49 protein-coding genes and 1 tRNA gene (1 of these 50 cut by a window edge) are annotated in these 56,979 nt (G+C 69.0%); 23 read left to right on the top strand and 27 right to left on the bottom strand.

The genetic code is table 11. From position 1 onward, the window contains the following. Positions 1–495, bottom strand: the 5' portion of a protein-coding gene (locus L6E10_RS03380) for an alpha/beta fold hydrolase (RefSeq protein ID WP_236216670.1). 327 nt of this gene lie to the left of the window's left edge; 495 of the gene's 822 nt are visible here — the first part of the coding sequence; its start codon is at positions 493–495; its stop codon lies beyond the left edge, outside the window. Continuing rightward, positions 492–1,175, bottom strand: coding sequence for an SRPBCC domain-containing protein (locus L6E10_RS03375; RefSeq protein ID WP_236216668.1), 684 nt, complete (start codon positions 1,173–1,175; stop codon positions 492–494). Before L6E10_RS03375 ends, L6E10_RS03380 begins: the two co-directional genes overlap by 4 nt. Before the next feature lie 136 nt (positions 1,176–1,311). Here L6E10_RS03375 and L6E10_RS03370 point away from each other — a divergent pair, with 136 nt between their 5' ends. Further along, positions 1,312–1,896 carry a DUF998 domain-containing protein gene (locus L6E10_RS03370; RefSeq protein ID WP_236216666.1) on the top strand — a complete coding sequence of 195 codons (585 nt, stop codon included), beginning with the start codon at positions 1,312–1,314 and terminating at the stop codon, positions 1,894–1,896. A 58-nt stretch (positions 1,897–1,954) separates the two neighbouring features. On the opposite strand, the gene L6E10_RS03365 is transcribed toward L6E10_RS03370, so the two are convergent. Continuing rightward, a complete protein-coding gene (locus L6E10_RS03365) occupies positions 1,955–2,179 on the bottom strand; it encodes a zinc-ribbon domain-containing protein (RefSeq protein WP_236216664.1) in 225 nt (74 codons plus the stop codon). A gap of 87 nt (positions 2,180–2,266) precedes the next feature. On the opposite strand from L6E10_RS03365, the gene L6E10_RS03360 reads away from it, so the two are divergent. From L6E10_RS03360 to L6E10_RS03330, 7 genes are read left to right on the top strand one after another with little or no spacing between them, the layout of a single operon-like run. Next, entirely contained in the window at positions 2,267–2,773 is a 507-nt protein-coding gene (locus tag L6E10_RS03360) for a GNAT family N-acetyltransferase (RefSeq protein ID WP_236216662.1), read from the top strand. 30 nt (positions 2,774–2,803) lie between these two features. Next, positions 2,804–3,394, top strand: a complete 591-nt coding sequence (locus tag L6E10_RS03355) for a nucleotidyltransferase family protein (protein ID WP_236216660.1) — start codon at positions 2,804–2,806, stop codon at positions 3,392–3,394. Further along, positions 3,357–3,605, top strand: coding sequence for a BON domain-containing protein (locus L6E10_RS03350; protein ID WP_089921671.1), 249 nt, complete (start codon positions 3,357–3,359; stop codon positions 3,603–3,605). Before L6E10_RS03355 ends, L6E10_RS03350 begins: the two co-directional genes overlap by 38 nt. Further along, positions 3,602–4,321, top strand: coding sequence for a metallophosphoesterase (locus L6E10_RS03345; protein WP_236216658.1), 720 nt, complete (start codon positions 3,602–3,604; stop codon positions 4,319–4,321). Before L6E10_RS03350 ends, L6E10_RS03345 begins: the two co-directional genes overlap by 4 nt. After that, positions 4,318–6,081, top strand: coding sequence for a thiamine pyrophosphate-requiring protein (locus tag L6E10_RS03340; protein WP_236216656.1), 1,764 nt, complete (start codon positions 4,318–4,320; stop codon positions 6,079–6,081). Before L6E10_RS03345 ends, L6E10_RS03340 begins: the two co-directional genes overlap by 4 nt. Then, positions 6,078–7,028 (top strand): TIGR03557 family F420-dependent LLM class oxidoreductase, encoded by a 951-nt coding sequence (locus L6E10_RS03335; RefSeq protein ID WP_236216654.1) that lies wholly within the window; start codon positions 6,078–6,080, stop codon positions 7,026–7,028. Before L6E10_RS03340 ends, L6E10_RS03335 begins: the two co-directional genes overlap by 4 nt. A gap of 27 nt (positions 7,029–7,055) precedes the next feature. Beyond that, positions 7,056–7,721, top strand: coding sequence for a DUF6766 family protein (locus L6E10_RS03330; protein WP_236216652.1), 666 nt, complete (start codon positions 7,056–7,058; stop codon positions 7,719–7,721). Positions 7,722–7,855: 134 nt separating this feature from the next. Here the strand turns inward: L6E10_RS03330 and tuf are convergent, their stop codons facing one another. Both tuf and L6E10_RS03320 read right to left on the bottom strand, forming a co-directional pair. Beyond that, positions 7,856–9,037 carry an elongation factor Tu gene (gene tuf / locus L6E10_RS03325; RefSeq protein ID WP_236216650.1) on the bottom strand — a complete coding sequence of 394 codons (1,182 nt, stop codon included), beginning with the start codon at positions 9,035–9,037 and terminating at the stop codon, positions 7,856–7,858. A 205-nt stretch (positions 9,038–9,242) separates the two neighbouring features. Next, complete coding sequence (locus L6E10_RS03320) at positions 9,243–10,112, bottom strand: LysR family transcriptional regulator (protein WP_236216648.1); 870 nt, start codon at positions 10,110–10,112, stop codon at positions 9,243–9,245. A 70-nt stretch (positions 10,113–10,182) separates the two neighbouring features. Between L6E10_RS03320 and L6E10_RS03315 the strand changes: the two genes are divergently transcribed. Together L6E10_RS03315 and L6E10_RS03310 are read left to right on the top strand one after the other, a co-directional pair. Beyond that, complete coding sequence (locus tag L6E10_RS03315; protein ID WP_236216646.1) at positions 10,183–11,178, top strand: FAD-binding oxidoreductase; 996 nt, start codon at positions 10,183–10,185, stop codon at positions 11,176–11,178. 190 nt (positions 11,179–11,368) lie between these two features. Next, positions 11,369–11,752, top strand: coding sequence for an STAS domain-containing protein (locus L6E10_RS03310; protein ID WP_236216644.1), 384 nt, complete (start codon positions 11,369–11,371; stop codon positions 11,750–11,752). Between the two features lie 18 nt (positions 11,753–11,770). Here the strand turns inward: L6E10_RS03310 and L6E10_RS03305 are convergent, their stop codons facing one another. The 7 genes from L6E10_RS03305 to L6E10_RS03275 all read right to left on the bottom strand — a co-directional run bounded on the left by L6E10_RS03305 (position 11,771) and on the right by L6E10_RS03275 (position 20,032). Then, complete coding sequence (locus L6E10_RS03305; RefSeq protein ID WP_236216642.1) at positions 11,771–12,916, bottom strand: glycosyltransferase; 1,146 nt, start codon at positions 12,914–12,916, stop codon at positions 11,771–11,773. Between the two features lie 53 nt (positions 12,917–12,969). Further along, positions 12,970–14,046, bottom strand: coding sequence for a nucleotide disphospho-sugar-binding domain-containing protein (locus L6E10_RS03300; protein WP_236216640.1), 1,077 nt, complete (start codon positions 14,044–14,046; stop codon positions 12,970–12,972). A 72-nt stretch (positions 14,047–14,118) separates the two neighbouring features. After that, the gene (locus tag L6E10_RS03295) at positions 14,119–14,637 is read right to left on the bottom strand and encodes a TetR family transcriptional regulator (protein ID WP_236216638.1); all 519 of its coding nucleotides are present in this window, start codon (positions 14,635–14,637) and stop codon (positions 14,119–14,121) included. A 63-nt stretch (positions 14,638–14,700) separates the two neighbouring features. Beyond that, positions 14,701–15,621 carry a hypothetical protein gene (locus L6E10_RS03290; protein ID WP_236216636.1) on the bottom strand — a complete coding sequence of 307 codons (921 nt, stop codon included), beginning with the start codon at positions 15,619–15,621 and terminating at the stop codon, positions 14,701–14,703. Between the two features lie 144 nt (positions 15,622–15,765). Further along, entirely contained in the window at positions 15,766–18,525 is a 2,760-nt protein-coding gene (locus L6E10_RS03285; protein WP_236216634.1) for an AAA family ATPase, read from the bottom strand. A gap of 86 nt (positions 18,526–18,611) precedes the next feature. Next, a complete protein-coding gene (locus L6E10_RS03280; protein ID WP_236216632.1) occupies positions 18,612–19,529 on the bottom strand; it encodes an LCP family protein in 918 nt (305 codons plus the stop codon). Next, positions 19,526–20,032 carry a SigE family RNA polymerase sigma factor gene (locus L6E10_RS03275; RefSeq protein WP_236216630.1) on the bottom strand — a complete coding sequence of 169 codons (507 nt, stop codon included), beginning with the start codon at positions 20,030–20,032 and terminating at the stop codon, positions 19,526–19,528. Before L6E10_RS03275 ends, L6E10_RS03280 begins: the two co-directional genes overlap by 4 nt. A 482-nt stretch (positions 20,033–20,514) precedes the next feature. On the opposite strand from L6E10_RS03275, the gene L6E10_RS03270 reads away from it, so the two are divergent. Next, positions 20,515–21,621, top strand: a complete 1,107-nt coding sequence (locus tag L6E10_RS03270; RefSeq protein ID WP_236216628.1) for a DNA cytosine methyltransferase — start codon at positions 20,515–20,517, stop codon at positions 21,619–21,621. A 3-nt stretch (positions 21,622–21,624) separates the two neighbouring features. On the opposite strand, the gene L6E10_RS03265 is transcribed toward L6E10_RS03270, so the two are convergent. The 5 genes from L6E10_RS03265 to L6E10_RS03245 form a co-directional block, all read right to left on the bottom strand. Further along, complete coding sequence (locus L6E10_RS03265; RefSeq protein ID WP_374235672.1) at positions 21,625–22,056, bottom strand: very short patch repair endonuclease; 432 nt, start codon at positions 22,054–22,056, stop codon at positions 21,625–21,627. A gap of 16 nt (positions 22,057–22,072) precedes the next feature. Further along, positions 22,073–22,876: an SAM-dependent methyltransferase gene (locus L6E10_RS03260; protein ID WP_236216626.1), complete on the bottom strand. Its 804-nt coding sequence runs from the start codon at positions 22,874–22,876 to the stop codon at positions 22,073–22,075. 58 nt (positions 22,877–22,934) lie between these two features. Next, a complete protein-coding gene (locus tag L6E10_RS03255) occupies positions 22,935–23,975 on the bottom strand; it encodes a hypothetical protein (RefSeq protein ID WP_236216624.1) in 1,041 nt (346 codons plus the stop codon). Then, positions 23,968–24,447, bottom strand: coding sequence for an RNA polymerase sigma factor (locus L6E10_RS03250; protein ID WP_236216622.1), 480 nt, complete (start codon positions 24,445–24,447; stop codon positions 23,968–23,970). Before L6E10_RS03250 ends, L6E10_RS03255 begins: the two co-directional genes overlap by 8 nt. A gap of 110 nt (positions 24,448–24,557) precedes the next feature. Next, positions 24,558–27,635, bottom strand: a complete 3,078-nt coding sequence (locus L6E10_RS03245) for a TIR domain-containing protein (RefSeq protein ID WP_236216620.1) — start codon at positions 27,633–27,635, stop codon at positions 24,558–24,560. 202 nt (positions 27,636–27,837) lie between these two features. Between L6E10_RS03245 and L6E10_RS03240 the strand changes: the two genes are divergently transcribed. Further along, positions 27,838–28,317 (top strand): DUF4262 domain-containing protein, encoded by a 480-nt coding sequence (locus tag L6E10_RS03240; RefSeq protein ID WP_236216619.1) that lies wholly within the window; start codon positions 27,838–27,840, stop codon positions 28,315–28,317. A gap of 542 nt (positions 28,318–28,859) precedes the next feature. On the opposite strand, the gene L6E10_RS03235 is transcribed toward L6E10_RS03240, so the two are convergent. Continuing rightward, complete coding sequence (locus tag L6E10_RS03235) at positions 28,860–29,813, bottom strand: YafY family protein (RefSeq protein ID WP_236216617.1); 954 nt, start codon at positions 29,811–29,813, stop codon at positions 28,860–28,862. 82 nt (positions 29,814–29,895) lie between these two features. Here L6E10_RS03235 and L6E10_RS03230 point away from each other — a divergent pair, with 82 nt between their 5' ends. Next, positions 29,896–30,381, top strand: coding sequence for a VOC family protein (locus tag L6E10_RS03230; protein ID WP_236216615.1), 486 nt, complete (start codon positions 29,896–29,898; stop codon positions 30,379–30,381). Positions 30,382–30,384: 3 nt separating this feature from the next. Here L6E10_RS03230 and L6E10_RS03225 read toward each other — a convergent pair whose 3' ends face one another. The 4 genes from L6E10_RS03225 to L6E10_RS03210 form a co-directional block, all read right to left on the bottom strand. Then, positions 30,385–31,755, bottom strand: a complete 1,371-nt coding sequence (locus L6E10_RS03225; RefSeq protein ID WP_236216613.1) for an NAD(P)/FAD-dependent oxidoreductase — start codon at positions 31,753–31,755, stop codon at positions 30,385–30,387. Then, positions 31,756–32,973 (bottom strand): MAB_1171c family putative transporter, encoded by a 1,218-nt coding sequence (locus L6E10_RS03220; RefSeq protein ID WP_236216611.1) that lies wholly within the window; start codon positions 32,971–32,973, stop codon positions 31,756–31,758. Continuing rightward, complete coding sequence (locus tag L6E10_RS03215; RefSeq protein WP_236216609.1) at positions 32,960–33,517, bottom strand: hypothetical protein; 558 nt, start codon at positions 33,515–33,517, stop codon at positions 32,960–32,962. Before L6E10_RS03215 ends, L6E10_RS03220 begins: the two co-directional genes overlap by 14 nt. Before the next feature lie 64 nt (positions 33,518–33,581). Then, a complete protein-coding gene (locus tag L6E10_RS03210; RefSeq protein WP_236216607.1) occupies positions 33,582–34,289 on the bottom strand; it encodes a hypothetical protein in 708 nt (235 codons plus the stop codon). 212 nt (positions 34,290–34,501) lie between these two features. Here L6E10_RS03210 and L6E10_RS03205 point away from each other — a divergent pair, with 212 nt between their 5' ends. Together L6E10_RS03205 and L6E10_RS03200 are read left to right on the top strand one after the other, a co-directional pair. Then, positions 34,502–35,431, top strand: coding sequence for a GGDEF domain-containing protein (locus tag L6E10_RS03205; protein ID WP_308102655.1), 930 nt, complete (start codon positions 34,502–34,504; stop codon positions 35,429–35,431). A 252-nt stretch (positions 35,432–35,683) separates the two neighbouring features. Continuing rightward, complete coding sequence (locus tag L6E10_RS03200) at positions 35,684–37,771, top strand: M6 family metalloprotease domain-containing protein (protein ID WP_236216605.1); 2,088 nt, start codon at positions 35,684–35,686, stop codon at positions 37,769–37,771. A 42-nt stretch (positions 37,772–37,813) separates the two neighbouring features. Here L6E10_RS03200 and L6E10_RS40165 read toward each other — a convergent pair whose 3' ends face one another. Further along, positions 37,814–37,936: a hypothetical protein gene (locus tag L6E10_RS40165; protein ID WP_275675999.1), complete on the bottom strand. Its 123-nt coding sequence runs from the start codon at positions 37,934–37,936 to the stop codon at positions 37,814–37,816. 38 nt (positions 37,937–37,974) lie between these two features. Then, positions 37,975–38,766 (bottom strand): hypothetical protein, encoded by a 792-nt coding sequence (locus L6E10_RS03195; RefSeq protein WP_236216603.1) that lies wholly within the window; start codon positions 38,764–38,766, stop codon positions 37,975–37,977. Between the two features lie 158 nt (positions 38,767–38,924). Here L6E10_RS03195 and L6E10_RS03190 point away from each other — a divergent pair, with 158 nt between their 5' ends. From L6E10_RS03190 to L6E10_RS03160, 7 genes are all read left to right on the top strand, one after another. After that, positions 38,925–39,797: an SWIM zinc finger family protein gene (locus L6E10_RS03190; RefSeq protein ID WP_236216601.1), complete on the top strand. Its 873-nt coding sequence runs from the start codon at positions 38,925–38,927 to the stop codon at positions 39,795–39,797. 61 nt (positions 39,798–39,858) lie between these two features. Further along, a complete protein-coding gene (locus L6E10_RS03185; RefSeq protein ID WP_236216599.1) occupies positions 39,859–41,124 on the top strand; it encodes a restriction endonuclease subunit S in 1,266 nt (421 codons plus the stop codon). A gap of 401 nt (positions 41,125–41,525) precedes the next feature. Next, on the top strand, positions 41,526–42,788 hold the full coding sequence (locus L6E10_RS03180; protein WP_236216597.1) for an ATP/GTP-binding protein: 1,263 nt from the start codon (positions 41,526–41,528) through the stop codon (positions 42,786–42,788). Next, positions 42,785–43,462 (top strand): RloB domain-containing protein, encoded by a 678-nt coding sequence (locus L6E10_RS03175; protein ID WP_236216595.1) that lies wholly within the window; start codon positions 42,785–42,787, stop codon positions 43,460–43,462. Before L6E10_RS03180 ends, L6E10_RS03175 begins: the two co-directional genes overlap by 4 nt. 13 nt (positions 43,463–43,475) lie before the next feature. Next, complete coding sequence (locus tag L6E10_RS03170; RefSeq protein ID WP_236216593.1) at positions 43,476–45,998, top strand: N-6 DNA methylase; 2,523 nt, start codon at positions 43,476–43,478, stop codon at positions 45,996–45,998. Positions 45,999–46,036: 38 nt separating this feature from the next. Beyond that, positions 46,037–49,483 carry a type I restriction endonuclease subunit R gene (locus tag L6E10_RS03165; protein ID WP_236216591.1) on the top strand — a complete coding sequence of 1,149 codons (3,447 nt, stop codon included), beginning with the start codon at positions 46,037–46,039 and terminating at the stop codon, positions 49,481–49,483. After that, positions 49,480–50,214 carry a YgjP-like metallopeptidase domain-containing protein gene (locus tag L6E10_RS03160; protein WP_236216589.1) on the top strand — a complete coding sequence of 245 codons (735 nt, stop codon included), beginning with the start codon at positions 49,480–49,482 and terminating at the stop codon, positions 50,212–50,214. Before L6E10_RS03165 ends, L6E10_RS03160 begins: the two co-directional genes overlap by 4 nt. 19 nt (positions 50,215–50,233) lie before the next feature. Here L6E10_RS03160 and L6E10_RS03155 read toward each other — a convergent pair whose 3' ends face one another. Together L6E10_RS03155 and L6E10_RS03150 are read right to left on the bottom strand one after the other, a co-directional pair. Beyond that, positions 50,234–50,626 carry a DUF4357 domain-containing protein gene (locus tag L6E10_RS03155; protein WP_236216587.1) on the bottom strand — a complete coding sequence of 131 codons (393 nt, stop codon included), beginning with the start codon at positions 50,624–50,626 and terminating at the stop codon, positions 50,234–50,236. A 610-nt stretch (positions 50,627–51,236) separates the two neighbouring features. Continuing rightward, a tRNA-Arg gene (locus L6E10_RS03150) sits at positions 51,237–51,311 on the bottom strand. A 150-nt stretch (positions 51,312–51,461) separates the two neighbouring features. Between L6E10_RS03150 and L6E10_RS03145 the strand changes: the two genes are divergently transcribed. Further along, positions 51,462–52,370 (top strand): cation diffusion facilitator family transporter, encoded by a 909-nt coding sequence (locus L6E10_RS03145; protein ID WP_236216585.1) that lies wholly within the window; start codon positions 51,462–51,464, stop codon positions 52,368–52,370. A 261-nt stretch (positions 52,371–52,631) separates the two neighbouring features. Here L6E10_RS03145 and L6E10_RS03140 read toward each other — a convergent pair whose 3' ends face one another. Further along, positions 52,632–56,864 (bottom strand): GH92 family glycosyl hydrolase, encoded by a 4,233-nt coding sequence (locus L6E10_RS03140; RefSeq protein WP_236216583.1) that lies wholly within the window; start codon positions 56,862–56,864, stop codon positions 52,632–52,634. Positions 56,865–56,979 lie beyond the last annotated feature (115 nt).

The raw sequence follows: 56,979 nt of genomic DNA, 5'->3' as shown, positions 1-56,979 counted from the left end.
GCCGATGGCGGGCACGCCGACCATCTTCATGAACGTCGAGAGCATGCGGGAACGGTCGCCGCGGGCGAGCATGTCGTTCATCTGCCGCACGATGTCCGCGGGGCGGGGCTCGTACGTGCCGTCCACGACGAACGGTGCCTCGTACAGCGCGAGCCTGGTGATGCCCGGCAGGCGTGACGCGGCCTCCATCGCGAGCACCGCGCCCGAGGACACGCCGAACACGAACGCGCTGCCGCCGGCCTCCCGGATGACCGCGTCGATGTCCTCGACCTCGCGCTCGAGCGACCACGGCGTCGCGCCGTCACCGGTCTCGCCGCGCCCGCGCCGGTCGTAGGTGTGGACGGTGAAGTCCTTGTCGAGCACCGAGGCCAGCTCGGTGGTGGGGCCGAAGCGGCGGTGGCACATCGCGCCGTCCACGAGGAGCAGCGCCGGGCCGGAGCCGGTGACCGAGTAGGCGATCCGCGTGCCGTCGGCGGAGGTCGTGAAGCGCGTCATCTCTGCTCTCCCAAGGTGGTGTCGAGGAAGTCCTGCCAGTCCTGTTCGGACTCGGCGCCCTCGAAGACGTGGTGTGCCGCGATCATCGGGCCCGCGAAGCCGCGCAGGAACCGGTACATGCCGCTGCCGGTGCGCAGGCCGAGCGTGTGGGCGTTGCGGTGGAACTCGACGGCGTCCGGGAGCTTCTCCGCCAGGGCCGCGCCGAGCCTCTTCCAGGCCTCGTCCCAGTCGGTGACGACGGGTCCGAAGACCGTGAGCGGGCGGGCCGTGCGGCCGGGGAAGTACGTCAGGTACTCCTGCAGCGTGCGCCGGAACAGCGCGCCGCCCAGCGTCATGGCCTCGAACTCGTCGGCCCAGTCGTCGCCGGGCAGGAAGCCGCTCGTGACCATCCGCAGCACCGTGCTCGCGTGCTCGCGGCCCTCGACGAGGAACTCGTAGGCGATGAACCGGCCGTCGGGCGCCTTGCCGCTGTCGTGGGCGAAGTGGTGCGGCGGGTCGGACGCGGTGATCCCGCTCGTCGGCCGGTACTCGCCGAAGGCCATCCTGACCTGGCCGTCCGCGACCTCGTTGCGGCCCATGAACCACGAGTCGATGCCGGGCCCGGTCGCGATCGCGGTCCAGACGTCCTCGACGGACGCCGGCACCTCGATCTCGTCGGTGCTTCTGAACTCGTGCCCCATCGGCTCTTCCCTCCAGGCTCGTGGATGGTCCCATCCTGCCGCCGACGATTCTCTTCGTCAAGACAGCAGTACTAGTCTTGACAAAAAAAATTGTCGGTGTTTCGGTTCTCCCCACACCGAACCTCTGGAGGAACCCATGTCCCGCATCGCCTGCGGAGTCGTCGCCGGACCGCTCTACCTCGTCGTCGGGTACGCCCAGGCGTTCACCCGGGAGGGCTTCGACCTCACCCGCCACCCGTTCAGCATGCTCAGCCTCGGCTCGCCCGGCTGGATCCAGATCGCGAACTTCGTCGTCTGCGGGGCGCTGTTCGTCGTGGCGGCGACCGGCATGACGCGGCACACGAGGTGGGGTGCGCGGCTGATCGGCCTGATGGGGGTGGGAATGGTCCTCGGCGGGGTGTTCGTGGCCGATCCGGCCCTGGGCTTCCCGGCGGGCGCTCCCGACGGCCCGCCCACGTCGACGTCCTGGCACGGCGCGCTGCACGCGGTGGCGTTCGGCGTCGCGATGATCGGCTGGATCGGGGCGTGCTTCGTGTTCGCGCGTAGGCTCGGGGGGTGGCTGGCGGTGGTGAGCGGCCTGACGGGCCTGCTGCTGATGGTGCCGATGGCGTTCCTGGGCGACCCCGGCGGCACGGTGCTGCTCTACGCGGTCGCGACGATCGGCTGGCTGTGGACGTCGGTGCTGTCCCTGAGGCTGAGCCGGCCTGCCTTCTCGAGCTGATCTGCCCGGAGTGCGGGCGCGTCACCACCGACCGGCACGCGCCCGGCTGCGAGGCCTGTCAGACCAGCTGATGCGCGTGCGTCTTGCTGATGTCGTAGGAGACACCGCAGAACGTGCACTGCAGCCCGTACCTGCTGCGGATGGTGAACAGCGGGATGAAGAAGATCGTGGGCTTCGTGCAGCGCCGGAAGAGGTTGTGCGCGGACTGGTGGTGGCAGTGCCCGCACACCAGCGTGAGCATGCGGATCTGCTGGATCGTCGTGCGCCAGCCGAAAATGACCATCTGCGCTCCCTCTTCGTCCCTTGTACGTCTGACGTGCGGGATGCCCCCTGAGTTGCGGCCCGACGCCTGGATTCGGAAGGTGGGCGGGTGAACAGCCTGCTGCGGCCCTGGACCCCCGACGACGCGCCGGTCGTGCTGGCCGCCGCCGGCGAACCGCTGATGGAGCGCCAGTTCACCTTCCCGGTCGACTCCCTGCCCGCCGCCCGGGAGTGGATCGCCCTGGCGCAGGCGCGCCGGAACGAGGACATGGCCTACTCGTTCGCCGTGCTGCACGAGGGCGTGCCCGTCGGCAACGTGGCCGTGTCGAGCGTCGAACGCCGGCACCTGACCGGGTGGGTCTCGTACTGGGTGCGGGAGGAAGCGCGCGGCAAGGGCCTCGCCACCGCCGCCTGCCGCGCGCTCAGCGAGTTCGCCTTCACCGAGCTCGGCCTGTTCCGCCTGGAGCTCGCGCACCGCGTGGACAACCCCGCCTCCTGCCGCGTCGCGCTCGGGGCGGGTTTCCCGGTCGAAGGCGTCGAACGGGCGCGGCTGCTGTACGACGGCGTCCGCTACGACACCGAAACGCACGCACGCCTCGCCGGTGACCGAGGTTGACGTCGCGATCAGCCGGGTAACCCGGAGCGCATGAGCGACGTGCAGGCCGAGTTGCTGATGACCTTGACCAAGGTTGCCAAGGTCTTACGTGGAGCGGAGATCCCGTTCGCGCTGACCGGTGGTTGCGCCGGTTACGCGCGAGGAGGGCCGGTGAGTGAGCACGACGTCGACCTCCTGGTGAGGGAAGAGGACGTCAACGAGGCCGTGCGGGTGCTCGTGGAGGCGGGCCTGCGCGGCGCGGAGCCGCCGGAGGACTGGCTGCTGAAGGTCTACGACGGCGACTCGCTCGTGGACCTGCTCTTCCGCCCGAACGAACGCCCGGTGACCGACGAGATCCTCGCGATGGCCGAGGAGATGCCGGTCGGCTCGGTGATGCTGCCGGTCATGCCGGCGACGTTCGTGCTGAGCAGCAAGCTGCTCGTGCTGGACGGCCACCGCTGCGACTTCAGCGAGCTGCTGCCGTTCGCGCGGGCGCTGCGAGAACAGATCGACTGGGACCAGGTGCGCGAGGAGACCAAGCACTCCCCGTACGCCGAAGCGTTCCTGGTGCTCATCGAACGCTTGGACATCATCGGGAGGGACCATGAGTTCCGAGCAGTACCTGGCGGCAAATCTGCGTAGGGCGGTGGCCGAGGACCCGCGGACGGCGGAGCTCGGCGTGCGCGTCACCGTGCGCGGCGACAACGTGATGCTCTCCGGGGACGTCGCCTGCGCGGACCGCCGCGCCGCGCTCGAGGAGGTCCTGCACGAGGCCGCCCCCGAGCTGAAGATCCTCAACGACGTGCGCGTGACACCTGCGGGCGAACCGGAGGGTGAGGAGGACCTGCGATGATCCGAGTCGCTGCGGTCGGGGACATCCACCTCGGCGAGGACATGCGCGGACACCTCCGCCCCGCCCTCGAGAAGGTCGGCGAGCACGCCGACGTCCTCCTGCTGGCGGGAGACCTCACCCGGCACGGCACGGTCGCCGAGGCCGAGGTCGTCGCGGACGAGTTCGCGGACCTCCCGGTGCCGGTCGTCGCCGTCCTGGGCAACCACGACCACCACGACGACAAGCCGCTCGAAGTCACCAAGACGTTGCAGGACAAGGGCATCCACGTGCTGGAGGGCACGACGTTCACCCACCGGGTGAACGGCTGCTCCATCGGCGTCGCGGGGGTGAAGGGGTTCGGCGGCGGTTTCGCGGGCAAGTGCGGCAGCGCGTTCGGCGAGCGCGAGATGAAGGCGTTCGTCCAGCACACCTGCGACATCGCGAAGAACCTGGAGGGCGCGCTGTCCGAGCTGGACACCGACATCAAGGTCGCGCTGACGCACTACGCCCCGGTGCCGGACACCCTGCGCGGTGAGCCGCCGGAGATCTACCCGTTCCTCGGCTCGTACCTGCTCGGCGAGGCGATCGACGCCACCGGCACGCATCTGGCCGTGCACGGTCACGCGCACTTCGGCACCGAGCAGGGCATGACGCCGGGTGGCGTGCGCGTCCGGAACGTCGCGCAGCCCATCATCCGCTCCGCCTACACGGTCTACGTCCTGGAGGGGCGCTCGTGACGACGACCGTCGGGGACTTCGTGGTGCAGCGCCTGCGCGACTGGGGAGTCGCGCAGGTGTTCGCCTACCCCGGCGACGGCATCAACGGGATCGTCGCGGCGTTCGGCAAGGCGGACAACGACCCGCGGTTCGTCCAGACCCGGCACGAGGAGATGGCCGCGTTCGCGGCCGTGGGTTTCGCGAAGTTCAGCGACCGGGTCGGCGTCTGCCTCGCCACCTCCGGCCCCGGCGCGATCCACCTGCTCAACGGCCTCTACGACGCGAAGCTCGACCACGTGCCGGTCGTCGCGATCGTCGGCCAGACCGCCCGGACCGCGCAGGGAGGCAGCTTCCAGCAGGAGGTCGACCTGCACTCGCTGTTCCGCGACGTCGCCTCGTTCCTGGTCGACGTCACGGTGCCCGAGCAGCTGCCGAACGCGCTGGACAGGGCCATGCGCACCGCCCAGGCCGACCGCGCGCCGACCGTGGTGATCATCCCGAACGACGTGCAGGAGCAGGAGTACGCCGCCCCGAAGCACGAGTTCAAGCACATCCCGTCGAGCCCGCCGTCCCGTCCGTCCTCGGTCGTCACGCCCGCGCACGACGAGATCGAGCGCGCGGCCGAGGTGCTGAACTCCGGCGAGAAGGTCGCGATCCTGATCGGCCAAGGCGCCCGCGGCGCCGCCGACGAGGTGCGCGCGACCGCCGACCTGCTCGGCGCCGGCGTCGCGAAGGCGTTGCTGGGCAAGGACGTCTTGCCCGACGACCTGCCGTACGTGACGGGGTCGATCGGGTTGCTCGGCACGCGGCCCTCGTACGAGATGATGCGCGACTGCGACCGGCTGCTGATCATCGGATCGAACTTCCCGTACTCGCAGTACCTGCCGAAGCCCGGTACCGCGCGAGGCGTGCAGATCGACCTCGACGGCCGCGCGATCGGCATGCGCTACCCGACGGAGGTCAACCTCGTCGGCGACGCGAAGGCGACGTTGCGCGCACTGATCCCGTTGCTGCGGCGCAGGGAAGACCGCTCGTGGCGGACGAAGGTCGAGGCCGACGTCGAGCGCTGGTGGGAGGTCGTGGAACGGCAGGCGCAGGTGCCCGCCGACCCGGTCAACCCGATGAGGATCGTCTCCGAGCTGTCCCGGCGCCTGCCGCACAACGCGATCGTCACCGCCGACTCGGGTTCCGCGACGAACTGGTACGCCCGGCTGCTGCGGGTGCGCGGCAACGTGCGGTCGTCGTTGTCCGGCACGCTCGCGACGATGGGCTGTGCCGTCCCGTACGCGCTGGGCGCCGCTTTCGCCCAGCCGAACAGGCCGTTGATCGCCCTGGTCGGCGACGGCGCCATGCAGATGAACGGCATGGCGGAGTTGCTGACCCTGCGGCGCTACGGCATCCGGTGCGTCGTGTGCGTGTTCCACAACAACGACCTCAACCAGGTCACGTGGGAGCTGCGCGCGATGGGCGGTGCGCCGAAGTTCGAGGAGTCGCAGTCGCTCCCGGACGTCTCGTACGCCGCCTACGCGCGGTCGATCGGCCTGCAGGGCATCGAGGTCGACGACCCCGAGCAGCTCGGCGCCGCCTGGGAGACGGCGCTCGCGTTCGACGGCTCGACCGTCCTCGACGTGCGCTGCGACCCCGACGTGCCGCCGATCCCGCCGCACGCGACGTTCGACCAGATCAAGGACATGACCGAAGCGGTGCTGCGTGGCGACCCCGACGCGTGGGGCGTCCTGCGCCGCGGACTGCACACCAAGATCCAGGAGTTGCTGCCGTGAAACTGGGCTATTTCATTTCCTCGGAAGAGCACGGACCGCGCGAGCACGTCCGGCACGCGAAGATGGCGCAGGACCACGGGTTCGAGTCGTTGTGGATCTCCGACCACTACCACCCGTGGAACGACGAGCAGGGCGAGTCGCCGTTCGTCTGGGGCACCATCGGTGCTCTCTCGGAGGCCGTGACGCTGCCGATCACCACGGCCGTGACGTGCCCGACGATCCGCATCCACCCGGCGGTCATCGCGCAGGCGGCGGCGACCGCGGCCGTCCAGACCGAGGGCAGGTTCGTCCTCGGCGTCGGCAGCGGCGAGGCGCTGAACGAGCACGTGCTCGGCGACCGCTGGCCCTCCGCCGACGTGCGGCTGGAGATGCTGGAGGAGGCGATCGACGTCATCCGCGCGCTGCACCAGGGCGACGAGGTCACCCACCACGGCAAGCACTACACCGTCGAGAACGCCCGCATCTACACCCTTCCCGAACGCCCGGTGCCGATCTACGTCTCGGCGTTCGGCCCCAAGGCCGTCAAGCTCGCCGCCCGCACCGCCGACGGCTACATCAGCGTCGGCCCGAACGGTGAGCTCGTGGAGAAGTACCGCGCCGAGGGCGGCCGCGGACCGGCGCAGAGCGGCCTCAAGGTCTGCTACGCGAGGACCGAGGACGAGGCCGTCTCCACGGCGCACCGCCTGTGGCCCAACGACGGCCTGCCGGGTGAGCTGGCGCAGGTGCTGCCCTCGCCCAAGCACTTCGAGCAGGCCTCCCAGCTCGTGACGCCGGAGATGATCCGGTCGTCGATGCCGTGCGGCCCCGACCCCGAGCAGTACGCGGAGAAGATCAGGGAGTTCGCGGAGGCCGGCTTCGACGAGGTCTACGTGCAGCAGATCGGCAAGAACCAGCAGGAGTTCTTCGAGTTCTGGGCGAAGGAAGTCGTGCCGCTGCTCGACGTTTAGAAGTGCGCGCGCAGGGCAGCCGGTCCTATGAGGAGCTTCCTGCGCGAGCACAGCCTGACGCTCGTCTTCGCAGGTCTTTTCCTCGCGGCGCTGGTCGGCCAGCTCTTCGCCGGCCACGCCGACCACAACGAGCGTCAGGCCGCGTTGGGTCAGCCGCTGCCGACCCTGGGGTCCTACCTGGTCTCCGCCGACTTCCTCGTCGACGTCGTGGAGAACTGGCAGTCCGAGTACCTGCAGTTCTTCCTGTACGTCACCGCCACCGTCTGGCTGGTCCAGAAGGGCTCGACCGAGTCGAAGCCCGCGAAGAAGGCCGGTCGCGAGACCGATGAGGAGCAGCAGGTCGGCGCGTACGTCAAGGAGGACTCGCCGAAGTGGGCGAAGGCCGGCGGCTGGCGCACCGCGGTGTTCTCGAAGTCGCTCGGGCTCGCGATGCTGGTGCTGTTCCTGGTCTCCTGGGTCCTGCAGTGGGTCGCCGGCTGGTACGCCAACAACTCCGACCCGCTGGCCGAGCCGATGGGGCTGTTCCAGTACTTCCTGAGCGCCGACTTCTGGAACCGGTCGTTGCAGAACTGGCAGTCCGAGTTCCTGGCGATCGCCTCGATGGCGATCCTGAGCGTGTACCTGAGGCAGCGCGGGTCGCCCGAGTCGAAGCCGGTGGGCGCGCCGCACTCGGTGAGCGACAGGTCGGGCTGAGCGGCTCGACGTTCCCGGCGCGCTCGACACGTCAGTGCTCGTGCCGCCGGCGGACGCGGAAAAACGCGGCGGGACATCACATCCCGCCGCGTTCCCAGGCAGCGCGACCACCTTCTCGGGTCGTCGCCACCGCCCTAGGCGAGGATCTCGCCGACCGTGCCCGCCCCCACGGTCTTGCCGCCCTCGCGGATCGCGAAGCCGAGCCCGGTGTCCATCGCCACCGCCTTGCCCAGCTCCACCGTGACCTCGACGGTGTCACCCGGCATGGCCGGCGTCCTGTCGAGCTCCACCACTCCGACGACGTCGCCGGTGCGGAAGTGGAACTGCGGGCGGTAGTTCGACGCGATGCCGGTGTGCCGGCCGCCCTCGGCGTGCGAGAGCAGGTACACCGTCGCGCGGAACCGGGTGTGCGGCGCGACGCTGCCCGGCAGGGCCAGCACCTGGCCGCGCCGGACCTCGCCGCGCTTCACGCCGCGCAGCAGGACCGCGGCGTTGTCCCCCGCCCGCGCCTGCCGCATCGGCTTGCCGAACGTCTCGATGCCGGTGGCGACCGACGTCACCGCCGCGCCGAGGCCGACCACCTCGACCGCGTCACCGATGCCGAGCACGCCGCGCTCCACCGCTCCGGTCACGACGGTGCCGCGACCGGTGATGGTCATGACGTTCTCGACCGGCATCAGGAACGCGCCGCTCAGGTCGCGGACGGGCTCCGGCACGTGCGCGTCGACGGCGTCGAGCAGCTCGACCACCGACCGCACCCACACCGGGTCGCCCTGCAGCGCGCGCAGGCCGGACACCCGCACCACCGGGGTGGCGTCGCCGTCGAAGCCGTACCGGGAGAGCAGGTCGCGGACTTCCAGCTCCACCAGGTCGAGCAGCTCCGGGTCGCTCACCGCGTCGGCCTTGTTGAGCGCCACCACCACGTGCGGCACGCCGACGCGGCGCGCGAGCACGACGTGCTCCCGCGTCTGCGGCATCGTGCCGTCCTCCGCGGACACCACGAGGATCGCGCCGTCCAGCTGCGCCGCACCCGTGATCATGTTCTTCACGTAGTCGGCGTGGCCGGGCATGTCGACGTGCGCGTAGTGACGCGTGGGCGTCTCGTACTCGACGTGCGCGATGTTGATCGTGATGCCGCGGGCCAGCTCCTCCGGCGCGCGGTCGATGCGGTCGAACGCCGTGAAGGTCGTGCCCGAAGGGTCCATTTCGGACAGAACTTTGGTGATGGCCGCGGTGAGCGTGGTCTTGCCGTGGTCGACGTGACCCATGGTGCCGATGTTGAGGTGCGGCTTGGCGCGCACGAACTCCTGCTTCATGTCCCTGTCCTCGGGAAAACAGCTGGGATTTCAGGACCGGAGACCTCCACAACCCTCCTCCAGCGGTCCTGGAGGATGGACTGGAGAAGGGTCAGGGTCGGGCGCCGGCCAGCTGAGCCGAGGCGGCGGCGAGCGCGCACGCGGGAACACCCGCGTGCGTGTTGCGCTCAGCCGTCAGGAACATGAGGTGATCGTGACAGGGCGGTCAGCCCGCTGTCACCCGGTTTTCCGCGAGCGCGATCAACGCCCGCGCGGCCGGGCTGCGCGGACCCTCGGCGCGCCAGGCGAACGCGAGCGTGCTGTGCGGCACGGGATCGGTGATCCGGACCGCGTGGAGGTCCCCGGCCATCGACGACGCCAGGACCGCCGGCCCGAGCCCGCGCCGCGCCAGCGTGATCACCATCGGCGGGGCGGACGCCTCGAACGCGATGCGCGGCCGCCGCGACCCGCACGCCTCGTCCAACGCCCCGCGCAGGCCGGTGCCCGGTGGCAGGCTGATCAGGCCGCGCTCCAGCAGTTCGTCCACGGTGACGGACTCCCTGCCGCACCAGGGATCCGACTCGGCGACCGCGGCCACGAGCGGTTCGTCGGCGAGCACCCGCACCGACAACCCCTCCGGAGCCCCGCCGGCGTACCCGATCAGCGCGAGGTCGAGCTGTCCGTCCACAAGGGACGACAAGAGCGAGTCGGAGTTGGCCTCCGTCAGCGTGATCTCGACGCCGGGGAACGAGGAGTGGAACGCGGACAGCAGCTCGGGGAGGTCCGGGATCCCGCAGGACACGACCATCCCGACGCGCACGGCACCGCGCACCAGCCCGGCCATCTCCTCGACGGTCCGCCGGGCCGACTCCACCGACCCCAGGGCCGCCCGTGCCCACGGCAGCACCGCCGCGCCCACGTCGGTCAGCGTCACCGCGCGTCCCGACCGGTCCAGCAGGTCGTGCCCGAGCTCGCGCTCCAGCCGCCGGACCTGCGCGCTGACACCGGGCTGCGCCACGTGCACGCGTTCCGCCGCGCGTGTGAACGAGCCCTCCTCCGCGACCGCGACGAAGTACTCCAGCTGCCGAAGCTCCATAACGAACGATTATAGAGAGGAGCACAACCAGCTCTTGGACTTATAAGCCCAGCTCGGCGAGGCTCGGATCATGCAAATCTTCCACCCCGGCGATCCCGGCTACGACGACGAACGCAGCGGCTTCCAGACGGGACTCCGCCACGAGCCGCAGGTGGTCTTCGCCGTCGAGAACGCGCGGGACGTCGAGAAAGCCCTCCGGTACGCCGACGCCCACGGCCTGGAACACGCGATCCAGGCCACCGGCCACGGCCTGACCACGCCGACCACGGGCGTCCTCATCTCGACCAGGCGGATGAACGCCGTCGAGGTCGACCCGAGGACGCGCACGGCCAGGACCGGGGCGGGTGCGGTGTGGCAGCAGGTCATCGAGCGGGCGGCACCGCACGGCCTGGCTCCGCTGAGCGGTGACGCGGGTGACGTCGGCGTCGTCGGCTACACCCTCGGTGGCGGGTTCAGCGTGCTGGCCAGGGAGTTCGGCTTCGCGAGCGAGCGCGTCCGCGCCACGGAGGAGGTCGGGGACGTGGTCACCGCGCTGGAGTTCGAGCTCCTGCCGATCAGCGAGGTCCACGCCGGCGAGATGTTCTTCGCCGCGGAACACGCGGAGGCCGTCTTCGAGGCGTTCCACGCGTGGGACCTGCCGGACCACGTCACGCCCGCGCTCACCACCCTCGGCGACGTCGTCCGCGTGACGTTCGCGAGCACGCGCCCATTCGACGTCGGCCACCTCCGGGTCGCACCGCCGCTGAAGGAGGAGTTCGGCGTGAAACCGTTCGCCCGGGCCGCCGGCAGGCCGTTGCCGCCGCACGCCTACCAGGGTGACAACGTCCTGCTCCGCGAGCTCCCGCTGGAGGCCTTGCAACGCCTGCGGGAAGCGGCCGCGAGCTCCAGCGCCGAGATCTTCCTCGGCGTCCTGCCCCTCGGCGGCGCCCTGGGCGGTGGCGCGAGTCACCTGGTCAAGCTGGTCTCACCCCGGCTCGGCGTCGCGGAGCAGCACGAGGAGGTGTTCGACGTCGTGCGGCCGTTCGTGCTCGGCAGGTCGCGGAACTTCCGGTACGCCGTGGGCTGAAGGGCAGGGGAGGAGCACGACGGAGACCCCGCTGCTGCTCGCGGAGCGTGCCCGCCCGGCCGCCGTCCGGCCGCCGGGCGTGCAATATGTTGTGAAGGGGAAGCAACGGCCGTAACGTCGGAGATGTAGCCGGGTTCAGCAGGGTGCTCGGAGTCCGAGTCTCGTGCGCTTCGGCCACCGGGGAGTGCTGGTGAACGAAGATCAGTTCCAGGAAACACCGCTGCTCACCGTGCACGTCGCGGAGGTCGCCGGCGTGGCGGTCGTCGCGGTGGAGGGTGAGATCGACGTCGACACCGCGGACGACGTGCTCGACGCGCTGCGGCAGGGGTGCGAGTCGACCGGCCCGGCCGTGGTCGCCGACCTGACGCTGGTCAGCTTCTTCGGCTCGACCGGCATCTCCACGCTGATCTCGGCCCACGAGCTGGCCGACGAACACGGCAAGGACCTGCGCGTGGTCGCGCCGCAGCGAGCCGTCCGCAGGCCGTTGCAGGTCACGGGCGTGGCCGACGTCCTGGTGCTGCACGACTCGGTCGAGGAGGCGCTGGCGGCGCTGAAACCGGTGCCCAGCGAGTAGGCACCGGTCCGCACGTCCTCAGCCGGCGAGCTCCACGAGCTTCGGCACGACCTCGTCCGGGTGGGGCATGGCGGCGATCTCCGCGGCGACGCGCGCGGTCGCCGCCCGCACGCCGGTGTCGCCGAGCAGTCTGCCGGCGGCCTCCCGCACCGCGTCGGCGGTGAAGTCCTCGCCGACGAGCTGAGCGCCCAGGCCGGTGTTCGCGACGATCTCGGCGTTGCGGAACTGGTCCGCCCCCTGCGGCAGCACGAGCTGCGGCAGGCCGTTGGACATCGCGGCGACCGTGGTGCCGGCGCCGCCGTGGTGCGCGACGAGATCCGCGTGCGCGAGCAGATCCGCCTGGGGCACCCACGGCAGGACGTGCACGTTGCCGGGCACGCCGGTCAGCGCGGACGGGTCGACCTGCGGTCCCGTCGCGACGAGCACCTCGGCGTCCACCCCGGACAGCCCGGCGACGGCGGTCCTCAGCACCTCGGCGTTCGAGAACGCGGTGCCGAACGTCAGGTAGACCAGGGGCCTGCGGTGCTCGACCACCCATCCTGGCAATTCGCCCGGTTCGGCGAACGGGACCGGACGCATCGGAATTCGATGCACGTCCGAAAGGAACTCCACGTCCTGCAAAGAGGGCGGGAAGACGTCCAGATAAGGTGATCCGAGACCGTAATGCTGCCCATTCGGAAGGGTGATGCCGAGTTCGGCGACGTACTCCAGGAAGAGGTCGCTCATCGCCTCGGGCACCAGCGACTCGTCCATCTTGCCGAATCCGTGGCACACCGCCGGAATGCCCGCGCGCATCGCGGCGAGCCCCGCGCCGGCGTTGATGATCTCGAAGACCACCAGGTCGGGCTTGTCCCGCTCGAGCACCGGTTCCAGATCGTTCACGAAGGCCCTGGGCAGCAAGGACCCGAACGCGTCGACCGCCGTCTGGCGCAGCATGTCCCGCCGGAACGCCGCCGTGCCGTGCAACTCGTTCGCCTGCCGGAACGCGTCCCAGATGCTGATGCCCGCGTCGACCACGGTGAACCCGAGCTTTTCCACAGTCGCGTGGAATCCCGAGTCGACGGCGAAAAGGACGTCGTGACCCTGCGCGCGGGCGGCGACCGCGAGCGGGAGTATCGGATAAACGTGTCCGTGCGAGCCTAGGCTCGAGAAGAGTATTCGCACCCGGCCAGATTAGGTGCTGTCCCATTGCGGCGGGGCCGATTTCCGTGAGTCGTTCAGCCCCGAACGAGACTTTCCCACCGTGCCGCCACGTCGGCGGGTGAAGGCATCGCCGCCATCTCCGCCCGCACCTCACCGGCGGCGCGCTGCAGCTTCGGGTCCTCGATCAGCCGGGTGAGCAGCTCCGGCGTCACGTCCCGCGGCGCGGCCCCGAGCCCCGCCCCGCGCCGCGTGATCGCGTCGGCGTGCGTGGTCCGGTCCCCGGGCCCGGGCTCCACCAGTTGCGGCACCCCGGCCGCGAGCGCGCCGAGCAACGTCCCCGCGCCCCCGTGGTGGACGATCCCGTCGCAGAACGGCAGCACCCGCGGGATCGGCACCCACCCGACCGCCCGGACGTTGTCCGGCAGCCCGTCGGTCCGTTCCGGACGCACGAGCACGAACTCGGCGTCCACCCGCCCGGCCGCCCTGACCACCGCCGCCGTCATCTTCCCCGCGCCGGGACCGGGCGCCGTGCTCCGGCTGAGAAGGATGCGCGGCCGCCCGGACGGCTCCACGAGCCACCGCGGCACGTCACCGCCCCCGCTGTAAGCGACGAACCGCATCGCCTCCCCACCGGGGAACTCGCCGAGCGACGGCGGCGCGGTCCGCAGCACCGTCGCGGGAGAGCGCACCTCGGCCTTCATCCGCGCACCCACGGCCCTGGTGAGCTCCAGCCCGTCGAACAGCGACACGTCGTGCACGACCGACGGCACCCCGAGCACCGACCCGGCGGCCGCCAGCGGCTCGTGCACCACGACGTCCGGCTGCCACCTCGCCGCGAGCGCCCGCAACGGCTTCGTCATCGCGTCACCGACCGCGCCGAACATCCGCGACACGAAGTCGAGCCGCCCGCTGCCCTCCAGCTCCCTCTTGGCCACCAGCGGGTGCGTGAGCACGATGCGCAGCGCGATCGGTCCGAAGCGGACGTTCCCCGGGACGACGTCCTCGACGTGCAGGCCGGAGTCGTGCACCCGCAGCGCCTCGCCCCCAGTGGCGACCACGACGTCGTGTCCGGCTTCGCGCAGGGCCAGGGCCAGGGGGACCAGCGGGAAGACGTGACCGAGGAGGGGTGCGGCGACGACGAGAACACGCATGCAGCCAGGTTAGCCACGGCGGAGGGGTGACCCGGGCCGTCGGCGCGGGTCCGGGAGGCCCCGACGGCCGGACTACGGCTCCACCAGCCGCCGAACCGCCTCCACCACCGTCCGCCGTCGCTCCACGTGATCGGTCCCGGCAGGAGCCCCGGACCACATCGACGCCACGGCCTGCACCATCAGCAGCACCTGCTCGGCGGAGAACCGCGACGACACCACCCCGGACTCCTGCGCCGCCCGGACCGCCTCCACGTCCCCCACCCGCCGCACCGGCCCGCGCCGCTCCAGCCGTTGCCAGGTCGCGAGCCGCGCGTACTCGGGGTGCCGGTGCTGCAGGTCGTACAGCCGGCCCGCGTAGCCCGGCAGGTCCGCCGCGTCGAACTCCACCGCCGCCGCGCCCGCCACCTCCGACTGCACGGCGTCGAACAGCTCGTCCTTGCCGCCGTAGTAGGTGTAGGCGAGACCCGCGGAGCAGTGGGCGATGCGGGCGATGCGTTCCATCCGGGCGCCGGCGATCCCGTAGGCGGCGAACTCGACGAACGCGGCGTCCAGCAACCGGCGGCGGGTCCGTTCCCGATCGCGGAGGGCCATGCACCCAGGCTAGGGCGAAGGGCCGCACCCCTGAAGAGGTGCGGCCCTGTTCCGACCGGGCGATCACTTGGCCATGTCGAACCAGTTGAAGCCCTCGACCATCTGACGGGTCGTGTCGCTGACGTAGCGCGGGCCGGTGAGCTCCCAGCGCGTCACCGTGCGGTAGGTGCCCGGCTGCTGCGACTCGTCCTCACGGGTGTTCTCGTCGTCCTTGACCGGCACGTACTCGTTGAGCACCTTCTTGGTCAGCGTGACGTCGAGCGACTCGTAGCCGGACTGCGTGTAGAGGTAGTCGCCCTGGCCGCTGTCCGCCGCGCGGCCCGGGTCGGCCAGCTTCAGCGAGAGGGTGTTGCCGCCGAACGACCCGGTCGCGGACACCACGGTCACGATGTGGCCGCCGCTGCGCTGCAACGAGCCGGCCGTCGGGCCCGCCTTGTAGCGGCCGTAGACGAGCTGCAGCGGACCCTCGTTGAGCTTCTTCGCGAGCTCGCCCGCGAAGTCCGGGACGTTGTTGGTGCTCACCACACCCGTCGAGGTGGTCCAGCCGGCGTCACGGGCGGGCTTGGTGGCGATGGTCCACGCGGTGCGCAGGTTGGTGAGGTTGGTGCCGCCGTCGTACTTGGCGTCGACGCCGATCCGCCCGATCGAGTTGGTGATGACGCCGTAGTCGGCGGGGTCCTTCGGGTTGAGGTCGCCGACCTTCGTGGTCAGCCAGCCGACCGGCGCGTCCTTCTGGTGGCCCCAGTAGTGCAGGACGTTGTAGAGCGAGGCGGGACCGCAATAGGCGCCGCCGTTCTTCTCCAGGCCCGCGCGGTGCTGGTCCACGTCGCTCACGCCGCACTTCTTGACGGTGAAGTCGGGGCCGGCGAGGTCGGACGCTCCGACGCAGGGCGGCGGCGTGCCGATGACCGGGTCGGCCGCGGCGGTGGCGGGAGCGACGACGGCGGTGAGAGCGGCGGCGGCGACGAGAGCGTTGCGGATCATTTCGGTTTCCCCTCCGAGATCTTGTGTTCCCCCTGCGGTGGCACAAGATTCGCCGAGACGAACCCCCAAGGGCATGAGGGGACGACCCTCAACCCCTGCGCGGAGAAGATGGGTGTATCAAGGACACCCCCACGTCGCTCCGTCTCAGGCGAGGACGCGTGCGAGGTCCCTGCGACCGGCGATCCCGAGCTTCGTGTAGATCCGGCCGAGGTGGTTCTCGACCGTCTTCGGCGTCACGAACAGCTCCTGCGCGATCTCCCTGTTCGCCCGGCCCGTCGCCGCGAGGTCGGCCACCCGCCGTTCGGACGCCGTGAGCGCCTCCGCTCCCACCACGACCTGCCGCCGCGGCCGGTCACCGAGCGCCTCCAGCGCCTCCACCGCACGCGTCCGCTGCACCGCCGAGCCGCAGGCGGCGGCCAGGTCGATCGCCCTGTGCAACGGCTCGCGCGCCTCCGACCTGCGACGCGCCACCCGCAGCGCCTCGCCGAGGTCGACCAGCGACCGGGCGAGCTCCAGCCGGGCGGGCGAGGTCTCCAGCACGGACGCGGACTCGGTCAGCAGCTCCAGCCGTGACCCGGGATCGGCGTGCGCGAGCAGCCGCAGCGCCGCCCCGACCTCGGTCGCCGCACCCCACCTGCGCGCGAGCTCCAGTTGCTCGGTGGCGAGTTCCAGGCCGAGCTCGTGCTGGCCGAGCAGCAACGCCGCCCGCGTCGCCGGAGCGCGCCACGGGATCGTCGGCGGATCCACGTGGACCTGGTGCATCGCGTCGCGCTGACGGTAGGCCTCGGACATCGCGCGCCGTGCGTCGCCTTCCGCCAAAGCGATCAACGCGCGCACCTCGTGCAGCCAGATCATCGGCATCGTCTGCCGTGCGCCGGCATGGGCGGAGTCGAACGCCGTGGCGAACGCGGACGCCGCCGCGACGTCACCCCGTTCGAGCGCCGCGTAGACCGCGAAGTGCGTCGACGTGGCTCGCAGGCTGATCACCTCGGACACCGGGTCCTCGTGCGCGACGGCGGCCAGTGCGCTCTCGGCCTCGGCCTCGACGGCCTGCATGTTGCCGCAGCGCCAGTTCAGGAACAGCGTCGCGTTCGTCACCATCGCGAACTCGATCGGCGACCCGTGCGCGCGCACCTTGAGCCGTGCGCGCTCGATCTCGTGCCGTGCGATGTCGACACCGTCCGCGGCCATCAGCGCGAGCAACGCCACGAGCCACGCGACCATCGCGTCCGTGCTACCCGTGGCGTCGTCGAGGTACGCACCGTTCGCGAGCGCGCGCGTCGCCGTCGCGGCCACCTCGTCGTGCGGCCACACCTCGTAGCGGCCCATCTGCGCGAGGAGACCGAGCAGCGTGCGTTCGTCGGGAGTGCTGCCGGCCAGGCCTGCGTACGCGCTGAGGTGCGCCGACGCGGTCTGCCGCTGGTCGGGCAGGAACGAGCGGAACACCGCCAGCCGTGCCTCGAGGTGCAGCCGGGACTCACCGTCCGGACGGGCCGCGATGGCCTCCGTCAGTTCCGCGATCGCCGCCGCCGGGCCTTCCAGCGCCGCCGTCGCCGAGGCCGCCGCGGCCACCAGTTCCGCGTCCGGAAGTCCCTGTGCCGCGGCCTTCAGGTGCCGGTGCGCGTTCACCGCGTCGCCGGTGCGCAACAACGCCCTGCCCAGCTCTGCGCGCAACCCCGCGTCGTCGGGCTTCTCGTCCACCGCCCGCGCGAGGTGCGCCGCCGCCGTGCGCGCGTCACCACCCGAGAGCAGCGCAGAAGCGGCCTTGCGCAACACTTCCGCCGCGTTGGGCAGCGTCCCTTTAGGAGCGTGCACGAGATGTGCGGCCACTCGATCGACCGTCGCGCGCGCTTCCCACAAGGCTTTCGCGGCGCGCGCGTGCAGCGAGGCGCGCGCGATCGGTCCCAGACCGGACAGAACTGCTTCTCGCACAACGGGATGCACGAACTCCAGGTGCTCGCCGGTGACCAGGACGTTCGCCGCGGTCAGGGCCTCGACGGCGGCGGGGAGGTCGTCGACCTCGGCGAGTTCCGCCGCCTGCCAGGGATCCGCGTGCGTGCCGAGCACCGCGACCGCTCCGGCGAGGGCCACGGCGGGCGCGGGCAGCCGGCCGAGCGTGGCGCGGAAGACCGTGCTCGGCCCGAGCGTGCCGACCTTCTCCGCGGTCGACGCCTCGTCCAGCGGCAGCCCGAGCGCCGCGAGCTCGTCGACGAGCACACCGGACAGGAACGGGTTGCCGCCGGTGGCGGCGTGCAGGGCGGTGATGACCTCGGGATGCCCGCCGACCAGGGCGCCGAGCGCCTCCGCGGTGAGCGGCCGCGGCAGCAACCGGTCGGCGGACACGCTGAGCTGCGCGAGCGGCCCGGAGTTGTCCGCCGGCGGCCTGGTCGCGACGACCAGTGCGATCGGCAGGTCCGCGATCCGCCGGGACAGGTAGACGAGGAACTGCAGCGACGAGTGGTCCGCCCAGTGCGCGTCATCCACGGTGATCAGCAGCGGGCGGGTGGACGAGAGGTCCACCGCGACCCACCACAGCGAGTGCAGCGTGCGGGCCAGCTCGGCCTCGCTCGGGTCGAGCGCCGCGTCGTCCAGGGCCTTCAGCGCGGCCCCGGACGGTCCGGCCAGGATCTTCTCGCGGATCTCGCCGGAGTACCGCGACACCGAGCGCTCGACCATCTGCCGGACGACGCCCCACGCCATGGCGCTCTCCAGGGCGTCGCCGACGGCCTGGAGCCGCCCGAACCCGCGTTCCTTGGCCAGCTCACGGCACTCGTGCACGAGCCTGGTCTTGCCGATGCCCGCACGGCCCTCGATGACGACGACGCGACCCTCACCACGGGTGGCTGCGTCCAGAGCTCCACGGATGTGCGCGATCTCGGAGTCCCGTTCCAGTGGTTCGCGCACGAATCGATCGTAGCGGCCGCCCGGCGGCCGACATGCTGGTCATCGACACCGCATCCGGGCGACTTGATGCTCCATTGGTGTGAACGTCACCGCACGCACCCGTCCTGCGGGGTTCCCTTGCCGCTGAACCAGTCCGCGACGAACTGCCGCGACGCTCCCGGGTCGGCCTGCAGCGCCTGCCCGGCGGGGCCGTCGACGGGGGCGCCGACCGGCAGCGTCCCGGTGACGATCTTGACGGGCCCCTGGAACCGCTGCGCGAACGCGAGCACGTCCCAGCCCTCGTCGACGCGGACGGACTTGCCCACCTCGGCGGCGAGTGCCAGGGCGTTGTCCTTGCTGATCTTGGCCGCGAGCCCGGTCAGGAACGCCTGGTGCCGCTTCACGCGGTCGAGGTCCCCCTGCGGCAGGCCCATCCGCTGGCGCAGGAACGCGAGCGCCCGGTCGCCCTCGAGCGTCTGCCGCCCGGCGGGGAAGGAGGCACCCGACCGCTCGTCCTCGGTCGCCGCGAGCAGGCACACCTCGACGCCGCCGACGACCTGCGCGATCCGGCCGAACCCGCTCATGTCGACCGCCGCGTAGTGGTCGACCTCCACCCCGGTCAGCTGCTCGACCGCGCCGGTCAGCTCCTCCGGGTCCCGCTCGTAGAGCCTGTTGATCTTCTTCTCGCCGACCTGGAGGTCCCGAGGCAGCGACACGGCGATGACGGACCCGTCCGCCTCGAAGCGGGCGAGCACGAGCGCGTCGGTGAGCTCCCTGTCGTCGGTGCCGATGAGCAGCACGTTCTGCGAGGCGGCCGGCGGCGCGGCCGGCGACGCGTCCGTCTTCTTGATCGTCGTCGGGACGACCACCGCCGCGACGGCCGCGGCCGCGGTGAGCGTCGCGACGCCGGCGATGAGCCCGAACGGCTTGCGCTTCTTGGCCTTGTGCAGGCCCGCCAGCACCGTCCGGGAGTCCACGCGCTCCTCGGCCTCGGCGGCGATCGCCTGGCGGATCAGGTCGTTCATGAGTGCACCCCCAGGGTGGCGGACCGGGCGAGTTCGTGGGCGCGCAACGTCTGCAACGCGCGAGAGAGTTGGCTGCGCACAGTGGATTCCGCGCAACCGAGCACCTGTGCGATCTCCGCGTCACTGCAGTCCTCGTAGAACCGCAGCACCAACGCGGCACGTTGCTTGCGCGGCAACACGGCGATGCGCGCACGCATCGCTTCGCGTTCGGCGTGCGCGTCAGCCGGGTCGGCCATCGACGGCACGTGCCGTGCGAGCTCGGCGCGTTCCACGGCGATCTCACGCGCCGCCTTGCGGTGACGCCACGACAGGTAGTCGTTGGTCACCATGCGCTTCACGTAGAGATAGGGCGCGTCCATCGCCCCGATGCGCTCCCACTTGCCCTGCGCGCGCATGAGCACGTTCTGCACGATGTCCTGCGCCAGGTGTTTGTCGCAGGTGATCGCGGTGGCGTACCCCAGCAGCCGGTCCAGCCGATCAGCGACGAACTGGTCGAACCCCACGCCGCCCCCTCCGTGTCAGTGTCGTTTGCGGCATGGGAAACCCCGTAGCCACCTCCGTTCGCTGCATCCACTTGTGTGGTCCGGCTCACACCGGGCCTGGGTCGTTAACATGAACTATTTTCATTTTCAGGCAGGCGGTCGCAGCCCAAGGGCACCGACCAGAATGGTGTCAGCACCGATAACGACACGCGATTCCCCTTTTCGGTCAATCCCGTTCATGTCCAAACCCCATCGATTCGCGCCTGGACGAGATGACCTTCCTGATCGCCCACAACGCCTACGCGAACGGCACGCGGCTGAACACCTGGCCGTGCAACGGTTCCGGCGCATAGGCCTGGAGGTTCCGCTAGAGCTTCACGGTGCGCACCCTTGTCCCTTCTCCTCTATGGACGCCTGCCCGCTTGCTCCAGCCGTCGTTCCGCGCAGACGTGCCGGGGCCTGATCCCCGGCATCGCGACCACCTCGGGATAAACTCCCGCCCCATGACCTCTGTGCAGCCGCCGCTCTTCACGCCTGCGCAGATCCACATGGTCGACCTGTTCGCGGGCCCCGGTGGACTGGACGTCGCCGCGCACTGGCTCGGCCTGGGCGTGGTGGGCATCGAGTGGGACGAAGACGCGTGTGCGACGCGACGTGCCGCAGGTCTCGACACCAGGTTCTCCGACGTGAGGCAGTTCGGTCCGGACGACTTCCCCGAGGCGACCGTCCTCACCGGCGGGCCGCCGTGCCAGACCTACACGGTCGCCGGAGGGGGCGCCGGTCGGCGTGCCCTGGACCAGGTGCTCAAGTTCCTGGAGCGCATGGTCAACGGTGAGGACGTCATGGACGAACTCGCCAATCTGCACGGTGATGCGGACCCGCGGACCGGTCTGGTGCTGGAGCCGTTGCGTTGGCTCCTCGCCGCCCACCGCAGCGGGAAGCCCTACGAAGCCATCGTTCTGGAACAGGTACCTGCTGTTCTGCCAGTGTGGGAGGCGTACGACAAGGTCCTGCGCGGCCTGGGGTACGACGTGGACACCGGCATCCTGCACACCGAGGAGTTCGGCGTGCCGCAGACCCGACGACGCGCGATCCTGATCGCACGTCGAAACGGGGAGGCCAAGCTGCCGAATCCCACGCACCGCCGGTACCGCAAGGGGAAGCCGCAGTCGGAAGGCGATGGACGGCTTCTTCCCTGGGTGTCGATGGCCGAGGCGCTCGACCGGGACGACCAGTTCGTCGTGGTCTCCAACTACGGCACCGGTGGCGTGCCCGAGGCGCGGGGCAGGAGGCGTTCCGACGAGCCGTCGGCAACCGTCACCGGCAAGATCGACCGGAACAAGCTCTACCCCGACGACTCCCTCTCGGCGCAGCCCAAGAGGTTCACGCAGGACGAGTACGGCAGGCTGCAGACCTTCCCCAAGGACTACCCCTGGTCGGGCAAGCGCGTCCCGCAGCAGGCGGGCAACGCCATCCCGCCACGGCTGGCGGCGCACATCCTCGCTGCCGCGCTCGGGCTGAAGTTCGACCCGGCGGACCTCGACAACGCGGTCCGCGCGAGCTGGGACCCCCACCCGGTCGAGCCGCTGGTGCCCACCGTCAGGACCTGATCGTCACCGGCCCGGCCGCCTGCTCAGCACGATCTCCTGCACGCGGGCGGCCGCGGCGGCAGCCGTCTCGTGCTCCCACACCCGCACCGCGAGCCAGCCGTCGTCGGCGAGCTTCCGGTCCGTGTCGAGGTCGCGGCGGCGGTTGGTCTCGATCTTCGTCCGCCAGAACTCGGCGTTGTTCTTCGGCCACGTCGCGTGCTCGGGGCAGCCGTGCCAGAAGCAGCCGTCGACGAAGACGGCGACCTTCGCCGAGGTGAAGACGATGTCGGCTTCGCGCCGCACGCCCTTCACGGGCCGCCGGTGCACCCGGTAGCGCAGACCCGCGGCGAACAGCGCCCTGCGCAGGTCGACCTCGATCCGCGTGTCCCGGGTCTTCTGCTTGCTCATCCGGGCTCGAACGCCCGGCGCGGTCTCGAGGGGCTCCACGCCGGGCATTGTCCCGAACGGCCACCTAGACCTTGCGGCCGATTCCCACGTAGACGTCCTCCGGACCGCCCTCTCCGGCCGGGCCGAGTTCCGGGTGCCACCGCGGCGCCGTGACGACGCCCGGCTCGAGCAGTTCCATGCCGGCGAACATCGGCTCGAACCGCGCGAGCGAGCGGAAGTACATCGGGTCGCGGCTGTGCTTCATGGCATCGACGACGGCGCCCATCTCCTCCGGCTTGAAATCGGCCGTGAGGTGCGACAGCGCGATCAGGCTGCCGGGCGGCACGGCGTCGCGGTAGCGGGCCACGACCTCGGCCGGGCCCTTCTCGTCCGGGACGAAGTGCAGCACGGCGACCATGAGCAGGCCGACGGGCTTCGAGAAGTCGATCAGCTCCTTCACGACCGGGTCGGACAGCACGTCGTGCGGCTGGCACATGTCCGCCTGCACGACGCCCGCGTTGTCGTTGCCCTCCAGGATGAGCTGGCTGTGCGAGACCGCCACCTCGTCGTAGTCGACGTACACGACCCGTGCGTCCGGGTTCTCCCGCTGCACGATCTCGTGGACGTTGCCGACCGTCGGGATGCCGGAGCCCAGGTCGAGGAACTGGTCGATGCCGTGCTCCATCATCAGCAGGACGGCGCGGCGCATGAACGAGCGGTTCGAGGACGCGATGGCGCGACCGTCGCGCAGGACGTGCAGCACCTTCTCGCCGACCGCGCGGTCCGACGCGAAGTTGTGGCCACCTCCCAGGAGGAAGTCGTAGACCCGTGCCCCGCTGGGCACGTCGGTGTCGATTCCGGTGGGCACCCAGGAGAAAGGCTCGGCCATGCGCAAGAACCTACTCGTGCGCGCACACGCGTGTATCGGCGCGGATCGGGTGAATCCGTCAGTTACACCGTGCGGGACGGGCCGACATGTGCTCTGCCAGCACGGATGCGCCCGCGGCCCGGGCTTCCTGGTCCAGCCACCGCAGGTGGTCCTCGGCACGTGCCGACCGCAGATCGCGTGCGGCCTCCACGGCTTTCACGGCGAACTCGGTGGCGCCGGCCTCGTCACCCAGGGCGAGGTGGTTGCGCGCCAGCGCCGTCAGCGCGATGGCGCGGGCACGGGCGCGGTCGTCGCCATAGGTGTCGACTGTCGTGGCCAACGAGGTGATGGCCCGTGCGGGGTCGTCCAGCGCGCGGCGGTCGGCCCACGAGTTGTGCGCGGCCACGAGACCGAGCTGGAATGCCTTCAGCGCGTCCTCGGGTGCGTTGTGGTGCAGGAACATCCGGCCGGCGCGGGCCAGGACGGACGCGATCAGCGCCTCGTCCTCCGCCTGCCGCGCCAGTGTCAGGGCCCGGGCGAAGTGCGGCAGCGCGGCGCCGGGCATGCCGCTGTCGAACGCCGTCCAGCCCGCGAGTTCGCACACCTCGGCGACGGCGGTCCAGGTGGCGGCGTCACCCACGACGACCATGGGTTCGACGGTGGCCAGGTGCTCCAGAACCGAGGCGTGGCAGGCGATTCCACCGTAACGGCGGTCCAGCGCGCGCAACGCCCGCGTGCGCGAAGTGATCACCGCGGGTGCGATCCGGTGCGCCGGCATCCCGGAAGGCAGCCAGTCGAACGTCGGCGCTCCGACCATGACCCGGGCGGCGTGCTCCAGGAAGCGTTGGCGCGCGGAGGAGTTCTCGAGCACCAGCTCGTCGGCCTCGGGGAACCCGTCCGCCACCGCGGCGCGGCACCACCGCCGTGCCTCGGCCTCCTCGCCGAGGGCGAACAGGACGCGTGCGAGCCGCACGGCCGCGTCGCCGAGGCGCTGGTCGGCGGCGACGCGGAAGTGCACGGCCGCCTCGCGCAGCCGGCCCGCGCGTTCGGCTTCCTCGGCGAGCCGGTACAGGCGCTCGACGGCCTCGTCCAGCTCGAACCGCGCCAGCAGGTCACCCATCACTGCCTCCGAGGATCCGCCGCAGCTCGGCCCGGCCGCGGGTGAGGTGGGTCCGCACGGTCGACTCGCCCACCACCAGCGCCGCGGCGATCTCGCTGACCGAGTAGCCGAGCAGGTGGTGCAACGCCACGGCCTCGCGGTGGCGGGGGGAGAGCTCGCGCAGGGCCGAGTGCAACGCCTCCACGTCGTGCACCTGCTGGACGACGTCCGGCACCTCGACCAGCGGCGTCTCCAGCTCGTGCCGCTGCTGCCACCGCCGCATCAGCCGGATCGCGACCTTGAGCACCCACGCCTCCGGCTTGTCGTAGGCGTGGACGTCGTGCCACCGGTGCTGCGCGATCACCAGCGCGTCCTGGGCGATGTCCTCGACCACGCGGGTGTCGCCGTTCAACGCCGTCAGCGTCCTGGTCACCACGGGCAGGCACCTGCGGAAGAACTCGGCGAAGCCCTGGTCCGGCTCCGGTGTGCTCAACGGTCTTCCCTTCAGCGTCCGCCGGTGTCGTTCACCGCCCTGGGGCGACCTTCACCGGGTACAGGCGTTGAAGCCGGGAAAAGCTGAGTTCATCGCGCGAGTTCACCCGTTCAGGGCAAGAGGTGGCGGAAGGCGGCGACGAGCAGCATGCGTTGCCGGTCGACGTCGAGCCCCTCGTCGAGCTCCTCGTCCTCGCGGTACTCCCTGCTGCCGCGGGCGGCGCGCCCGCCGAACGACTCGACGCGGACGGCGATGTCCACCAGGTCGGACGTGAGCTCCACAATGGACTGGTCATCCGGGATCGGCACGTTCTGCTGGTACAGCTCGTAGGAGAACCGCATCCCGACCGTGCCGTCGAACGCGACCTGCTCGGTCGGCAGCTGCATCGCGTCGAACACCGCCCGGTAGAGCGCCGCTCCGGTGAGGTGCAGCGGTGTCATGACGACGTGCGTCGTGCCGAGGTCTTGGCTGCGCACCGACACCGCGGCGGTCGGGCCGTCCGGCGTCGGCGGGACGGGCTGCGGGAACACCGGGAGCTCCGACTTGCGGTCCGCGCGCCAGGTCGCGACGAGGCGGTCGGCCGCGTCCGCGAGGTCGACGTGCTTGCGCGGCGCCAGGAACGGCGGCAGCGGTTCCTCGTCGAGCCGCACGAGGAACAGGAAGGCGCGGCGGCGCGTCATCTCCAGGGTGAACGCCGCCGTCCACCCCTCCGTGACCCACTCCCGCTGCCGGGTGTTCGCCGACCACAGCAGCACGTAGTAGTCGGAGGTCGCGAGGGCCTCGTCGATGGCGGAGACCACGTCGTCGCCCGGCGCGACCTCGTTCTCGTCGAGGTAGGCGTTGACGTTGCGCGCTTCGAGCTCGGCACGGAGTTGCTCCGCGTGCGCGCGGTCCCCGCCGGCGAACGACAGGAACACCTTGGGACGGGTTTCGAGCGGCACGGGCTCTCCGATCATCCTCAGTCTTCTCCGCAGCGGGCCCGCCGTGGTCTGAACGCCCGCGTCGCCGTGCAGGGACCAGCACGCCCAGTCGGCGGGGTGCCGGTCGGCGACCTCCCTCAACGCGTGTTGCAGCGCGCGGTCCCGGGGCAACCTCGCGAGGTGGCGGTCGAACGCGTCGAGCACCCCGCGCGCCACCGCGGCCTCGGTCCTCCAGTGCGCCGCCACGACCGCTCCCGCGCCGGCGGTGATGGCCGCGCGCACGAAACCGGCCCTGTCGTCCCGGCCGCGCCGCTGGGCCATCCCGGACTCGCAGGCGCCGAGCAGGACCGTGCCGCACGCGCTGAAGTCCATGTGCTCCAACGCTTTCACGGACACCCGCTCGTCACCGAACTGCAGCCACGACTGTTCGGGGTTCATCCGGTCGTGCGTGCCGTGGGCGTCGACGCGGATGCGGTGGAAGCGGCGCTCTTCGAGCACCTGCCGCAGTTCCGCGCCCCTGCTGACGACCGCCGTCCCGTCCCCCCGCTGGCCGCGTGCGCGGCGCCGCAGCACCGGAAGGGCGGACAGGCACGGCAGGCTGGACAGCGCGTGCGCCAGGCCGAGGTGCGTGCCGGCGACCGGCAGCCCGGCGAGCGGCACGTCCGCGAGGACGTCGCCCGCCACCACGGCGATCCGGGTGGTCCCGGGCGGCAGTGCCCCGACGACGTCGTCCAGCCCGATCAGACCGGCCAGCTCGACGAGCAGCGCGCCGAGGACAGCCGGGTCGTACCGGGGCTTCCACGCCTTGAGCCGGCGGATCGTGTCGGTGAGGTCGGCGACGTGGACATCGGTGGTGAGGTGGGTGGTCTTGCGGCCGACGAGCAGGTGGTGCACCTGGTCCGGCGTCACGTGCACCATCCACACGACCTGGTCGCGCGGCAGGTGTCTCGTCGTCGCGCGGAGCCAGCGCCGTGCCGCGGGCAGGTCGCCGAACCCCGGCAGCTCGCGGGGTTCGGCGAGGACCGTCGCGCTCCTCGCCGCCTCGACGGCCACCACCAGCCCCGCCAGCGCCTTCGCGCCGTCGCGCCGGACGCGCCGGGCCGCGGCGAGCACCCGGCCGTCGTGCTCGTCCGCGGGGGCGCGCAACATCCGCAGCTTGACGCTGGGGCTGTCCCGGTGGTCGGTGATGTCCTGTTCGATCCGGTGCGACGCCGCCCAGTGCCGTGCGGCCCGGTCCTCGTCGCCCGCGTCGGCGAACGTGTCCCCGAGCTTGCGCAGCGCCAGCGCCTTCAGCTCGGGGTGGTCCGACCGGCTCGCGACCTCGAAGTGCCCGGCGGCCTGCTCCAGAAGGCCCCTGGCGTGGGCGAGCTCGGCCGCGGTCAGGTGCCATAGCGGCGAGTTCCCCTCGCCCAGCAGGCCCTCCGCCTTGACCAGCTCGCCCTCGGCGACCAGGCGGCGGACGTGGCTCAGCCTGCGCTCCGGGCTGAGCGCCCTGGTGGCGTCCGGCAGCCTCGAGAGCACCTCGGGCCCCGCGGCCGCGGCCAGCAGGGGGAAGAGCCGCCGCGCCGCACCCGCCTGCCGGGTCATCACCAGCAGCGCGGTCAGTTCGTGCAGGACGGCGAGCCGCAGCGCGGGCTCGACCTGGTAGCTGGTGGCGCACCGGGTCATCAACGCCAGCGCTTCCTCGTACCGGACCTCCCTGCGCAGCGCGGCGGCCCGCCGCAGGAACTCGGCGGGGGAGCCGGGAGCGTCGTCGCCGCTCCTCGTGACGCGGCTGCTCCTGCGCACGTCGAGCAGGAGCCGGTCCCTGCCGACGTGCTCGAGGTGCTCGGGCCGTCCGGCGCGGCGGAAGTGGCGTTCGGCGGCGTCGAGCTCGCTCTCCGCGGTGGGGTAGTCGTAGCGGTCCGCGGCGGCCAGCGCGGCGACCCTGGCGAGCCGCGCCTGTTCCAGCTCGGTGAGCTTGAGCTTCCGCAACGCGCGCACGTCCCGCTCCGCCGCCGCGTGGTCCGTCGCGGTGCTGCGGATCTGCGCCCTGAGGATGCGCAGCGTCATGTCGTTGCCCCTGCGCAGGTACTCGTCGCAGCGCTGCGCGGCCTTGGCGACGGCGCCGAGCTCCAGCAGGGTCGCGCAGTGGTCGTGGGCGACGACCGGGCTGATCTTCGCGGCCTTCTCGTAGGCGAGGTCGACGCCGAGCACGTTGCCGCGCAGGGCGGCGGAGCGCGCGGCCCTGACCGCGTCCGCGAGGGGAGTACCGGGTTCGAGGTGCATTTCAGTCCCCGCAGCCCCGGACGAGGGCGTCAGGCTGAACGGAAAGCCTTCGTTGGCGCATGCACGATCCTCCGTGCGTCGCAGGGTAACGATCCAGACGGCCCACAGATCGTTTGTCCACTTTCTGTCAACAAACTGCTTGAAACGATCTTGTCGGTGCTCGTCGGCACACTGGATCCACCACCGATCCGAGGAGGCCACGATGTGCCGGGACTGCGACCACCCCGCCGACCGCATGGAACAACACCTGGCCACGCTGCGCCGCTGCATCGACGCGCGGGGCTGGGCCGTCCAGGCGGTGGAACGAGACCGGGCGCACCCGCCCTGGGCCTACACGGTCGGCCTGACCCTGCGCGGCCTGCCGGAGCTCGTGGTGACGGGAATGCCCGTGCTGCAAGCAGGTCGCCTGCTCGACGACACCGCAGAACACCTGGAGCACAGCTGCCTGCCCGCTCCGGGCCGCCCGTTCAGCCTGCCCGGCGGGCCGGAGGTGGAGGTGGTGCGCGTCGCCCGGCCCTGGGCCCACCTGCTGGTGTCCGCCCGGCTGTTCGGGGAGGGCATCGAGGCCCTGCAGCTCGTGCACGCCGACGAGGAGGGGCGCTGGCCGTGGGACAGCTCGTACCAGGGGGTGCCGGGCGGTCAGCCGGTGCTGGGGGTGAGAGCGGGGCCGCCGGGCAGGTGAGCCCGCGCGGTCGCCGCCCTGTCGTTCTGCGCCAACGGTTCCGGCGATCGTGCTGGCCTGCGGTGTCTGGCCCGGCGGCCGGTGGCCCGGCGGCCGGTGGCCCGGCGGCCGGTGGTTCGACGGCCGGTGGTTCCACGACCGGTGGCCCGACGACCGGTGGCCCGACGACCGGTGACCGACGAACTGGCCTGACCGCTGCCGGCTGCCCGTCGCGCGTCGCTTGGTCGCCCGCTGCCGCTGCCGGCCGCCCCCAGGCAGGTCGCCGACTGCCGTCCTCGCCTCACCGACCTGTCGCCTCACCGACCTGTCGCCTCACCGACCCGTGACCCGCGCCGCGGGTGACCCGACACCGCCCCCTCACCTTCACCACCTGACGCCGCCCGTCGACGGACGCCGCCCGTCGCCTGACGCCTGACGCCGCCCGTCGCCGGACACCGCCCTCGCCTTCCACCGCCTGACGCCGCCTGTCGCCACCTGTTGCCCGACACCGTCCCTCACCCGACACCGCCCCTTGCCTCCCACCACCCCTCATCCACCACCCCTCATCCCACCGACCGCCGAATCCGTTCCCCCAACCCCCGCAGGTGCTCCACCAGCTCCACCGGCCCGTCCACCGTGAACTCACACCCCAGCGACGTGAGGCGGAACGCGAGGTACTCGACCGTGTCCTCGTGGCTGTGCCAGCCGCACGACCCGTCGTCGAGCGCGGTCAGCTCACCGGCGAAGTCCCCGAGCCGCGCCCGCGCGAGGTCCACCGGCAGTCGCAGGGTCGCGCGTGCCCGGTAGGTCGCCGCCGTGTCGTACATCCGCTGCGTCACGTACTCCGTCGCGTCCCCGCCGGGCACGGCGCGGGCTGCGAACCGGGCACCGGTCGCGAGCGCGGAGGAGACGCGGTCCAGCCGGAAGATCCGCCAGTCGTCCCGTTCCACGTCGAACGCGAGGAGGTACCAGCGCCGGTCCAGCGCTACCAACTGAACAGGCTCCACGTGCCGTTGGGAGACGACGTTCTCCTGCGCCACGTAGGTGAACCGCACGCGCTCGCGGGCGTTGACCGCGCCGGCGACCACGGAGAGCTGGGCCGGGTCGACCAGCGACGCGGACGAAGCCGCGCCGGCCGCGGTGGCGGACGTCAATGACGCGACCCGGCGTGCCAGCCGCGGTGGCAACACCTGCTGCAGCTTCGCGAGGGCGCGCAGGGAAGCCTCGGCGATGCCCGCCACCGGTTGCCGCGACGCGGTGCGCAGACCGACCGCGATGGCGACGGCCTCCTCGTCGTCGAGCAGCAGCGGTGGCATCGCCGCGCCCGCGACGAGCCGGTACCCGCCGAACACGCCCAGGGTGGCCTCGACGGGGTATCCGAGGCCGCGCAGCCGGTCGACGTCCCGCCGCACCGTCCGCGTCGTCACCTCGAGCCGCGCCGCCAGTTCGCTGCCGGGCCACTCACGAGGCGTCTGCAGCAACGACAGCAGGCGCAGCAACCGGGCCGCATCACTCATGCCGCCAAACTAGGCCAGAACCAGGACCGAAACCGTCCTACATCGGTCATACGGTCGTCCCACTGAGACAAGGGAGAGACCGATGGACGTCGTGCCCAGCGGCTACCACACCGTGACGCCGTGGCTGATCACCCCCGGCCGGACGGCCGAGCTGATCGATTTCCTCGTGGAGGTGTTCGACGCGACCGAGCTCGGCCGCGTCGGCGAACCGCCGGAGATCGGCCACGCCGAGGTCCGCATCGGTGACTCGGTGGTGATGCTGTTCGACCACCCGGACTGGCCGTCCACACCGGCGTTCCTGCGCCTCTACGTCGCCGACGACGCCACGACGCTGCGGCGAGCCGTGCGGCTCGGCGGCAGGATCGTGACCGAGCCCGCGGAACTGTTCTGGGGCGACAGGGTCAGCCGGTTCGCCGACCCGTTCGGCAACCTGTGGTGGCTGCACCAGCGCGTCGCGGAACCGACCGGGGAGGAGATGGCCGCGCGGATGCGGGACCCGGTGTTCGTCGAAGCCATGGAGTACGTGCAGAGCGCGGACTTCGTCCCGCGGACGTCACCGGTGGCCTGAACGTCAGCCCGTCACCCGGTCCCGCTCGTCGGCGGTCAGCGTCGGCTCCGGGGACACCTCACCCCGGGGCCCGCGCATCGTCGCCCACACCACCTTCGGGCTCATCAGACCCGCCATCGGCGCGGACAGCGTGAAGGCGTTCAGGAAGGCCCGGGTCACCGGCGCCTCGGTGGTGGCGGTGCGCACCAGCCGGTCGACGTAGCGCTGCAGGACCCGCCCGGCCAGCGGCAACGGCTTGCCCACCGCACCGGGGTAGAGGATGTCCTGGTTGGTCGCCATCGCCCAGGCCCCGTCGACGACCTTGCCGATGCCGCGCTGGATCCGCTGCGCGGAGTCGCCCGCGCGCAACCCGGCGTCGAGCGCCTGCGCGCTCTGCGCCGCGATCGACATCCCGTGCCCGTAGACGGGGTTGTAAGTCGCGACGGAGTCGCCCAGCGCGACCAGCCCGGCGGGCCAGGACCTCAGGCGCTCGAAGTACATCCGCCGGTTCGCCGTGCTGTGCGACCCGTACACGGGCGACAACGGCTCGGCCGAGGCGATCAGCTCGCCCACGACCGGGTTGCGCACCGAGCGGGCGAAGTCGACGAACTCCGACTCGTCCGTCGAGGGCTCACCGCCGCGCGTCCCGGACAGCGTGACGAGCCAGCGCCCGTCCTCGATCGGCAGCAGCGTGGCGGTGCAGCCCGGATGCGGATCGCGCGGGTTCGCCTGCACGTTGACGATCGGGAACCCGGAGGCGGCCGGCGGGGGAGCGCGGAAGATCCTGGTGGCGTAGGCGAGACCGGAGTCCACCGACTCGGACTCCACGGCGGGCAGCCCGAACTCGGCGAGCCAGGCCGGCAGGCGCGAGCCGCGTCCGGTCGCGTCGACGACCAGGTCCGCCTCCAGCGAGACCCGTTCGCGCGAGACGCGGTCCTCGACGAGCACCCCGGTCACGGCGTCCCGGTCGCCCAGCAACGACACCGGCTCGGTCCCCGTCAGCACCGAGATCTTGTCGTCCCGCAACGCCCGGCGGCGCACGACCCAGTCGAGCAACCCGCGGCTGCACGTCACGATGAACTGCATCTCGGGGAACCGCGGCACCCATCCCTGCGCGCTCAGCGACACCAGGTCGTTCGGCACGCCGATCCGGTGCGCGCCCGCGCCGAACAGCGCGTCCAGCGTGCCCGGCAGCAGCGCGTCGATCGCCCGCGCGCCACCGGACATCAGCAGGTGCGCGTGCCGGGCCTGGGGCACGCCCGACCGCGGCGACGGGCCGTCCGGCAGCTTGTCGCGCTCCACCACGGTGATCTCGCCGTAGTGCCGGACGAGGACGGACGCCGTGAGCATGCCCGCGAGTCCTCCACCGAGGACAACGGCGTGTGTCGGTGCCATCTAATCCATTCCCCCTGCTGCGTCCACGCGTGCCGCGCCGGCGACGGCGGCGTCGACTATCGGCGAGTGCTGGTAGGCCCGCGAGATCCGCACCCACCTGTCGTGCTCGGCCGCGAGGTCGGTGCCGTCGACGATCTCCGAGGCGGGGCGCCGTTCCGGTGCCCGCGCGCGTCCACCGGACGAGCCCGCGACCCGCAGCTGGGCCGCCTCCACGACGGCGGCCACCTCGTCCTTGGTGAGCGAGGCCTCGCGCGCGAGGGAGGCCGCGGTCTCACCGACGTTCAGGTCGAAGTACGGCGTGAGCGCCCAGCGCCAGTCGTTGAGCTCGATGATCTGCCGGCGCACGCGGTGGTGCGGGTTGAGGTGCTTGCCGGGCGCCACGAGGACGATCGCGGGGTTCACGTGCACCAGCGCGCGGTGCAGGGGCCGCAGCGCGAAGTACGTGCGCCACCGCCGCACCCACAGCGAGGGCGACGGGCGGCGCGGCCCGAAGACCGGCAGCGCCATCGCGATCACCAGCGGGATCATCGACAGCGACGCCATCAGGGGCGCCGTCGTGCTCAGCACGTCGAAGCCGCGCTCGCCCGCCCAGTTCATCAGCAGCACGAACAGCTTGATGACCGCGAACATCATCGGGAACAACGCCGCCGCGCAGTACCAGCGCAGCCCGAGGCGCAGCCACGGCCGGGCGGAGATCGCCTCGTCGCACGACCCCTGCCAGCAGTGGTAGGCCTGGCCGCCGCAGCCGATCATCGTGGCCACGAGGTAGATGAACAGGAACACCGCGATGGTCGGTTGCGTCGCGTAGAACGTGTCGAAGTCGACCTGCCGCTCTTCCCCGACCTCGGACTCGGAGAACAGCACGATCATCGCGGCGACGACCGAGGCGTAGCCGGCGACGATCAGCCGGACCCGTCGCCACGCCTGGGCCGCCGGGTACCTCCAGTACAGCACCAGCGCGAACGCCGACCCCGCGAAGCAGACCACGAGGCTGTAGACGAGCAGGGCGGCGAAGTTCGGCACGCCGCTCGTGCGGTTGATCCAGCCGATGTTCGCGGGTGCCGCGCAGAGCAGGGCGAACGCTGAGAAGAACACGGTGGAGATCAGCGCGACGACACGGGGGCTGCCCCAGCTCGACCGCAGCGAGCGGATCTTGTAAGCGAGGAGGAACAGCCCGACGACACCGCACGAGAGGTAGATCAGGTTAAAGATCGCCACGACGCACCCAGCGAGATCTTCCTTCGAGCGACTCGGCCACGCGCCGCACGTGCGCGGGCTCTTCGGTGGCCGCCGTGTCGGCCCAGACCCGGTGTTCGGTCAGCCGTTCCAACAGGTGGTCTGCGAGGTTCTCGGCCTCGCGCTCCTCGTCCTCGGTCAGCGTCGTCCGGCCGGCGATGATCTTCGCCATCCGCGGCAGCAGGTGCGGAGCGAGCCTGCGCAGGCCCTCGTCGCGGCTCAGCGCGACGGGCTGGTGCTCGAGCAGGACGTGCGCGAACTCGTGCAGCAGCACGTGCAGGCGGTGGTACCAGGACGGGGAGTCCGCGCAGATGACGAGGTACGTGCCGTTCTCCAGCAACGCCGTCGCGCCGCTCAGGCAGACCGCGTTCGTGATGGCGGCGAAGCGGACGTCGACCGGACGCCCGAGGCGTTCGCCCATCAGCTCGCAGACCCGGCGGCTCGCGTCCCGGTGCGTGGCGTCGGGCGGCAGGCCGAGGTCCCGGGCGACCTCGTCGACCAGCTTGCGCAGTTTCCTGCGGTTCACCCGTCGCCTCCTCTCGATGTCGTCTGCAGCGGTCCAGGCCGAGATCTTCACGCGGCGGTCGCCATCAAGTGTGGTCCGCCGACGTGCGACGGCTGTTCAGCGGGAACGACCAGCCTTCGCCGACCTCGAGAGCCTGTCTGAACCCTTCTACCGCAGCAGCCCTGGCTTGCGGGGACAGATCGCCGGTGCGTTCGGCCAGACGGGTGACGAACTCGACGACGCCGAGTTCGCGCAGCGCGAGGAAGTCCGTGAGCTCGGCGTCGACGCGCGCGGCCAGGTCGTCGTCGAAGAAGTACGCGGGATCGGCGCCGAAGTGGTCGGCCAGGCCGAGGATGTGCTTGAGCCGCGGGTTGCCGCTGGTGTTGCCGAGCAGTTCGCGGATGTAGCTCGCCGAGATGCTGCCGAACTGGCCGGACGCGCTGATCGCGGCGGCGACCTCCTCCGGCGACCACGGACCGCGGTCCGGCGGGTGCACGGCTTCGAAGAGCGTGCTCAACGCCGTTGCGCGCCAACCGGGTCGTTCTCCAGGGTGCAGCTCACGACGGCCGCCGAGGAACACCGCGGGGTGCACGCCGAGCGCGCCGGCGAGGTCCACGATCGCCTGGCAGGTCGGGTTGTCCTTCACGCCGAGCCGCAACTGCGAGATGTAGCCGTGCCCGATGTCGCCGCCCCGCGCCTTCACCGCCGCGGCGAGCGCCACGTTGGTGACCTTGCCCCGGCCGTCGGGCGGGTTGGTGCACAGCTCGTTGAGGACCTCGGCGAACGGCCTCACGCCACACCTCCGGTGGAGCGACTGGGGGCCAGCGATCATTCCACTGGTGTGGAACCCCGAGAGCATATGGCATCACAAGGGTTGAATCCACCTGTCGGTAGCCCTATGATCACACTCCGCCGCTTGCACTGTTGTGTCGCGTTTGATCCGAACGACGTCACTTCAGTTGAAAGAGGCAGATCGGGCCGGTCGGAGCATCCGGGGGGGGACTCATGGCGACTGCGCGGATGGGGTTGCCGGTGGACCGCGGGTCTCTGCGCCTGCACGACGAGAGCGCGCCTTCGCGCTGTGTCTCGTGCGCGCAACCCGTTGGTGCGTGGGCGACAGACCGCCTGACGGGCCTTCTCGGCCGTTGGGGCTGGGACGACCAGGCTCCTGCCGCGTACCGCCGGGCTCAGCGCCGTTGGGAGCACGTGGCGCTGCTCATGGTCGACCTCGACCGCTTCAAGAAGATCAACGACGAGTACGGCCACCCCGCCGGCGACGTGGTGCTGACCGACGTCGCCACGGTGCTCGCAACCCACACGCGCCCGACAGACCTCGTGTGCCGCCATGGTGGCGATGAGTTCCTCGTGCTGCTGCCGCGCACCACGGGCCGAGAAGCGGCCCTCATCGCCGAATGCATCCTGCGCGACATCCGCGCGTTGCAGACCGAGATCACCACGAACGACGGCTACCACGTGACGCTCCACGGCCAGACGGCGTCCATCGGCGTCTCGTCCCACGTGCCCGGCAGCGAGGACACGCTGCTGGAACTGGTCCGCGAGACCGACGCGGCCCTGCAGCAGGCCAAGCGCACCGGCCGCGCCCGAGTCCAGGTGCACGACCCGAGCGCGTTCACCACCGAGCACAGCGTCGACTCGGCGGCCCTGCACCACCTGCTCGCGTTGCAGGACCTGATGAGCAGCGACCAGCTCCCGCAGGTGCTGGTGGCGCTGTCCGACGGCCCGAAGGCGGTGGAGGACCTCGTCCCCGCCCTCGGCCCGAGGGTGATCATGACCCTGGAACGCCTGCAGGACAACGGCTTCGTACTCCGCCGCGCCGCGCGCTACGAACTCACCGCCGCCGCCCGCGAGTGGATCACCGACGTGCTGCCGGCCGTGGCCGCCTGGACGAACCGCCACCACGGCCCGGTCCGCTAGGCCGCACCCCGGGCAAGAGGGACCGGGCAGGAATCGAGAAGCCCGAGCCGGGTGGCGCGCCTACCGTCCGAGCCATGTGCTTCATGTTCGGTGCCAGCAAAGAAGACGTGCGACGGATGCTCGAGGCCGAGAACGACCGAGGGGCCGCCCCCGAACCGGCAGAGACCCGGACGTATTGGCAGTCGGTCTCGTCCTCACTGCCAGACGATCGAAGGGTGGCTGGCACGGGCAGGTCTGCACCACGGTGAGCAGATGGACCGCAGACACCGGCGCCCTGCCCTGCTGATCACCGCGTTCCTCTCGGTCGCGATGGTCACCGCCGGCAACTCCGCCGCAGCCCCGCCCGACCAGCCGCAGCACCACTGGCAGTACGACCACTGGCCGCAGCAGCAGCCGTGGCAGCAGTCGAGGGACTCCGCCCGCGTGCTCGCGCAGGCCGGTTTCCCCGGCCCGATCGACCCGCAGAACTGGGTCAACCCCGACCACATGACGTGGGAGCGGGACTACCGCAAGATCCCCGGCACCAACTGGGCCGACCCGTCGGTGCCGGGCTCGGTGCGCAACTTCAAGGGCGCGGTGGTCCTGCTGGACTACCCGAACCAGCCGTTCGTCGTCACGCAGCCCCGCAACTCCACGGTGTTCGGCAACCCGAGCGTCGAGGCGAGCAACGTCCCGCGCGCCGAGGTCGCGCAGTTCTACCAGGACTTCCTCAACAAGCCGAACACCCTCAACCGCGGCCACACCGTGCACGAGTACTGGATGGAGACCTCCGGCGGGCGCTACGGCGTCGAGCTCAAGGCGTTCGGCCCGTACACGATGCCGGGCAAGGACCACGAGTACGCCATGGAGTTCCAGGGCGGGACCGCCTGTCCCGCAGGCGACTCGTGCAACCGCAACATCCGCACCGACGGTCGTGCCGCGTGGGTGGCGGACGTCGGCGCCGAGGTGCCGGCGGGCTACGACTTCATCTACTACCTGTCGGCGGGCCAGGACGAGTCCGGCACGTGGCAGGAGTTCGGGATGATGAAGTTCCGGACGAAGGAGGACGTCACCGACGACTTCGGGCCGCCGGACCCCGCGCTGCCCAACTTCTCGCGCACCCGCTACGTCGACTGGACGTCGTGGGCGGCGGGCTCGTCCATGTGGCCCAACGCGAGCGGCGGCTCGTCCACCCAGGCGGAGAGCTCCGGCCAGGGCGTCTACGCGCACGAGCTGAGCCACATCCTCGGCATCGGCGACAACTACAACAACCCGTACGGCACCCCGCCGCGCCGTGACTACAGCGGCCCGTGGGACATGCTCTCGCGCGGCTCGTTCAACGGCCCCGGCGGCCCGCACTCGCGCTGGACCATCCCGGCCACGGGCGGCGGATCCCTCGGAGCGCAGCAGACGCTGCGCAACAAGATCAAGCTCGGCATCATCGACGAGCGCAACGTCCTGCGGCTCTCGCGGGAGGCGCTGGCCGGCTCCGGCACGGTCATCGCCAAGATCACCGCACGCGAGGTCGACCCCGGCACGACCGGCCTGACCGGCATCAACCTCGCACTCGGCACCGGTGACAAGACGCCTTCCTGCAACGTGAGCACCGACCCGTTCTGCGACGGCGGCGGCTACGACAACTACACGCTGGAAGTCGTCGACCGCATGGGCGCCGACTCGTTCACCCCGGACTCCGGCGTCCTGCTCGCCAAGACCAAGAACGTCGACGCCGCACCGTTCACGTGGGTGATCGACGCCAACCCGCAGGACATCGGCATGACCGACTACGTCCTGCCCGACGGCACCAAGGTCCCGATCACGATCGGTGACTACCGGCAGCTGTCCGACGCCCTGTTCCACGCGGGCACGAACTCGGGCAGCGAGTACGAGTTCGTCGACACGGCGAACCGCCTGCACTTCTACATCTTGGACGTGCAACGCGACTCGCGCGGCGTGCTGTCGTACACCGTGGCGATCCGGTCCCTGGACGGCGCCGGGCCGCAGCAGCGCGGCGTGCGCGTCACGCCCACTGCCGCTCGCGCCGACGGCTCGGGAGTGGCGACCTGCCGCTTCCCGCTGACCAACACCGGCCGCGCCGCGGCTCCCGGCGGTCAGCACCCGGAACCCGTCGACCAGTACCTCGACGGTGACGTCTACCGCATGACGGCGAAGGCGGAGAACGGCTGGACCGTCTCCGTGCCGAACGCGCTGGCGACGGCGAAGTTCGGCGGCCGGGTCGACGTTCCGGTGCACGCGCAGCGCAACGGCGGGCCGATCACGTCGAAGGTGACGCTGACGGCCGTGTCGGAGAGCAACCCCGGCCGGTCCGCGACCGCCACCTGCACGGTGACGGGCCGCTAGCGGTGACGGCTCCGGGCCGGCCGGCGCCGGCCCGGAGTGCGGTCAGTGGTGGTGAGCGATGAGCCCACCCTCCACATAGGACAGGCACGACAGCAATGTGTCCGTGAGCAGGTCGACCGCGTCCCGCACCTCACCGATCCGGTGCGGCTCCGCGATCGTGGCCACCAGCGCGGCCGGCCGAGCTGGACCTGGTGCCGAGCGCGCTACGCGGGGTTCTCCGCGACGGCGAGGTAGTCCGTGTAGATCTGCGGCGAGCCCGAGAACGAGGCCAGCTGCTTCCACTCCTCGTACATCTGCTTGGTGTCGCGGTGGGCGGCCGCGAACTCCGCGGCCTCGCCGGTGGCGATGTCGGGCTCGGGGTAGAAGACGTCCAGCGCGTCGAGGCTCGCGATCTCCATCATCATCACGTACTGGTCGAGGCGGTTGCCCCGCTCGCCCTTGAGCACGTGGAACCGCCAGTCCGGGTAGTCGTCGATCCGGTGGTGGTTCTCGGCGATGAAGCGGTCGAACATCTCCTCGGTCACACCGGCGCGCAACGCCAGGTTGTGGATCCCGATGACCCGGGCGACCGGCTCCTCGCCCGGGCGGTCGCGGTAGCGGGGGCCGGGCTCGACCGTGCTCCGCGGGTTGTCGGCCAGCAACCGGTAGTCGGTGAACAACGTCGGCAGCTCACCGAACGTGCCCAGCCGCCGCCACCGCGCCAGCACGGCCTCCGCCTCGGGGTGCTGCTCCCAGAACAGCCGGGCCAGCTCGGTCTGCTCACCCCTGGCTGTGACGTAGCGGTCGCGCTGCTCGGCGCTGTCGATCTCGTACAACATCAGGTACTGCCCGGTCCGCTCGCCGCGCAACCCGCGCAGCAAAGTCCACCGCCACCCCGGGTACAGGGGCAGATGAACGCCTTCACCACGCACGAAGGTCTCGAACTCCTCCGGCGTGACACCAGCCTCCGTGTCGATGGCGATGTACTGGAAGGTGAACACCGACGAGCGTCCCATTTCGTCCAATCCTCGTGCCGTCAAAGGGAACGCGCGCCCGACAAGCGCGAGTCCCCTGCACCACATCCTGCCAGCTCCAGGGAGGACGGGGCCCGCGAGACTTCCCCGGTGAACGCGATCTGACCGCTGGATGTGGGTGCCTGCCAGGATGACCGGCCGTGGCGGTGACCAAGGGCACGGTGCGGAAGCTGGCTGACGAGAAGTCGTTCGAGCGGGGCGAGCGGTACTTCGCGGCCGGCCAGGTTCGGCGGCTCACGGTGGACGGGTCGACCGTAACCGCGACGGTGGACGGCACGCGGACCTATCGCGTGCGGCTCGACGTCACACCGAAGGCCTTGAGCGGGCGGTGCTCCTGCCCGTACGGCGCCGACGGCGTGTTCTGCAAGCACTGCGTCGCTACCTCGCTGGCGTGGCTGGAGCAGGGCGGTGAGGTGGAGAAGCCGCGTGCGAAGCCGTTGTCCGACAAGCGCTTGCGGTTGTTCTTGCGTGGTTGTGATCAGGAATGGTTGATTGAGCAGCTGATGACGGCGGCGAAATCCGATCGCGTTCTGCGCGCCCGGCTCGCCGCCGCGGCCGGGCAGAAGAACGCGTTCGACGACCGTGACACCAGAGCCCGCCTGGAACGCGCCATCGACATCCCCGATTTCATCGACTACGGCGGGGCGTACGGCTACTTCTTGCACGTCGGTGAGGCCTTGGACGAAGTCGGACGACTGGTCGGAGCCGGGTTCGCCGATGCCGCGATCACCCTCGCCGAGTACGCACTGGAACTGCTGGAGTCCTCGGCCGAGAGGTGGACAACTCCGACGGTGGGCTGTCCGAGGCGATCGCCCGCGTGGAAGAGATCCACCTGTCGGCGTGCGAGGCGGGCTCACCGGACCCGGTGGAACTGGCCGAGCGTCTGGTCGCGCGGGCGGGTCGCAGGCGGGACCGGTGCCGCCTGCGACCCCAGGCTCGTTGTCTGCGGCCCCATTTGTCCAACTGCAGCCGCATCCAACAGTTCTGTGTGGTCCGCGTGCACCGGCTGGTGACGGCCTGACCTAGAATTGAGTCAGCTTCATGTGCAGCTCCATCATTGTTAAGTGAGGTTCAATGCTTGACTCTCTGCCTGCTGGTTGGACGATTGCGACGGTCGGCGATCTTGGCGAAGTGCGGCTGGGAAGGCAGCGTTCTCCACAGAACGAGACTGGCAGCTATATGACGCCGTACCTGCGTGTCGCCAACGTTTATGACGGCTTTATTGACTTCTCTGATGTCCTTGAGATGAATTTCACTCCCAGAGAGCAAGAAGTCTATGGCGTTCGAAATGGTGACATTCTGGTTAATGAGGGCCAGAGTCGCGAGTTGGTTGGAAGGTGTGCAAAATATGTGGGTGAAAGCGGAATCTACTGCTTTCAAAATACTCTAATTCGCTATCGCTGTTCCGATCTGCTTGATGCGGATTTTGCGTATCACATGTTCTCGTGCTGGCTGCGCCACGGCCTGTTCGCTGACGTCGCGAGGCAGACCACGAGCATCGCTCATCTCGGCGCTGATAGATTTGCGGCAATGCCTATGGTTTTTCCGCCTATTCGTGAGCAGCGTGAGATAGTCGACGTTCTGAGGTGTACCGACGAAGCGATTGGGGCGAGCCGGAGAACAGTTGAAAAAGCGGAACTTTCTCGGCAAGCCCTAGTGAGTCGTCTCCTGACAGCGGGGCTAAGCGCCTCGGGTTTTCGGGAGGAGTATCGCGGAAGTAGTCGACTTCCGTTGGGTTGGCAGCGCATCTCGATTGGAGACTTCGCTCAGGTACGGCGAGGTGCGAGCCCGCGCCCGATTGATGACCCGGCGTGGTTTTCGGATAGTGGGCCTGGATGGGTTCGCATCAGAGACGTAACTGCTTCGGGCAAGTATCTTCGGAGTACCGCGCAAAGGTTGTCGCCTGCCGGTGTTGCGCGGAGTGTCAAGGTCTATCCGGGGCAGGTGATTATGAGTATTGCTGCCACTGTTGGCGAGGTGATTGAAGTCGATATGGAGGCGTGTATTCACGACGGATTTGTCGTAATAGTTCCGGACCTAAAAGTAATGTCGCCTGACTATCTTGCTATGCTCCTGAAGTTCCATCAAAGCGACTTCGTCGGCCGTGGCCAGGCTGGCACCCAGGTCAATATTAACGGCGATATTGTCAAGAGTGTTGCAGTTGCCGTTCCGCCGGTTTCCGAGCAGGCCGCAATTGTGGAGTTGGTCAACTCGTGGGACGCGCAGGTTGAGCGCGCTGAGGCAAGCCTTAAAAAGCTAGAAAGAGTGAAGCGGTCGTTGGCGGATGACCTGCTGGGCGGTCGGACTTTGGTTGGCGCGAATCGCCATACGCGATCTTAAAATTTCATTGTCTGGGGGTGGTCGATTGTTAGATCGTGGATGCGGTGGCAATGCTGCTGGCGATGACGATGTAGAATCGTGTGATATTCCGTTTGGTTGAAGTAACTCAGGTGTCGTCAATGGAGCTGGGATCGGGCTGCAGTGGAACGATCGCAGTTGCGTGGCTTTAGTTCACGTTCAGATGTTGGAGGCGCGGCGGCGGCACTCGTTGCTGGCCTCATTCGGCGTCACCCCCGGCAGTGTGACGCGGTGTACACGTTTGGGGCTGCAGCTACCCGCTGGTAGGCCGCTCGGTCTATGGTAGCTACCAGGTGAGATGTCGGGTTTTGGGGCCTGTTGTGCACCCTTTCGACGTGAGACACTCGAAAAGACGTTCTGCAGGCGGGAGGTGAACCGTGCTCTTGAAGTTCCGCGTGGCCAACTTCCGCTCCATCAGGGCGGAGCATGAGCTCTCGTTCGCAGCCGCCGACATCGACGACGAGATCATCAGGCGGACCGGGGTCGTGTCCGGCGGCAAGGAGATCGGAGTCATCCCGGCTGTAGGTATCTTCGGGGCCAACGCCTCCGGGAAGTCCAACGTGCTCCAGGCGATCCGTGCGATGAAGTCCGCCGTCATGAACTCGGTGGCGGACTGGGCTCGCGTCGAGGGTGTGCCACGCGAGCCGTTCGCGCTCGACGCCGACGCGCGCGACGAAACCACCCTCTTCGAAGTCGACCTTCTACTTGGACCTAGCCAGGTGCGCTACACCTACGGGTTCGAGCTGTCCGACGAACGCGTCGAGGCCGAGTGGCTACACGCGTACCCCGAGGGACACAAGCAGGTGTGGTTCGACCGCGAGGCCGACCGCGACGGCGGCGAGGACTTCCGCTTCCCCAACGCGAACCTGCGCGACGGTAAGAGGCTGGTCGAACTCACCAGGCCCAACGCGCTACTTCTCACCGTCGGCGCGAGCTTCAACCACCGGCAGCTCGGTGCGATCCACCGCTGGTTCATCGACAACTTCTGGCTGGTCACCTCGGGCGAGGACGTCGCACAGCGCAGCGCGTACACCCGAGATCGGTTGGTCAGCGGCAGGGGTGGGGCCAAATACCGCAAGCAGGTCGAGTCGTTGCTCAAGGTCGCTGATCTCGGCATCGTCGGTCTGGACATCGACAAGACGCTGCCCGAGGAGAACCAGGTCAGGCTCCTGCACAGGGCCGACGGCGGCAAACCGATGCCGCTCGACTTCTTGGCGCAGGAGTCACTGGGGACACACGCCTGGTTCGCGTTCCTTGGCCCAGTGCTCGAAGTCCTTGATCGAGGCTCGGTGTTACTGGCCGACGAACTCGACTCCAGCCTCCATCCGTTGCTGGCCTCCGAGGTGGTCAGGCTGTTCCAAGATCCTGAGGCGAACTCGCGCGGCGCTCAACTGCTCTTCACCACACACGACGCCACGCTGCTCGGCACCGGCATGGTCGGCCGCCCGCTCAGCCGGGAGCAGGTGCGGATCACGACCAAACGCAAGACCGGCGAAACCGAGCTGTATCCGCTCCTCGACGCGCATCCACGCAAGGATGAGAACCTCGAGCGGAGTTATCTCCGTGGTCGCTTCGGCGGCGTGCCACGGGTGATGGAGGGTGCGACGGCGCGGGAAGTCGCGGAGTTGCTGGCGGGGGTCGGGTGAGCCGGAAGCGCCGCAGTGATCCCAATGCGGACAAGCCAGTACATCTCAAGCCTGGGCGTTCCAGGGCTGTCCGGCTGTTCTACATCGCCGTTGAGGGCGGAGTCACCGAACCCGACTACCTTGCTTACCTGCAGGAGACGTTCGGGGAGGAACATCAGTTCCATATCCATCGCGAGTCACGGAAGACCGGCTTGAAGCCTCGCGAGGTCGTGGACCGCGTGCTGGAGCACCGCGGCGAGGATGGTGAGCTCTGGGCGCTGTTCGACCGGGACGAACACATCGGAATCCCGGAGGCGTTCGCGGTAGCCAAGAAGGCTCGCGTGCAGGTCGCCTTCTCGCATCCGTCGTTCGATCTGTGGCTCCTCCTGCACTTCAACTCGTTCTCTGGGGCGCAGAACGGGGCGGACACGATCGTGCACAAGAAACTCCAGCAGCAGAAGCACTGGGAGACGTTCTCGGATGACGGCGACAAGAGTGTCAAGGGCGAGCGTGCCGCCACGCTGACGGGCAAGCAGAACGCTGCGGCCAAGCGTGCCAGGAAGCTCACGAACGACTGCCCGACCCCGGCCTGCTCGGAGAACCCCGGTCACGCGGACCACTGTGACCCGCTCAAGCGCGACCCGTCCACGGGCGTGTGGCAGCTACTCGTGGCGTTGGGCATCCTCGGCGACTGAGTAGGGTGCGCGGGTGGCCAAGTTGACCCTCTCGCAGTTGGAACGGCACCTGTTCGCCGCCGCCGACATCCTTCGCGGCAAGATGGACGCCTCGGAGTACAAGGACATCATCTTCGGGATGCTGTTTCTCAAGCGGTGCTCGGACGAGTTCCAGCCGCGATGGCAGGAAGAGTACGACCACGCCTTCGCCGAATCCAACGGTGACCTCGCGGAGACGCTTGAGTGGGCAAACAGCGAAGAGGCGTACCCCGACCACGTATGCGTGCCGCCGGAGTCCCGCTGGTGGCGAGGGCCGCATCTGTGCACGAACACCGAGCGATGCGACAAGCCAGGTCCTCACGAGCACCAGGGGCTCAACCAGCTGACGGCGCAGTCCAACTCGATCGCCGCTGAGCTCGACAAGGCACTGGCCGGCCTGGAGGTCAAGAACGAGCGGATGCTCAAGGGCGTGCTGCGCCACATCAGGTTCAGCAGGGAGACCGGGCAGACCAAGCTGACCAACCGGGAGCTCGCGGACCTGATCAGGCACTTCGACAAGTACCGGCTGCGCGACGCCGACTTCGAGTTCCCGGACATGCTCGGCGCCGCCTACGAGTATCTCATCGCCGAGTTCGCCGACTCGGCGGGAAAGAAGGGCGGCGAGTTCTATACGCCGCGTTCGGTCGTGCGGATGATGGTGCGCCTGGTTGACCCACAGCCGAACGACAGTGTCTATGACCCGTGTGCGGGGTCGGGCGGCATGTTGTTGCTGGCCAAGGAACACGTCGAGGAGCACGGCGGTAACGTCGAGCGGCTCGAACTGTGTGGCCAGGAGAAGAACGGCACCTCCTGGGCGATGGCTCGGATGAACCTGCTGCTCCACGGCGTGCGTGCGGCGGAGCTTCACAATGGCGACACGCTCGCGAACCCGATGCACCTGGAGACCGCGGATAAGCTGCGCCGCTTCAGCAAGGTGCTGTCGAACCCGCCGTTCTCGCTGAGCTACGAGCGAGACGGGATGAAGTTCCCTGATCGGATGGACTTCGGTTGGGCCCCGGAAACCGGCAAGAAGGCCGACCTGATGTTCGCCCAGCACATGATCGCGGTGCTGCAGGAATATGGCATCGCTGCCACGGTCATGCCGCACGGTGTCTTGTTCCGGGGCGGTGAGGAACGGAACATCCGCACGAAGATGCTTGAGGCGGACGTGATCGAAGCCGTCATCGGCCTCGGCCCGAACCTGTTCTACGGCACCGGTATCCCGGCGTGCGTGCTCGTGCTTCGTAGTCCGGGTGGTAAGCCCGCGGACCGGCACAGGCAGGTGTTGTTCATCAACGCGGACCGGGAGTACACGTCCGGCCGTGCGCAGAACGACCTGGCGCCCGAGCACATCGAGAAGATCGTCAAAACGTTCCAAGAGTGGCTGCCGATTCCCGGTTACTCGCGCGTCGTGTCCGTAGACGAACTCCTCGCCGAGGACGCCAATCTGAACATCCGGCGCTACGTCGACAACGCTCCGCCACCTGAGCCGCAGGACGTCCGCGCGCACCTGCACGGGGGAGTGCCGAAGTCCGAGGTCGAGGCCAAGGCACATCTCTTTACTGCCTTTGGCATTGATGTGCACGCGTTGTTCGCCGAGCGTGATGCGGACTACTACGACTTCCTTCCGGAGGGACCGAGGGCCACGGCCAGCCGCATTCCTCACCTGGCCGCTGAGCGGGAGGAGGAGTTGCGGCAGGCCTACCGTAGCTGGTGGGAGCGGGAAACCAAGCTGGTCAAGGCGTTGCCCGTGCACAAGCGCTTGATGGTGTTGCGCGGGGAGTTGCTGACCGGCTTCACCGACGCTCTTGTGCCGTTCGGTGTGCTTGACGAGTTCACCACCGCGGGCATCGTCGCCGGTTGGTGGATGGACACCAGGCACGACCTGAAGGCGCTCGCGGTCGGTGGCTTCGAGCGGGTGCTCGACGGCTGGGTGGACACGATCGAGGCCATGTTGGAGCCGATCGAGCAGGCCGGCGGCAAGGTCAAGAAGCCGACCGCCGCGGAACGGCGCAGGGCACTCGATCATCCGGTCGTGCCGTACCTGCTCCCGGACTTCCTGGCCGAGCTGGAGAAGGCCGAAGCCGAGCTTGCCGAGGCCGAGGCGGCGTACAAGGCGGCCAAGGCCGCGCTGGACCGCACCGACGACGAAGATGAAGAAGCTGACGAGACGGCAGACCCGGAGATGACGCCGGCGGAGGTTGAGCGGCTGAAAAAGACAGCAGCCCTGGCCAAGACCAAGCGCAACAAGATCGAGAAGCTGTTCAAGGAACAACTTCAGGCCGCAGCTCAGGTGGCCAAGGCATCGGGCACTGTCGTGGAGATCGTGCTGCAGGTCTTCGACCGGGATCTGGCTGGTCGGCTCGACCGCTACCTCGCGGCTGGCAGGGCCCGCATCGTCGAGGCATTCACCAAATGGGGTGAAAAGTACGAGGTCTCCCTCTCCGAGCTGGAAGCTCAACGCGATGCGGCGGCGCAGAAGCTCGCCTCTTACTTGAAGGAGCTCGGATACGCCTGAGTCGGCCGGTAAGGTCGGTGGATCTTGAAGGGGGACCGATGCAGCGCGAGTGGGATGAAGTCCATAAGCCGCTGATTGATCAGCTTGTGGCGATGGGCTGGACACACCTACCGAGATGCTCGCCTGGCTCCACTGGCTCGGGCCGGGACAGCTTCACGGATGTGGTGCTGCCTGGTCGCTTGCGCGACGCGGTACACCGGATCAATCCAGGGCCTGACGGTCGCCCGTGGTTGGACGGGCCGCGGCTGGACACCATCGTCAGCAAGGTCATGACCGGAATCGGTCGGGGCGTACCAGGCAACCTTGCCTTCACGGAACTGTTGACCGGTGCCGAATTGACCGTGGAAGGGCTGTCGGACCCCGATCGACCCCGGCCGATCCGGCTGATCGACTGGGACGAGCCGGAGAACAACGATCTCCTTGCGGTGTCCAAGTTCCAGATCGACACACCGATCGGGCCCAAGGCCAACATCGAGCTGGACCTCGTGCTGTTCGTCAACGGGCTGCCGCTGGTCGTCGTCGAATGCAAGGCTCCTGGTCCAGGAGCTGTGGACCACGCGATCGAGCAGCTGCTTGACTACGCGGGCGCCGCGCGCGACGGGGCGGTCGCCGACCTCGTGCGCTTCGTGCAGCTGCTCGTCGCAACCGACCGGGAAGGTGCCGAATACGGCACGATCACGGCCGAGCCCGCACACTTCGCCTCGTGGCAGGCGACCGACGACGACGTGCAGAAGCAGGCGCGGGACGACCTGGGTAAGTTTGCAGAACTGCCACTCCTGCCACAGGAAGTGCTCGCCGCGGAGATGCTGCGGCCCAAGCGCCTGCTCGACATCGTGCGCAATTTCACCGTGAGTCAACGGTCCCGCGGCAGGACGACGAAGATCGTCGCCAGGTGGCCGCAGTACCGAGCCGTCCAGCGGATGATCGCGCGTCTCGAAGGGCGCCATCAGGAGATCGCGGCCGGCAAGAGGCCGGACCATCGGGGTGGCGTCATCTGGCACACCCAGGGCTCAGGCAAGAGTCTCACGATGACGTTCCTGGTCAGAGCTCTGCGGCGGCATCAGGATCTGAGTGGCTTCAAGGTCGTGGTCGTCACCGATCGCATCGACCTGGAAGACCAGATCGCCGCAAGTCTCGGCGGGAGTGGGCAAACGCCGCATCGCGCCACCTCTGTCGACAGTGCTCGCGCTGATCTCGCCCGCGACACGCCCGACCTGATTCTTGTCACTATCCAAAAGGCGCAACGTGACGAAGACGCCGACGACGGTGTCGAGGAGAGCCTCGGCGAGGATCAGGACGACACGCATGTCCAGGTCTCCATGGCGAACGCCAATCCGGAGATCGTCGTTCTCGTGGACGAAGCGCATCGGTCGCAGGACTCCTGGCTGCACGCCAGGCTGCGCGCGATGGTGCCCAACGCCGTGCTCATCGGCTTCACCGGAACGCCAATTCTGTCCGGTACCAGGAAGCACACGTCGGAGATCTTCGGTCCGATCATTGACCCGTACACGCTCAAGCACGCCGAGAAAGACGGCGCGGTCGTGCCTGTTCGCTACGAGGCTTGGGAAGCCGGCGCGGAGATCGTCGAACGGCTGGCGCTCGACACCGGCTTCGACGAGGCAGTGCCCGAAGCCGACCGGCGCCAGCGGGTGCTGGGTCACGCAGCTCGGTCGCGAGAGGTCCTCGAGGCGGCGGACCTGATCCGGCTCAAGGCCGAGCACATGTTTCACCACTGGGTGCGCTACATCCTGCCTGACCGCTTCTCAGCACAGGTCGTTGCGGTGTCCAGGAAAGCCGCTGTGCGCTATCGAGAGGCCTTGAAGGACGCGCGAGATCGGTTGCTGGCGGAGCTGGATTCGTTGTCCCCGTCGGTGCTGCACGATCCCGCACCGGATGTGGACGAGCGCGTGGAGCTGCTGCGCCTGGCACACGACAATCGTGAGCTGCTCGAGCAGCTTGATGTCGTGCCGGTCATCTCCCAGGGCAGGCGTTCAGGAGGAAGCAACTCACAGGACGGACGCTCCGCTGACCCGGCTGAGTGGCGCAGGTGGACGATGAAGGAGCAGCAGCGCAAGCACATAGCCCGGTTCAAGGACGGGCTCGGCGACCAACCCGCATCGGCACACGAGCCGTGGCAGATCTACGTCCCTGAAGGGGACGCTGTGCTCAGCGTCGGAGATCCATGGCATACCCCTGCTGAGCCACGTCAGTTGCGTTTGGAAGCCAAGACCGGGTCCCCATCGGCCCCGATCGCGTTCCTGACGGTCAAGTCGATGCTTCTGACGGGCTTTGACGCGCCGGTAGAGCAGGTCCTGTACGTGGATCGCCCGATGAAGAACGTCGAGCTGTTGCAGGCCATCGCCCGCACCAACAGGCCAAGCCGGAACAAAAAGTTTGGCCTGGTCGTCGACTACGTCGCGATCGCCGACGCGCTTGTTCGTGCGATGGCCGACTACGACATCGACCACCTGCAGGACGTCATCGGCGACACCGACGCTCAGGCGTTCATGCAGCGGCTGGACGAGGCTGCTGTGCCGTGGCTTCGTGAGCAGCATCGGAGTGTTCTCAACTTTCTCACCGGTCTCGGGATCTCCTCTCTGGAGAGTGCGGGGGATCGCGAGCAGTTGCTCGCCTTCCTCGACGACGTCGAACTGCGGGCCGACTTCGACGAAAAGACGAAGTCTTTCCTCATCGCGGTCAACGCTGTACTGCCGAGGCCGCAGGCGTTGCAGTACGAGGCAGCGGTGCGTCAGCTTGGCGAAGTGCAGTACCTCGCGCGGTGTCGCTACAGGGACTCACAGGACTCGTTCAATCCGCGCAGGTACGGTGCGAAGGTCCGGGCGCTGATCGACAAGCACATCCAAGCAACGGATGTGGTGCAACGCATTCCTCCGGTGGAGATCACCGCGCCAGACTTCGCCGAGAAGGTGGAGGCACTGCCGGATGACCGTGCTCGGGCGTTGGAGATGAAGCACGCGCTGCGGTCACATATCTCAGCTCGGCTTACGTCTGACCCGGTCACTTATCAGAGGCTGAGTGACCGGCTCGAGGAGATCCTCGAGAGGTTGGGGGAGGACCACGACTTCGGTCAGGCGTTCCTGGCGATGATGGACTTGCACGGCGACACCGTCGCGCAGGACCAAGTGGTCAACGAACACGGCCTGGACCGCTGGACCGAACAGCCCGTGTACAGCCTGTTGGAACAAGCGTTGGCTGCGTTGCCCGACGAGGCGACGACCCTGCGTATCGATCTGGTCGACCGTGCACGTCTGTTGTCAAGGACGATCGCGGTGGAAGTGCAGCCGCACCATTTCCCATACAACGGACAGGTGCGTGACCGCGCCCGAAAGACGCTGGTCGGCAAGCTGAAATGGGATGTCAAGCTGCCACTGAGCGCCGCGAGGTACACGGCTGACCGATTGATGGAACTCGCCACGCGCAATCGCGAACGTTTCCTGCGGTTGGTGTCAAAATCAGCGATGTGATCAGCGCTGTTGATGCCGCCGTGGCCAAGGTCGGGCTGCCGAGCCAGTGGTCATGGCGGGTGGAGGTGCGCCCTCGGCGCCGGACGCTCGGGCTGGCCGTATCGCCTGACGGCTCGATTGTGATCGCTGTACCGAAGGATGCTGAGCCCGCCGAGGTCGCCGCAGTAGTGCATTCTCGACGGCTGTGGCTGGCCCGCACAATCAAGCGTCGTACCGAGCTCGCGGCGGAGCATCCAACGATCGAGATCCTCGACGGCGAAGGGTTTATCTATCTCGGTCGGCATTATCGGCTTCGGCTGTTGGACGGCCACGACCGCCGTATCGCGCTCCACGGCGGCTGGCTTGACCTTTCTCGGCCGGTCAGCGGTCCTGCTGGGGTTGCGGTCATCATTGACTGGTACACGGCGCGGGGACAGCGTTGGCTCGGTGATCGTGTCAGCGCGTGGGCGGGAAGGATTGGAGTTTCCCCGCCGCGTGTCATCGTGACCGATCTGGGTGATCGGTGGGGGCTGCGCAAACGGGATGGCACGGTTGTTTTCCACTGGGCGGCGATGCAGCTTCCCGCTGAACTGCTGGACCTGATCGTGGTGCACGAGCTTGTCCACTTGGTCGTGGCACGGCACGACCAAGAATTCCAGCGTCGGTTACTGATCGCGCTTCCCGACGCCGTCGAACTTGAGGCCAAGCTCGCAGAGGTTGGCCGGCAGGTGTGGATGGGCGCGCTCCGCTGAGCGTGAAGCTGAGCGAGGATCAATCAGGCTTGATCGCCTCCAAGGTTTTTCCGGTCTGTGTGATGGTCCAGAACGTCCAACCGTTGCGGTTGGGATGAACCTTGGGGTTGAGCGCTCGTACGATGGCCATCGCCGCGCCGCTGGGGCTCTTGAAGGATTGCCCGGCCAGTACGCCGGTGCCGGCGTCCACCCGCTTAGTCCTGGTGTGGTAGACCGCGTCGATCCGCTGGCCCTCGTACACAGCGTGGATTGGAACTTCGTCGTCTTCAGATTCGCGCCGTGGTGCTTGCTCGCCGGAATGCATGAACTCATCGAGCAAGCGGCGGATCGCTTCACCCGCGGCGACCTTCCAAGCGCGAGCAAGCAGAGCCACGCGGTCGTGAACGCCATCGCTCACTTCGATCGACTTCATCGACAGCCTCCTCAGAACTTTGAAATATAATAAACTGAGGTCTACTCTGAAGCAACTTGACGAACCCATGCCGCCGCAGCTGACCGTGTTGCTGACGATCGTGGTTGGAGTCGCTGCACTCACTGAAGTGCTGTCGGTGGTCGCTCTGTGTGTGCTCGGGCTGGCGCAGGTCCGCAGCTTCAACGCGATCGCCATGCGATACATGGACATCTACTCCGATGAAGGCCAGCATCCTGACATGCAGAAACTCAGTGGGTTGGCGCTAGCCATGAAACCTGTGCGACCACTGGCCGGGCCGGGCGTGGATGTAGGTCGTGGAGGCGCCGGTTGGCCGGACGGAGCGGCGGCTGAAGATTGTCGCGGGTTCGAGGGGCCCCGAGGCGGTCATTGGCCAGGGCCGGGGGCACGGAGCCTGCGGGATGGCCTGTGCTCAACCGTCGCCGACACGTAGGGCGCGCTGACCAGTCGGCGCGCCTTGATCACGTGCCTCCCGTCAGGGCGCTGCACAGGCGGTCTCGACCCACGACGGCGGTCCGGGGGCTCGGCCCCCAGAAAACGCCCGAAGGCGACCCGGTTCGCGCTGTCCGCGAACACGAATCGCCTTCGACTTTGGTGCCCCCGGCAGGATTCGAACCTGCGCACCCGCCTCCGGAGGGCGGTGCTCTATCCCCTGAGCTACGGGGGCCGTAGCTACGTGGAAGATCCTAGCGCACGACCGCCACCTCGTTTCACCCCCACCCCCACCAACCTGCCAGGCGTGGCGTCCGTCACGAGATCGGCTGACGGGGAATGGCTCGGATTGCACTCATGCGCATGTCGCTATATGTTCCGAAGCATGGGCCACGGGCATGGGCACGGCACGGCGTCTGCGAGTGGGCAGCACGCCGGCAAGCTGTGGGTTGCGTTCGGCATCGGTGCGATCTTCATGGTCGTCGAGTTCGTCGTGGGGTTCGCGACGTCCTCGCTCGCGCTGATCTCCGATGCGGCGCACATGCTCACGGACGTGCTCGGGGTCGGGATGGCGCTGGCCGCGATCATGGTCGCGCGGAGGGCCAAGGCCGGGAAGAACCGCACGTTCGGGTTCTACCGGGCCGAGGTGCTGGCGGCGCTGGCCAACGCGGTGCTGCTCTTCGGGGTGGCCGGGTACGTGGTCTTCGAGGCGGTCGGGCGGTTCCAGGACCCGCCGAGCGTGGCGGGGTGGCCGGTGCTCATCGCCGCGGGGCTGGGGCTTGCCGCCAACCTCGTCAGCTTCAGCGTCCTCAGGGAGGGCGCCAAGGAGAGCATCAACGTCAAGGGTGCGTACCTGGAGGTCCTGGCCGACCTGGTCGGGTCGGTGGGGGTGCTGGTCTCCGCGCTCGTCACGATCACGACGGGGTGGAAGTACGCGGACCCGATCATGGGTGTGCTCATCGGGGTGTGGGTGCTGCCGCGGACGTACGTGCTGGCGAAGAACGCCTTGCACATCCTCTTCCAGCACGCGCCGGAGCGGTTGGACGTCACGGAGGTGCAGAAGGCGCTCGCCGGGCTGCCCGGTGTCACGGAGGCGCACGACCTGCACGTCTGGACGCTCACGAGCGGGATGGAGGTGGCTTCGGCGCACCTCACGACCGCGCCGGACGCCGATCACGAGACCGTGCTCAAGGCCGCCCAGTCGCTGCTGGCGACCGAGTACCACATCGAGCACGCCACGCTGCAGGTCGAGGGCGGCTCGTCAGCGCAGCGGTGCCGGGAGCTTTCCTGGTGATGCGGGGAGGTCGCGGATCCCGTCCTTGGTGGACGGGGCGCCGGTTCGTGACGGAACGATCTCCGTCCTCGGGTGGGGAACCGCGATCCGCACACGGCCTCGTTCGAACGGCACCACAAGAGCCTCCCCAGTCACCACGCGCGAATTCCAAGATCTCATCGGAGTATGTCTGAAAGGGATAGATCCTTTCAGGTGAACGGGAAAGGCCGCGTTCCGTGACGGAACGCGGCCTTCGCCGTCAGCGCGACGGGCGTCTACGCACTACAGCCCAGCGCACTGTCCTGCCTTCGGACCCTTCACGTCGTTCGCGAAGCCGTTGTTCGACGGCTCCGGGTCGTTGCCGGTGCAGGACAACGGACCGCCGACGGTGGAGAACGCCACGACCGACCTGGTCTTGTTCGACGTCAGCGACACGGGGCCGCTGACCGACGTGTTCTCGACCGCCACCTCGGTGGCCGAGCCGTGGACCGTCACCGGACCGGACACTCGGGTGCCGACGAGCACCACGGAACCCGCGTCCGACGCCGAGATCGGGCCCTTGACCTCGCCGCCGAAGACGTACAGCGTGGCGCCGCGGGCGACCGTCACCGGGCCGCTGATCGTGGCACCGTCCACATAGGTCACGTCCTTGACCTGCAGCGGGCCGTTGACCGTGCCGGTCACCGTGGTGGTGGCGGCCGGCAGCGGCTTCGACAGCAGCTCGAACTCGGCGAGTGCGACGTCGCCGGAGAACTCCAGGCGGTAGAAGGTGTAGCGACCCGGCGAGGCGATCTTGAACGACCGGGTGTACTGCTGCCACTGGAAGGTCTCGCCGGAGCGCTTGTCGACCGTCGCCCACGTCTTGCCGTCGTAGGAGCCCTTCAGCTCCCAGGCCGACGGCGAGGTGCCCGTGCGGGCGTTCGTGAGCGTGTAGAACTCCGCCTTCTCCTTGGCGTCCGCCGCCTTGAAGTCGAACGAGCGGACCACCGCGGAGGTGGAGGAGTTGTTGTCCACCAGAGCAGAGGTGGACACACCCGTGGCCACGTCGCGCAGCGGCGTCGGGACCGCGTCACCCCGGGTGATCGAGTCCGGCACGTCGTTCACGCCGGTGCCCCACGCCGAGGGGTTCGGACCCATGTCGAAGTCGATCGTGGCACCGGCCGCGAGCACGTCGTGCGGCAGCGACGTCTTGTTCCACGCCTTGCCGTTGACCTTCACGCCCTGCACGTAGATGTTCTTCGCGCTGTTCTTCGGCGCGTTGATGACGAGCTTCTTGCCGTTCTCGAGCTTCACGGTCGCCTTGGTGAACAGCGGCGAACCGATCGCGTAGGCCGGCTTGCCCATCTGCAGCGGGTAGAAGCCCAGCGACGAGAACAGGTGCCAGGCCGACATCTCGCCGTTGTCCTCGTCGCCCGCGTAGCCCTGGCCCTCCTGCGAGCCGACGTACAGGCGCGACAGGATCTCCCGCACCTTCTCCGCCGTCCGCGCGGGCTTGCCGGCGTAGTTGTACATGTAGGCGATGTGGTGCGACGGCTGGTTGGAGTGGCCGTACTGGCCCATCCGCACGTCCCGCGCCTCGATCATCTCGTGGATCACGCCGCCGTAGCCGCCGGGGAACTTCGCGGTCTCGGGCAGGGTGAAGAACGAGTCGAGCTTCTGCGCCAGCTTCTCCCGCCCGCCGTACAGGTTCGCGAGACCCTGCCCGTCGTGCGGCACCGTGAACGCCATGTTCCAGCCGTTCGTCTCGGTGTAGTCGTAGCGCCAGTCCTGCGGGTTGTACTTCGCCGGGTCCTCGACGCGCCACGACCCGTCGACGTTGCGGCCCTGGAAGAAGTCGATCCGCTTGTCGAACGTCAGCACGTAGTTCTGGGCGCGGTTGAGGAAGTACTCGTGTTCCTCGGCGTACCGCTTCTCGCCCGTCTTCTCGTGCAGCGCCTTCGCCATCGACGCGATGCCGAAGTCGTTGAGGTAGCCCTCGATCGCCCACGACCATGCCTCGTGCAGCTGGTCGTTGCCGGTCCAGCCGAGGAAGATCGACCGGTCCATGCCCTTGCGGCCGACGTTGTTGCTCGGCGGCACGACGGACGCGTTCTTCACCGCGGCGTCGTAGGCGGCCTTGACGTCGAAGTTCGACACGCCCTTGAGGTAGGCGTCCGCAAACGCCACGTCGGAGCTCGTGCCGGTCATCAGGTCCGCGTAACCGGGGGAGGACCAGCGCGAGATCCAGCCGCCGTCCTTGTACTGCTGGACGAAGCCCTCGGCCATCTCGCCCGCCTTGGACGGCGTGAAGAGGCTGTAGGCGGGCCAGGTCGTGCGGTAGGTGTCCCAGAACCCGTTGTTGACGTAGACCTTGCCGTCCACGATCTTGGCGCCGGTCCGCGTCGGCGTGTTCTCACCGACCGCGGGCGACACCGGGGACGCGTACTGGGTCTTGCCGCCGACGTTCTCGAAGCCCGAGTTCGGGTAGAGGTAGAGGCGGTACAGGTTGGAGTACAGCGTGATCAGCTGGTCCTCGGACGCGCCCTCGACGGAGATGATGCCGAGGATCTCGTCCCACGCGGCCTGCGCGCGGTCGCGCACCGACTCGAACGTGTCCGACCCGCGGACCTCCTGCTCCAGGTTCGACTTCGCCTGGTCCACGGAGATCAGCGACGTGGCGATGCGCAGCTCGACGGTCTTGTCGCCGAACGAGAAGTAGCCGCCCACGTTGTCGCGGCCCATGCCGGTGAGCTTGCCGCTCGCCGTGACCGCCTTGTCGACCTCGCCGTAGACGAACAGGCGGGTCGCGCCGGTGGACAGGCCGCTCTTGACGTCCGAGTAGCCCGTCACGACGCCGTTGGCGGCGTCGAGGGTGAGACCACCGGAGTTGTTCACGTTGTCGAAGACGAGGTTCTTCTGGCCCTGGTCGGCGAACGTGAACCGGAAGACCGCCGCGTGGTCGGTCGGCGCGATCTCGGTCTTCATGCCGTTCTCGAAGGTCACGCCGTAGTAGTGCGCCTTCGCGATCTCGTTGTCGTGCTTGAACGGCAGTGCGCGCAGCGCGCGGTCCTGGGTCGGCGCCTTGTCCGACGGCATGACCTGGAACGTCTGGCGGTCACCCATCCACGGGCTGGGCTCGTGGGAGGTGGTGAACGCCTGCAGCGTCGGCAGGTTCTGCGCGTTGTTGCGCTGCTGGTACTCGTACAGCCAGCTCTGCGAACCCGCGTTGGTCATCGGGGACCAGAAGTTGAAGCCGTGCGGCACCGCGGTCGCCGGGAAGTTGTTGCCCCGCGAGAACGAGCCGTTCGAGTTGGTGCCGCGCGTGGTCAGCACGTAGTCGGAAGGCTTCGCGTACTGCTTGGTGACGACGTCGCCGATGCGGATGTCGTCGTACCAGGCGGCGAAGTCCGTCGGGCCCTTCGGGCCGTCGTAGGCGACCAGGACCCGCTTGATCGTCTTACCGGCCGCGACGGCGCCGATCGTCGACGCCACCCTGTTCCACTGGTTGGCGTAGAGGAACTTGCCCGCGCCCTGGCCCTGCGGCGACAGCACGGCGCCGTGCTGGTCGACGGCCTTGAGGTCGCTCAGGTACGTGCCGTCGGAGAACGCGAGGTCCACCGCCGAGTACGTGCTCGGGTAGTCCAGGTTGTCGGTCACGAACTCCGGGAAGATCATGTACGACAGCTCGGTCTTCGCGCCGACGGGGATGTCGACGTCGAAGACCTTGTTGTAGCTGTACGCGCGCCCCTCGGTGGTGTGGCGGCCCTGCGTGCGGAACGACTTCACGCCCGTCCAGCCGACGCGCGACTTGGACGTGTAGCCGCCCGTCGGGCCGGTGCCCGTGACACTGCGCATGTTCGGCGCGGGCGGGTTCGTCGAACCGTCGGACAGCTGCACCTCGGCGAGCTGCACGATGTTCGTGGAACCGTTGTTCAGCGTGATGTCGAGCTTGTAGTGCAGGAACGACTGCGGCGACGCGATGTCGTACGCCTTGGTCTGGAAGCGCTCGGCGAACGTCTCACCGGTGCGGGTGTCGATCACGGTCCAGTCGGTGCCGTTCGCCGAACCCTGCAGGGTCCAGTTCTTCGGGTCGCGCTCGGGGGAGTCGTTGGCCGACGAGAGCGCGTACTTCCTGATCGTCCTGGCCTCGTCGAACTTGAACGTCGCCCAGCCGGTGGTGGCGAAGACCAGCCACTTGGTGTTGACGCTGCCGTCGACAAGGTTCTCCTTGACCTCGCCCGACTCCGCGTACTCGCCGTTGGCCCTCACCTCGACGACCTTGTCGGAGACGTTGCCCGGGATGCCCGAGCCGTCCGAACCGATCACGCCCGCGGCCTTCGGCGCGCCCGCCGCGTCGGTCTCGACGGTGTTCGACCACGACGGTTGAGGTTGACCGTCCTCAAAGGACGACGAAAAACCCACTCCTGGCTCCTCTGGTGCGGCGGCCGCATAGCCGTTGGTGACGCCACACACCAGTGTCGCAGTGATCGCGACGCTCAACAGGGTTGTAGTTCGTCTCTTGCGCAGGTGCCTCATTGCAACCCTTCCGCCCGCCTGCCCCATGTGGGTGGGAGCGTTTCTGCACGTGACATCGTTGTCAAGGGAGTGGACGTGATCTGTCCGTCAACCTGTCCTCTCCACAGTTGCCGGT

The sequence above is a fragment of the Lentzea sp. CC55 genome, from assembly GCF_021056325.1.
In the GTDB taxonomy this organism is placed as follows: domain Bacteria; phylum Actinomycetota; class Actinomycetes; order Mycobacteriales; family Pseudonocardiaceae; genus Lentzea; species Lentzea jiangxiensis.
The sequence above is the reverse complement of the archived record's forward strand: the minus strand, read 5'-3'. Positions and strand labels throughout refer to the sequence as shown.

What these genes read in the sequence shown, in the direction of transcription:
- L6E10_RS03375 (WP_236216668.1), bottom strand. Translation starts at nt 1,175, where the DNA reads ATGGGGCACGAGTTCAGAAGCACCGACGAGATCGAGGTGCCGGCGTCC.
- L6E10_RS03370 (WP_236216666.1), top strand. Translation starts at nt 1,312, where the DNA reads ATGTCCCGCATCGCCTGCGGAGTCGTCGCCGGACCGCTCTACCTCGTC.
- L6E10_RS03365 (WP_236216664.1), bottom strand. Translation starts at nt 2,179, where the DNA reads ATGGTCATTTTCGGCTGGCGCACGACGATCCAGCAGATCCGCATGCTC.
- L6E10_RS03355 (WP_236216660.1), top strand. Translation starts at nt 2,804, where the DNA reads ATGAGCGACGTGCAGGCCGAGTTGCTGATGACCTTGACCAAGGTTGCC.
- L6E10_RS03350 (WP_089921671.1), top strand. Translation starts at nt 3,357, where the DNA reads ATGAGTTCCGAGCAGTACCTGGCGGCAAATCTGCGTAGGGCGGTGGCC.
- L6E10_RS03345 (WP_236216658.1), top strand. Translation starts at nt 3,602, where the DNA reads ATGATCCGAGTCGCTGCGGTCGGGGACATCCACCTCGGCGAGGACATG.
- L6E10_RS03330 (WP_236216652.1), top strand. Translation starts at nt 7,056, where the DNA reads ATGAGGAGCTTCCTGCGCGAGCACAGCCTGACGCTCGTCTTCGCAGGT.
- tuf (WP_236216650.1), bottom strand. Translation starts at nt 9,037, where the DNA reads ATGAAGCAGGAGTTCGTGCGCGCCAAGCCGCACCTCAACATCGGCACC.
- L6E10_RS03320 (WP_236216648.1), bottom strand. Translation starts at nt 10,112, where the DNA reads ATGGAGCTTCGGCAGCTGGAGTACTTCGTCGCGGTCGCGGAGGAGGGC.
- L6E10_RS03315 (WP_236216646.1), top strand. Translation starts at nt 10,183, where the DNA reads ATGCAAATCTTCCACCCCGGCGATCCCGGCTACGACGACGAACGCAGC.
- L6E10_RS03300 (WP_236216640.1), bottom strand. Translation starts at nt 14,046, where the DNA reads ATGCGTGTTCTCGTCGTCGCCGCACCCCTCCTCGGTCACGTCTTCCCG.
- L6E10_RS03295 (WP_236216638.1), bottom strand. Translation starts at nt 14,637, where the DNA reads ATGGCCCTCCGCGATCGGGAACGGACCCGCCGCCGGTTGCTGGACGCC.
- L6E10_RS03290 (WP_236216636.1), bottom strand. Translation starts at nt 15,621, where the DNA reads ATGATCCGCAACGCTCTCGTCGCCGCCGCCGCTCTCACCGCCGTCGTC.
- L6E10_RS03280 (WP_236216632.1), bottom strand. Translation starts at nt 19,529, where the DNA reads ATGAACGACCTGATCCGCCAGGCGATCGCCGCCGAGGCCGAGGAGCGC.
- L6E10_RS03270 (WP_236216628.1), top strand. Translation starts at nt 20,515, where the DNA reads ATGACCTCTGTGCAGCCGCCGCTCTTCACGCCTGCGCAGATCCACATG.
- L6E10_RS03265 (WP_374235672.1), bottom strand. Translation starts at nt 22,056, where the DNA reads ATGCCCGGCGTGGAGCCCCTCGAGACCGCGCCGGGCGTTCGAGCCCGG.
- L6E10_RS03260 (WP_236216626.1), bottom strand. Translation starts at nt 22,876, where the DNA reads ATGGCCGAGCCTTTCTCCTGGGTGCCCACCGGAATCGACACCGACGTG.
- L6E10_RS03255 (WP_236216624.1), bottom strand. Translation starts at nt 23,975, where the DNA reads ATGGGTGACCTGCTGGCGCGGTTCGAGCTGGACGAGGCCGTCGAGCGC.
- L6E10_RS03245 (WP_236216620.1), bottom strand. Translation starts at nt 27,635, where the DNA reads ATGCACCTCGAACCCGGTACTCCCCTCGCGGACGCGGTCAGGGCCGCG.
- L6E10_RS03240 (WP_236216619.1), top strand. Translation starts at nt 27,838, where the DNA reads ATGTGCCGGGACTGCGACCACCCCGCCGACCGCATGGAACAACACCTG.
- L6E10_RS03235 (WP_236216617.1), bottom strand. Translation starts at nt 29,813, where the DNA reads ATGAGTGATGCGGCCCGGTTGCTGCGCCTGCTGTCGTTGCTGCAGACG.
- L6E10_RS03230 (WP_236216615.1), top strand. Translation starts at nt 29,896, where the DNA reads ATGGACGTCGTGCCCAGCGGCTACCACACCGTGACGCCGTGGCTGATC.
- L6E10_RS03225 (WP_236216613.1), bottom strand. Translation starts at nt 31,755, where the DNA reads ATGGCACCGACACACGCCGTTGTCCTCGGTGGAGGACTCGCGGGCATG.
- L6E10_RS03205 (WP_308102655.1), top strand. Translation starts at nt 34,502, where the DNA reads ATGGCGACTGCGCGGATGGGGTTGCCGGTGGACCGCGGGTCTCTGCGC.
- L6E10_RS03200 (WP_236216605.1), top strand. Translation starts at nt 35,684, where the DNA reads ATGGACCGCAGACACCGGCGCCCTGCCCTGCTGATCACCGCGTTCCTC.
- L6E10_RS03195 (WP_236216603.1), bottom strand. Translation starts at nt 38,766, where the DNA reads ATGGGACGCTCGTCGGTGTTCACCTTCCAGTACATCGCCATCGACACG.
- L6E10_RS03185 (WP_236216599.1), top strand. Translation starts at nt 39,859, where the DNA reads ATGCTTGACTCTCTGCCTGCTGGTTGGACGATTGCGACGGTCGGCGAT.
- L6E10_RS03165 (WP_236216591.1), top strand. Translation starts at nt 46,037, where the DNA reads ATGCAGCGCGAGTGGGATGAAGTCCATAAGCCGCTGATTGATCAGCTT.
- L6E10_RS03155 (WP_236216587.1), bottom strand. Translation starts at nt 50,626, where the DNA reads ATGAAGTCGATCGAAGTGAGCGATGGCGTTCACGACCGCGTGGCTCTG.
- L6E10_RS03145 (WP_236216585.1), top strand. Translation starts at nt 51,462, where the DNA reads ATGGGCCACGGGCATGGGCACGGCACGGCGTCTGCGAGTGGGCAGCAC.
- L6E10_RS03140 (WP_236216583.1), bottom strand. Translation starts at nt 56,864, where the DNA reads ATGAGGCACCTGCGCAAGAGACGAACTACAACCCTGTTGAGCGTCGCG.